Source organism: Empedobacter stercoris (genome assembly GCF_020281205.1).
GTDB classification, from domain to species: Bacteria; Bacteroidota; Bacteroidia; order Flavobacteriales; family Weeksellaceae; genus Empedobacter; species Empedobacter stercoris.
This window is the reverse complement of record NZ_JACXZC010000013.1, coordinates 1-57,671: the sequence shown is the minus strand read 5'-3', so window position 1 is coordinate 57,671 and position 57,671 is coordinate 1. Positions and strand designations below refer to the sequence as shown.

Genomic DNA, 57,671 nt, shown 5'->3' with positions numbered 1-57,671 from the left:
CCTAATAATTTTTCGAAATGAGGTAAATCGTGAGGCGTAGAAATAATCAAAATTTCGTTAATCCCTGCCAACATTAAGGTTGACAAAGGGTAATAAATCATTGGTTTATCATATACCGGCATCAATTGCTTACTTACAGCCAACGTCAATGGATGTAATCGCGTTCCTGATCCTCCTGCTAATATTATTCCTTTCATGTTTTTTTCTTGTTAGATGGTTAAAGGGTGAAAGAGTGAACTTGTAAACTTGTAAACTTGTGATCATGTGAACGTGTAAACTTGTGAACTTGTAAACGTGTGAACTTGTAAACGTGTGAACTTGTGAACTTGTAAACTTGTGAACTTGTAAACGTGTGAACGTGTGATCATGTAAACTTGTGAACTTGTAAACGTGTAAACTTGTGATCATGTGAACTTGTGAACTTGTAAACGGGTAAACTTGTGAACTTGTAAACGTGTAAACTTGTGATCATGTGAACTTGTAAACTCCTTCACTTCTTCACTTGTTAACTTCTTCACTTGTTAACTTCTTCACTTGTTAACTTCTTCACTTGTTAACTTCTTCACTTGTTAACCTTCTTCACTTGTTAACCTTCTTCAATATCCCTTTTCAATGATTCGATTAATTTTAAGAGCATTCTTTTGATGTGTAAAAATTGTGTATCAAAATCATCTAAATTACTTATATAATTTAATCTTTTAGATATTTCTAATTGTGTTTCAATTTCATTCAATGAGCCTAAAGCGATGTACAAAAAATGAATAAATTCTTTTTTACTTTTTCTTCCAGCTCCTTCCGCAATATTAGAAGGGACAGATACTGATGCTCTTCTTAATTGGTTTGTCAAACCAAATTGCTCTTCTTTTGGGAAGCAATCTGTAATAGAATAAATATTTGTGACCAGATCTAATGATTTCTGATATACTAATAAATCCTTATGGCTCTTCATCTATTGTATTTTATGTGAAACTTGTGAACGTGTGAACGTGTAAACTTGTGATCATGTGAACTTGTAAACGTGTAAACTTGTAAACTTGTGAACTTGTAAACTTGTAACCTCTTCACTTGTTCACTTCTTCACTTGTTAACTTCTTCACCTTAAACTCTCCAAACGACTGTGCTTCTTGATCCTTTTCAGAAATTATCATTTTATCTGTTGGAATTTGCCAATCTATATTCAGTTCGATGTCTAAAGGATACACGCCATCTTCAGACGCTTTGTTGTACCCATTATCGCATTTATAGAAAAATGTTGCTGTTTCTGAAATCACCGAAAAACCATGTAAAAAGCCTCTCGGAATAAACAATTGTTTTTTATTTTCTGCTGATAATTCTACTGCGACAGCTTGTCCATAGGTTTCTGAACCTGGACGTACATCTACTGCGACATCAAGCACAGCTCCTTCTACTACACGTACTAATTTTGCTTGTGCGTACTCTCCTGCTTGCATGTGCAACCCACGAACAACGCCATAAGACGAACGAGACTGATTATCTTGTACAAAAGTTGGTTTGTATCCCAAAATTTCTTCCAACTTTCCTTCGTTATACGATTCGAAGAAATACCCTCTCGAATCTTCAAAAACAGTTGGTTCTAAAATAAAACAACCTTTTAATTTTGACTCTGTTGCTTTCATTACAGTCTTTTATTTACTTTTTCTTTAGGCAAAGCCCCTTTTACATCATAAATCACTCCGTTTTCTTTTAAATAATCAGTTAACTGAAGATTTAAAAATTCGTCGTGTGAAACAGTCAAGATAATGGCGTCGAATTGGTGAACTGGTGAACTGGTGAACTGGAAAACCTGATCCAATGTATTACAAAAAGTTATTCCGTATTCATGGTTTACCTCATCTGGGTTAGCCCAAGGGTCTAACGTTGTCACCTCTATTCCATATTCTTCTAAAGCATGAATCACATCAATTGCTTTTGAATTTCGTATATCGGGGCAATTTTCTTTAAAGGTAATTCCTAAATTTAGAACTTTAGCTCCTTTAACTTTGATATCATTGTTTATTAACAATTTAACAATCTGAGAGGCAACAAATACTCCCATCGAGTCATTTAGTCGTCTTGCTGCTAATATCAGCTCAGAATAATAACCTATTTCTTGTGCTTTTTGTGCCAAATAAAAAGGATCAACACCAATACAATGACCGCCTACAAGCCCTGGTTTGAATGGTAAAAAATTCCATTTAGTACCTGCAGCTTCTAATACATCATTGGTATCAATGTCCATCAAAGAAAAAATCTTCGATAATTCATTGATAAAAGCAATGTTAATATCACGTTGCGAATTCTCAATCACCTTTGATGCTTCTGCCACTTTTATGGTTGGTGCCAAATGTGTACCTGCAACGATTACTGAACGATATAAATCGTCTACAATTTTTCCTATTTCTGGAGTAGAACCTGAGGTAACCTTCAAGATCTTTTCAACCGTATGCTTTTTGTCTCCTGGATTAATTCGCTCTGGTGAATATCCCGCATAAAAATCTTGGTTAAACTTCAATCCCGAAGAATGTTCCAATACTGGAATACATTCTTCTTCTGTAACACCTGGATAAACCGTAGATTCATAAATAACAATATCATTTGGTTTCAACACTTTACCTACCGTTTCCGAAGCTTTTTTCAAAGGAGTCAAGTCTGGTCGATTATTCTTATCTACAGGAGTTGGAACCGTTACAATGTAGATTGATGCATCTTTGATATCTTCTATGTTTGATGAGCAAAATAATCCATTTTGAATTCCTTCGACAAGCTCAGGGAGACAAATAAAGGGATTATTATTGACTAAAACATTTTGTAACACCTCATTCTCTACCTCTAAAGTTGAATCTATTCCATTGTTTAATTCAACAATTCGTTGCTGATGAATATCAAACCCAACAACAGGGTATTTTGTTGCAAATAACCGTGCTAAAGGTAAACCTACGTATCCTAAACCGATAATTGCTATTTTATGTTGTTGATTCATTATATCTTGTAATATTTTCTATACCATTGTACAAAATTAGACACGCCTTTGTCCACTGGATAAGATGGATTGTAGCCAAATTTATCTTTCAACTCTTGGACATCCGCCCATGTTTGATTGACATCTCCCGCTTGCATAGGGTACATTTCTAAAATAGCTTGTTCTCCTGTTGATTTCTCTACTTCTTTGATAAAATCCATCAACTGAACAGGCTTGCTATTTCCTATATTGTATAACTGGTAGGTTTCGTTTGTTTGTTTGTCTTCAAGTATTTTCGTTATTCCTTGAATAATATCATCGATATAGGTGAAATCTCGTGATAAATCGCCGTGATTAAACACTTTCACAGGTTGATGATTTAAGATGGCTTTCGTAAATAAAAACATCGCCATATCTGGTCTTCCCCATGGGCCATAAACGGTAAAAAATCGTAAGCCTATTGTTTGAATATTGTACAAATGACTGTAAGCATGCGCCATTAATTCGTTTGCTTTTTTCGTTGCTGCGTATAAACTAATGGGATGATCGACAGCTTGTTCTGTAGTAAAAGGAACATCAGACGAGTTTCCATAAATGCTTGAACTACTTGCATAAAGCAATTTCTTCACCTGATGATGACGACAACATTCTAATATATTCAAGAAACCAACCAAATTGCTTTGTCCGTAGGCATCTGGGTTTTCGATACTGTAACGTACTCCTGCTTGAGCAGCCAAATTAATCACGACATCAAAAGAATATTTATCAAATAACTCAGAAAGTTCGAGTTTATCTTCCAAATTCATTCGATAGAAAATCATGTTCTCTTCATGCTTAGAAGAGGCGACCTTTTGATTAAAATGTGATGCAAATTCTTGAGAAATTCCTAATTCGTGTAATCGATCATATTTTAACTGAACGTCATAATAATCGTTGATATTATCAATTCCAACAACTTGAATATCTTTTTCGATTAGTTTTTCAGCTAAATGATAACCTATGAAACCAGCTACGCCAGTTATAAGTACTGTTTTCATTACTTCTCTTTTTCGGAGGTTGCGACCACTTTTCTTAATCCTGAACTTGAGAAACGATGCGTACGCTTATTGTAGTAAATCTGAATATTATTATCTAAACAATATTGTTTTCCTGTAAAGTCAATGTTTCGGTATTCTTCGCCTATAATTCTAACATTTACGGGCAAAGCACTTAACATGTCAAACAAATCTTGTTCTGTTTCGTATGGAATAATTTCGTCCACATAACGACATCCTTCTAACTGTATATAGCGTTCTACGATAGATTGTGTTGGGCTATTTTTGGAAGGGTCTACTGCTGCAGGATCTGTATTAAGACCTACAATCAAATAATCGCATTGTCGTTTAGCTTCTTCGAGCATCATCACATGTCCTGCATGAAGTAAGTCAAATATTCCGAAAGTAATTCCAGTTGTCATTTATAATACTATTGTTGGAAAGACAAATTTAGGTAATATTTTGAATTATTGTTAAGGAATTGTACAATAAAAAAAGTCTCTCAAATTTGAGAGACTTACACTTATATCAATTCTGAATTTCTTTTTTCTAAATGGGTGTAAACATTTTTCACTTCTTGCGAATACTCTTTTTGTAAAATTAAATTTGCTGTTGGAGTATGGACAAAAATGCAATTTTGCAACCCCACAAAAGAGGTGTACACTTCTGTTCCGATAATCATATTTCCATTTCGATCCACAGTATGTCCGTTCATGATAAAATAATCATACAACGATTCGAAAGACCCCAAATCGTTCCAAATAAATTTTGCAGGAACAACTTTTATTTTCTTGCTTCGTTCCATCACGGCATAGTCGATGCTATTTGATGGAATTTTCATTGAAAGCTCTTCACTTAATTCACCATTTTTATTTTCGTTCCAAGCCTCGACAGAAGTTTCATAAATTTCTTTTTCAAACTTCTTCAACTCTTTTAGCAACACTTTTGCTTTGAAACAAAACATTCCACTGTTCCACAAAAAATTACCTTGCTCGATAAAATCTTGTGCGGTAATATGATTTGGTTTTTCACGAAACGATAACACAGTGTCTCCTTTGTGTTCGATATAACCATAACCTGTTTCTGGACGTGTTGGATGCACCCCAAAGGTTACAATATGGTCATTCTGTGCTAAATCGATTGCTCTATTCATCGCTTCTTGATAAGCTGCTGTATCTTCGATCAAATGATCAGAAGGAGTCACAATCAATAGATCATCTTCGTCAACCGCCAAAGCTGCAAACGCAATTGCCGCTGCTGTATTGCGAGGGACAGCCTCTACAATTTTTGTGTATTCAACTTTCATTTTATCGAGCACTTCTTGACTCAAATGATCGTTATCCTTGTTTCCTATGACCATCAACTTATCTGCAATAGGAAGATTGCGCTGAATCGTTAACTCAAATAAAGATTGCTCATTAAACAGAGGTAAATATTGTTTTGGATGACTTTTTCGTGAAAGTGGCCAAAGTCTACTCCCAACACCACCAGATAAGATCACATTATAAATACACATAAATTCTTCTAATTCGAACTTACAAAGATAAGAAAATCTACTTACGATTAAAAAAAATCAAACTCACCACTCTTTTACCTCTTCAAAACATCAACGTATTTATAGTCACTATTTTATTTTTCATTTTTTCGGAATTTACGATTAAATCACAACATGCATAAAATAAATGATTAATCGTATTTTGATCGTCCTACTACCCATTACACTACCTTATTTCATTTAAAACTACTCTTTTTAGGATTCACAACTACCCTACGTTTACTTTCTTATTATATAACTTAGTTTAAAATTTGCACTAAATATCAAACACTTAATAAATGAGCAAAAAATTACTCTATTTTAAATTATTATCATTATTTCTCCTATCGAATGTTAATGTAAATGCGCAAAACTCTCCTACATGGACTTGTAGCGCAGATGAAGTTCAAGAAGAAATATTTAGACAAAATCCTGAACTAAAAAAGATATATGAAACTAAACAAGCCGAATTTCTTAATTTTAGAAAATCTGAGTTAAAAGGTCAAAAACAACTAAAAGCAAATCAAATAATTGAAATTCCTACCGTTGTTCACATACTTGATGATGGTACAGGAAAATATATACCTACCGAAGTACAAGTAAAAAATTGGATTGCTCGTGCAAATTCTATTTTTGATGGAACGGCAAGTGATATAAAAGGACCTGAAGCTGGAGGTACTACTTTACCTGTTCGGTTAGTTTTAGCAAAACGAACACCTAGCAATACAGCAACTAATGGTATTGTTACTCACGATCTTTCTAATAATTCTGTCTACGTTAATTATGGTGTTAATGGAAAAGGACTAACGAATCAATATTTAAATGACACTTATAATTGGAATTCTAATTCATATTACAATATATACATAACAAATATGATTGATGGGGTAAATCAATCAAATACAACAGGTGCTTATACAGCAGGTTTTGCATATTACCCTGGTGGAAGTTTAGATTTATCTGTAATGCTTTACCATGTAACAATCAACAATAGAGATACTACTTTTGCACATGAAATGATGCATGCATTTAATGTCGCACATCCTTTTAATGGTGGAGATGGAAATGGAGTAAATTGCGGTAGCCTAACAAACGATGACATAGAAGATACTCAAAACATAAGAAGCGGTTTATTTTTTGGAGACCCAAATAACTCTTTTAATCAATACAAAACATATCCCACAATTAACCAAACCATTAACGACTGTTCTAATACTCCATTTGACCATACGTTGGTTAACATGATGAATTACGGCATAAACCTCGATCGTTTTACTCCTGGACAAGGAGACAGAGCATTAGATGCTATCTATTTCTTTAGATCTTCGTTTCTTACCTCACTTGCTTTAACACCAGCAGATGGAACAAGTAATATTCCTGTAGAAGCTTGTGAAGTAACAGGAGGTTCCGGTCATATACGTTTTAATCAAATAGAGTTTAATACAATCTCTAAAAAAGGAATAATTTATAATCTACACAATGATTTTACAAAAAGTAACAATATAACCTCTGCTTATATTACAGAGGTTACAGAAGGTCAAAACTATCAATTAAATATAACAACAAGTACCAATCCTAACAGAAGAAAAGTTTATATTTATATAGATTATAATGGAGATGGTATTTTTGATGCAGATGAAGTTGTTTTATCTAATCATGAATTACTTGGAAATATTACAAATTTATCAACAACGATTACTATACCAACCACTACTAAGAAAAACACTCCACTTAGAATGAGAGTTGTTGGGGATTTATCTAATATATACAATGGATATCAACATATAACTTACGGAGCTTGTGACTCTCGAGTAGCTGGCCAAGTAGAAGATTTTACTATCATTGTAAAAGAAGCTACGTCTACAGTTTGGAATGGAACTTCTTGGTCTGTAGGAGAACCAACACTAACAAAAGAAGCGATTGTTAGAGGTGATTTAGTCATCGATCAAAGCAATAGAATCACAACTAATAAATTTACTTTAGAAAGTGGATCTGTTACAATTAATAATTATGGTGCAATTATCTCACCAATCATCGAAAATAAATTGTCTGCTGATAAATTCGTGGTAACAGGAAATAACAGTGGATTATTACAATGGGGAAATAATATTTCTGCAAGTGGTGAATTCACAATAATCCAAGAAAGTTCACCTATGATTTTTAATGATGCTGCATTGTGGTCATCGCCTGTTAAAAATCAGAACCTGAGAGAATTTTCTCCAAATACATTGTTAAAGAGGTTCTACAAATACAATGAAACAACGAACAAATTTGCAAGTTTATTTATCGAAGATCCATTGTATCCGAATGGAAACTTAGAAAATCCTGCAAGCTATAATTTTGAAGCTGGAAAAGGATACCATATTCGAGTAGGTTCAGATTTCCCTACAACAAAGCCAGGTAAAAAACATATCGGAAAATTTGTTGGTGAATTAAATACAGGGTTATTTTCTATTCCTGTAACAAAAAATAATTTGGGATACAACCTAATTGGTAATCCTTATCCTGCTCCTATATATGCGAATCGTATTTTAAATACAAATTCTGATATTTCTGCCTTGTACTTCTGGACGCAAGAATCTCCACTTACAACAAATGGCTACGCGAGCAACAACTACTCTTCTTATACGAGAGCAGGTGGTGTACAAGCTGCTGCAGGAGGAAAAATTCCTAATGGAAATATTGCTATTGGACAAGGATTTTTTGTAGAAATAACAAACAATCCAACAAATATATACTTACACAATGGTTTTACAGGATGGGATGACAAAGAAGTTATTTTCCATAAAAATGAAGAAGATACAAAACGTGTGAGATTAGATTTGTTTGAAGGAGCACAAGCTAAAAATCAAATTTTAGTAACTTATATGCAAGATGCTACAAATGGTTTTGACCATCAAATTGATGCTAAATTGAACAAAATGTTCAACGGCTCTACATTATTTTCTATCATCGAAGGAACTCCTGAAAAATATGTGATTCAAGGACGTGCACCATTCACAACAGAAGATACGGTACAATTAGGGTTCGAAGCAAAAGAAAGCGCACCTTATACCATCAAATTAAATAGCACAGAAAATTTTGAGGATCAAGCGATTTATTTAAGAGATAAAGAACTTCACCAAGTGGTTGATTTAACAAAAGATCATTACACATTTGATGCTCAACAAGGTATTTACAACGATCGTTTTGAAATCATTTATCAAAACAAAACCTTATCTACATCAGATTTATCAAAACAAGATGTTGTCGTGTACAATACAAATAACACCCTTGTTTTAACCTCTCAAAAAAAAATCACTTTTGTAGAAGTTTATGATATAACTGGTAGAAAAGTTATCGCTAAACAATCATCGAACAATCGACTTGTGTTATCAGAATTAAAGAAAAACAACCAAGTGTTATTAATCAAAGTAACAACATCAGATTCTAAAACAACAACATTAAAAACTATATTCTAATGAGAAAATTTATTTTAATCGCAATGTTTTCCGTTTCGCCATTTATGTTCGCTAATGACGGAGAGGAAGTATCCTTCTTTTCATCACAAACACAATCCAACAGTATTGCAACTGTAGATGATCCCGATACTCCTGCTGCACGAATTAACGACTCAGCCTATCTATTACTAATTATAGCTGCTGGTGCTGGATTAATTTATTTCAGAAACAAATCAATAAAAGTCATTCGATAATTGTTCAACTATTTTTTAATGCAAAAAAATCCTGCTCAATTGAGCAGGATTTTTATATTAAATTTCTTTTGAATCTTAAATCATTGAAATACGTAGTGTATTGGTAATTCCTTTTTCAAACGCTGGCATAGCATTCAAATTGATGATGTAATCACCATATTCTACATAACCTGCATTCTTCGCTAAGATATTTACCTCTGTTACCGTTTGATCCGTAGATGTATCGCGAGGATCGTAATTAATTGATTTTACCCCCCATAACAAATTCAACATACGGTTGATTCGTTTACTTGGATTAAACACCAAAATAAAAGAATTTGGACGATGAGAAGAAATTTGAAAAGCTGTATAACCAGAATATGTCAACGTTGCAATTGCTTTTGCTCCTGTATCTTCTGCCATTTTAGCTGCATTGTAACAAACCATATCGGTTACAAAACGTTCGTTTTTAACTTTTGGTTTGTGTTCTGGTACATGTACGTGCTCATCATCTTCAACAGTCTGAAGAATTTTCGTCATTTTCTCAATTACTTGAACAGGGTATTGACCTACAGATGTTTCACCTGATAACATAACCGCATCTGCTCCATCAAAAACGGCATTTGCAACGTCAGAAACTTCGGCACGAGTTGGCGTTAAACTCGAAATCATGGTTTCCATCATTTGAGTTGCTACAATAACTGGTTTACGTGCTAGTTTTGCTTTGTCAATTAATTGTTTCTGTGCTTTTGGAACAATTTCAAACGGAACCTCAACTCCTAAATCCCCACGAGCAACCATTAATCCATCCGAAAACTCTAAAATATCTTTAATATTTTCTAAAGCCTCAGGCTTTTCAATTTTAGAAATAATTGGAATTTTTAGTGTGCCATGTTCTTTGATAAAATCAGATAAATCTTTTACATCTTGTCCCGAACGAACAAAAGATAATGCAAACCAATCGACACGATTTTCGATTGCGAACTTTGCATCTTCTTTATCTTTTTCCGTTAAAGCTGGTAAAGAAATATTTGTATTTGGTAAATTAACTCCCTTTTTAGAACGCAATGGTCCTCCTTGTATTGTTTCAGCTTTTACAGTATCTGTCCCATTTGTCTCGATAACTTTTAAGATTAATTTTCCGTCATCAATCAAGATGTTTTCACCCACTTGTACGTCTTGAGCAAACTTTTGGTAGGTCATAAAAACTTTCTCTTTTGTTCCTACAACATCTTCATTGGTGAAAGTTAAAATTTCTCCTGGATTGATGACAAAATCTTCATGTTCCATTTTCCCAATACGCAATTTTGGACCTTGTAAATCCGCTAATACTGCTGTATTGTATCCGTGATCGTTATTTAATTGATGAATGATTTCTATCTTACGTTTCACATCCGCATAATCGGCGTGCGAAAAGTTGATACGGAACACATCTGTTCCCTTTTTCATCATTTCTAGAATAATTTCTGGACTATCAGTTGCTGGACCTAATGTTGCAACAATTTTCGTCTTTTTAAGAAATTGTTTATCGTAAATCATATTTTTCCCTTTTTTTATGCACAATATTTTGTTAGAAAACCAATCTATCAGCTGTACTGATTAAATCGATATCTATTTTTTTAATTAATTTAATAAAATCTTTTTCTACAAATGGAAGTGGAAGATTCTCTATCTCATCTTCCCAGCCAGACACTTTGACAATGTAGTTGCAATCCTTGTAATTAGGCACAAGAATAATGCTCTCTTTGAAAAGATTTGATAAATCTACTTCAATTTTTTTAGAATCGGATTGATTTGGGATATTTTTAATGATATGATAATCTATCTTATTGGTTTCATCTATCCATTCGTATGTTTCGAAAAAATAGGTATGATCATCTAACCAAATATCCAAATCATTGATACGTTGAAAACGCGTATCATAAGTAGAATTGAGATGGAAAATAAATTGTGTCGAAGTATTAAAGCTTGAATTTACGCCTATTAGATGGAAATCTATCCACTCATCATATAAGAGTAACTCTGCCATTCTTCTATACTTTTTCTATTTTCTTTTGTAGTGAATAATACGCGCGTTTTGCGGCACTTTCTTCTGCTTTTTTCTTTGAAGTTCCTCTCCCTTTTGAGATAACTTTATCGTTAAGACGGATAACGGATACAAAGACCTGAAGATCTTCTGCATTTTGCTCCTCAAATGTATTGAATCTTATTGTATTTCTCGTTTTTTGACTCCATTCCAAGATCAACGATTTGTGACTTGTTATGGTATGTTCCAAACGATCTAAATCCGCATAAGGGTCAATAATTTTGATTTGAATAAATTTTTGGACTGCATCTATTCCTCCATCTACATAAATTGCACCGACTAAAGCTTCTAACATATCACCATTGACGTCTTCCCCCAAATTGTTGTGATTGTTCATAGGATCTAAATAATCCAACAGACCAAGTTGTTTTGACACAGCGTTTAATTGCTTGCGTGAAACAATTTTAGAACGCATTTTTGTCAAATATCCTTCTTGTTGGTCTGGTGCTTTATAGTACAAATGTACTGCTGTAGAAGCACCAAGTAATGCATCTCCTAAAAACTCTAATCTTTCAAAATTGATACTGTTTCCATTTTCATCTTTTTTTTGCGCTGATCTGTGGGTAAATGCTTCTTTAAACACCTCAATATTTTGAGGGGTATAACCCAGGGTCTCGTTCAAAAATTTCAAAAAAGGATCAGATGAATTTGAATCATCACGATGATTTTTAAAAGAAAATAATTTTTTTAAGAAAGACATTACTTATACTTCTTAAATATCACACACGCATTGTGACCACCAAAACCAAAAGTATTACTCAATGCATAATCCACATTTTTCTCTTTTGCTTTGTTAAATGTATAATCAATTTTAGGATCAAGATTTTCATCATCCGTAAAATGATTAATTGTTGGTGGAACAATACTGTTATTGATAGCTCCAATAGCCGAAATCGCTTCAATAATTCCAGCACCACCTAATAAGTGACCTGTCATTGATTTAGTTGAATTGATTTGAATATTGTATGCATGTTCTCCAAATAATTTTTGAATCGCTTTAGATTCTGCAATATCTCCTAATGGTGTAGATGTTCCGTGCATGTTGATATGATCTACGTCTTCTACTTTGATATTTGCGTCTAATAAAGCTTCTTTCATCACATTTAAAGCGCCAATTCCTTCTGGATGTGGTGCTGTAATATGATGAGCATCTGCTGTCATCCCTGTTCCTACTAATTCAGCATAAATTGTAGCTCCACGTGCAATTGCATGTTCGTACTCTTCTAAAACAATACATCCAGCGCCTTCACCCATTACAAAACCATCGCGGTCTTTGTCAAATGGTCTTGAAGCCGTTTGTGGATCATCGTTTCGTGTAGATAACGCATGTAATGCATTGAAACCTCCAATGCTTGATGCTGTAATCGCAGCTTCTGACCCTCCTGCTACTATTGCTTCTGCTTTTCCAAGTCTTAATAACATGAACGCATCAATAATTGCATTTGTTGATGAGGCACATGCCGAAACAGTTGTATAATTAGGTCCCATAAGACCAAATTCCATTGAAATATGACCAGGTGTGATATCTGCAATCATCTTAGGGATAAAGAAAGGATTGAAACGTGGTGTTCCATTTCCTGTTGCGTAATTCGAAACTTCTTCTTCAAAAGTTTTAATTCCACCAATACCAGATCCCCATATAACACCGATACGCTCTTTGTTTACGTTAGTAGCATCTAAGATCCCACTGTGTTTGATAGCTTCTCTTGCAGCCACAATCCCCAATTGGGCACAACGATCAATCTTGCGCGCTTCTTTTCGATCAAAATGATCTTCAATATTGAAGTTTTTGATCTCACAAGCAAATTGTGTCTTAAAAAGAGTTGCATCAAAAAGCGTAATAGGCGCGGCGCCACTTACACCATTCACTAATCCTTTCCAGTATTCTTGGTAAGTATTTCCGATTGGTGTTAGCGCGCCTAAACCTGTTACTACTACTCTTTTTAATTCCATAAAAATTAAGGAACTATTACTTGTTTAAGTCTTCGATGTATGTCACAGCTTGACCTACTGTAGAAATTTTCTCTGCTTGATCGTCTGGAATTTGAATATCAAATTCTTTTTCGAATTCCATAATTAACTCTACTGTGTCTAATGAATCAGCTCCTAAATCGTTAGTGAAACTTGCTTCAAGCGTTACTTCGCTTTCGTCAACTCCTAATTTATCCACGATAATTGCTTTCACTCTTGATGTAATGTCAGACATAATTTTCTAATTTTAATTGTTGTAAACTACTGCAAAAATATAAAACTTATATTAAATACAAGCTTTTTTTTATATGCATGCATAACAACTTGTAAATATAGTGTGAATATTAATTCACGAAAACGTTTAAGTGAATGACATAAGTCAAATTTTTCACGCTTTTTTTTATTGTAACTTTGTGCAAAGTTTTTACCTTTAATATTTTAAAAATACTATAAAATCACAAAAATGAGCATAGAATTGGCATCTTACGGAATAAAAAATTCCAAAATTAACTATCAATTATCTCCTGAAGAACTTACCAAGAAAATGGTAGAATTAGGACAGGGAGAAATCACATCTTCTGGCGCTATTAATATGCTAACAGGAGAATTTACAGGGCGTTCACCAAAAGACCGTTTCATTGTAAAAGATGATATTACGGCTGATAACGTTTGGTGGGATGGAAATACAAATATTCCTTTTGATTCTGATAAGTTTGACGCTTTATATGATAAAGTAGTTGAGCACTTAAGCAACCGCGAAATTTATGTACGCGATGCTTTTGCTTGTGCAGATGACGCCTACAAAACTAAAATTAGAGCAATTACAGAAACACCTGCTGCTAATTTATTTATCTACAACATGTTTATTCGTCCAACAGAAGAAGAATTAAACAACTTCGGAGATTCTGAATGGACAATTATAAATGCGCCAACTTTTGTTGCTGATGCAGACCAAGATGGTACAAGACAACACAATTTCTCTATCTTAAACTTCAAACGTAAAATAGTTTTGAATGGTGGAACTGGTTACACAGGAGAAATGAAAAAAGGAATTTTCTCTGCTTTAAACTTTATCTTACCGGTATTTAGAAACACATTACCAATGCATTGTTCTGCGAACTCTGGTGAAAACGGAGATACTGCCATGTTCTTTGGGTTATCTGGCACAGGAAAAACAACCTTATCTGCTGATAAAAACAGACGTTTAATTGGTGATGATGAACATGGTTGGACTGAAGACAATACTGTATTCAATTTTGAAGGTGGTTGTTATGCTAAAGTAATCAACTTATCTGCAGAAGGAGAACCAGAAATTTTTGCAGCAATTAAAGAAGGGGCGTTATTAGAAAACTGTAAATTAGTTCCAGGGACAAACGAAGTTGACTTCACTGATACAACAATTACAGAAAACACACGTGTTTCTTATCCGATTGATTACATCGAGAATATTGCAGTTCCATCTGTAGGAAAAAATCCTAAAAATATTTTCTTCTTATCATTTGATGCTTTTGGTGTTTTCCCTCCAATCGCTAAATTAAACCCAGATCAAGCAGCTTATTTATTTATCTCAGGATATACTTCAAAAGTGGCTGGTACAGAAGCTGGTGTTACAGAACCACAAACGACATTCTCTACATGTTTTGGTGCGCCATTTATGCCGTTGCACCCAACAAAATATGCTGAAATGTTAAGCGACAAAGTAGAAAAAACTGGCGTTAATGTTTGGTTAATTAACACAGGTTGGAATGGTAAAAAAGAACGTATGTCGTTAAAAGATACTCGTGCAGTGATCAATGCAGCATTAAATGGAGATTTGGATAACGCAGCGTTTAAAAAGGATCCATACTTCGGATTTGAAGTTCCAGTTGCAATAGATGGTGTTTCATCAGAAAAATTAAATCCTGCAACTTCATTTGCAACAGAAGAAGCGTATGAAGAAAATGCGAAAGTATTGGCAGCTAAATTCAAAGAAAACTTCAAAAAGTTCGAAGAATTTGCAAATGCTGATTTATTAGCTGGAGGACCAACAATTTAAGATTAAAATTAAATCATATAAATTCTGGATTGCAATTGTAATCCAGAATTTTATTTTGGAGCAAACTTTAATGTTATAAACGGAGATAAAATCAACCCTAATTGACTCGTTTTTAAAGCGCTGAAATTAACTAAAGAAACCACTTTTTTCTTAAAGCCTTTTTTATCAACATCGCAATAAAAACCGTTTTCTATCGTACAGCTAAAATTATATTTTTTTGCCAATTTATGGTAATCAGACAATGGTAATATACGTTCCATCCAACTACCAAAATCGGGTTCACAACAATTATATTGATCAACATCAACCTGCATCACAGCTTGGTTTTGTCGGTAATATTCCAAAAAATCAATCAAGTCCACATAACGCAAACCACGAGATTTAGTTGCTAATAATTCTAATTCCTTTTCTGTTAATTCTGGACCTATTTTCTTTAGATATTCCTTTCTCTTTGGACAGTACTCTTCAATTTCATCTTTCTCCATTAATTTTCTTAATCTTTTCGCTTTAATGAAATTTTTAGGATTAGAAGCTGTTGTAAATAACATTTTTATTGAAGAATTAAGCTGACTGAAATAATTAAACATTTCATCCAAATCATGAATATGTTCTATTGTATCTGTCGAAATCAAATAATCTACTTTGATATTTCTATCCTTGATAAATTGTAACAATTCTTGATAAGATCCTTCAATATAATAATCGGGACCAAAACCTATTTTTTGACTTATTTTCTGAATTGTTGAAACAGAACTCGGATTAAAATCGCAATAAATCACTTTAAATCCTTTTTGTTTTAAATACAGACTTAAAAAACCATGACCACCACCAAAGTCAACAATGTATTCACCTTTAATAGGTGCAAAATTGATCAGTTTTTGCAAAGAATAATCAAACATTTGAAAGTAATAAAATAACGTAGGTTGCATATTTTCGATATAATCTATATTATATTCATTAATTCCTAAATCCTTAAAATTAATCTGATTTATTAATTTTACTACTGATTTTATTTCTTCTGAACAAAAAGTATTTTGATATTGTTGATAAGCATTCATATTACATTTTCAAATAAAATTCTTTTGTTAAATTAATGTAATCTTCGGTATATTGATGACGTTCGACTTCGATGATTAACTCGTTTTCAAAGCATTTCTTGTCATGAAAACTAAATTCTAATAAAACACGTTTGATTGCAGTAGTTGCATTTCCTTTTACATAGACTGTTTTTGATCGTTTTAAGTTGTTTTGCGAAGCAATTTTACAAAAAGCACCCATTTGATCGTAAGGTATAATAAAACTCGCTAAACCGTCTTGTTGAAGCAATTCAGTCGTTTTTTTGATTAGCTCTTCAAATGTTAAGGTTTCTTGTTGTCGCGCTTGTTTTCGCGCATCAAAATCAACCGTGTCATTTACTATGAAAAATGGTGGATTGCTTACGATCAAGTCATATTTTTGATCTGTAGAATACGCTTGAAGTGATGCATTAAAAACCGTTAATCGCTCAGAAAAAGTTGCAAGTTCAAAATTTTCTTTTGCTTGTAAAAAAGCATTTATATCAATTTCGATAGCATCAATTGTTGCATGTGGAAAACGTTGAGCTAACATCAAGGAAATTAATCCCGTTCCAGTGCCAATATCTAATATATTTTCGCCTGTTTCTAAAGTTGACCAAGCGCCAAGCAAAACACCATCTGTGCCAACTTTCATCGCCGTTTTATCTTGAAAAATATCGAATTGTTTAAAACGAAAAGGTTTTCTATTCATTATATGGAATCAATATATAAAATGTTGTGCCAACAGAAATTTCGGTTTCGAAACGAATGGTTCCATCGTAATCGTCAATAATTTTTTTCACCATTGGCAAACCTATTCCCATTCCACTATTTTTTGTTGTAAATTTTGGAATAAAAATAGCGTCCTGAGATTCTACTGGAATTCCGTCTCCATTGTCTTGAATGGTGATATGAAGAAAATCTTTAACCAACGTCACATCAACTTTTACTTTTGCTGTACGAGATTGTGGTATAGACTGAAAAGCATTTTTGGTAATATTGGTGATAATACGATTCAAATATTGTTTATCAAAACGCATCATGATGATGTTAGGCGAATAATTAAATTCGATAAATTCCATCGGAAATACGTAAAGTGCGTTTTTGATGACATCAACCACATCAATTTTTTCGTCTTTACGAGAAGGCATTTTAGCAAAATCAGAAAAAGCTTCAGCTATTGCCGAAATTGTATCAATTTGTTGCAATAAAATATTCCCTGTGCGCATTGTTTTCTCTTCGAGATCAGGATCATTGATATCAAATCTTCTCATGTGATTTTGAATCATTAATCGCATTGGAGTTAATGGATTTTTGACCTCATGAGCTACTTGTCTGGCAAAATCTCTCCACGCTTCTTCACGTTCTTGTTTGGCCAACAAATCGGATTGTTCTTTTAATCGAAATAGCATATCGTTATAGGAATCGACCAAGACTTTAATCTCGTCATTTCCATCGTAACGAATCGGCATATTGTTGACAATTACTTCTGTTTCTCGAATACGATCTGCAAACGACCAAAGTTTATTCAATGTACGTTTAGTTACAAAATAGACGGCTAATGTTCCGAATAAAAGAATTACACCAAAAGCCAATCCATAACTTCCAATTAAGGTAAACATGTCTTGCTGTAAAAAATCTTGATTGGATTGATAAGGTAAACAAAGAATGGCAATGTTTTCGTTGTAATAATTCTTGATATTACTATACGATGAATAGATATCACTCTCGTCATTAGAATCTTTATTCGTTACAATAAAATCATTTGAATTTTTGAGTTTATCGAGTATCTTTTGCGGTAAAACATCATAAGTTGTCGATACAGGTTGAGTTGTAAGGATTTTATTTCCACGCAAATCGTAAACCACAATATCTGTTTTGTTGATATCTCCAATGCGAAGAAAACCATCTTCTAATAGGTTATGAATATTATCCTTGGTTGCAATTCCAGGGTAATTATCCATCTCATAATCTATCGCAGCTTCTACTGCTCTTACCTTTCTTTTAAGAATATCTTCGTGATATTGTTTGGTTTGATCATTGAAATGATTAGCAGTAATCAATAAAATTGCGCCTGCTGTAAATAACAAAATCGTTACCATGTAAATGATAATACGAACAGGTAGCGATAAGTTATTTTTTCTTGTAATCATTTTTATTTTTGAAATAATCTTTTGACGTATTTTCCTAAGATATCAAATTCTAAATTTAAGGTATCTCCAACTTTCACTTGATTGAGATTTGTAAATTCCCAAGTGTACGGAATAATTGCTACCGAAAATTGACCAACTTTACTATCTACAACGGTTAAACTAATTCCATTTAGACAGATCGAACCTTTTTCTACAGTTACATTTCCAGACGATGCTTCGTCATAAGCTACGGTAACAAAAAAACTTCCGTTTTGATTTTCAATAGAAACTACTTTTCCTGTTTGATCTACATGCCCTTGAACGATATGACCGTCTATGCGACCATTGAATTGCAAACATCGTTCTAAATTGAGAAAATCGCCTTCTTTTAAGGTGTTAAAGTTTGTTTTTTGTAGTGTTTCCTCTATAGCTGTGACTTTGTAAAGACCATCTTTAAAATCAACAACTGTTAAACAAACTCCATTGTGTGCTACACTTTGATCTATTTTTAGTTCATCACAAAAATCAGCTTCAATCCATAAATGTAAATTAGATTGATCTTTTTCTGCTTTTACAAGCTTTCCAACTCCTTCAACGATTCCTGTAAACATGATGTTATTTTTGGTGAAAGTAATAATTAATTCTAAAATTATAAAATGAAAAAGGGATGATTTTAAAACATCACCCCTTTAATTATTGATCTAAATATTTATTTTACTCAACTGTAACTGATTTTGCCAAGTTACGAGGCTGATCTACATTTTTACCTAATTTTACAGCAATCCAATAAGATAATAATTGTAATGGAATAGCTGTTAAAATTGGAGAAAACTCTTCTGCCGTTTCTGGGATTACAACATAATCATCTGCCATTGCAGTAACTTGTTCATCGCCTTCGTTTACAATTGCAATTACTTTTGCACTACGAGATTTAATTTCTTGAATGTTAGAAACTACTTTTTCGTAATATCCTTTTTTCGTTGCAATAACAATAACTGGCATATTTTCATCCAACAATGCGATTGGTCCGTGCTTCATTTCTGCTGCAGGATACCCTTCTGCGTGGATGTAAGAAATTTCTTTTAATTTTAATGCACCTTCTAAGGCTGATGGGAAGTTATACCCACGACCTAAATAAATTGCATTTCTATTGTCTTTGTATTTTTCGGCAATTTTATCGATAACGCCTTCGCAATTATCTAAAATTTGTTGCACTAATTCTGGAATACGCTCTAATTCGCGTGTTAACAAGTTGAATTTCTCTGCTGATAATTCACCATTGTGTTTTCCTAATTTTAATGCAATCAATGCTAAAACTGTTAACTGAGCTGTAAAAGCTTTTGTTGAAGCAACACCAATCTCAGGACCTGCGTGTGTATAAGCCCCAGCATCTGTAATACGAGCGATAGATGAACCTACAACATTGTTAATTCCGAAGATAAAGGCACCATTTTCTTTTGCTAATTTAAGCGCTGCTAATGTATCTGCCGTTTCTCCTGATTGAGAGATTGCAATTACCACATCATGTTTGTTGATGATTGGATTACGGTAACGGAATTCTGATGCATATTCTACTTCTACAGGAATGCGAGCGAAATCTTCGATCATGTATTCTGCTACTAATCCTGCATGGTAAGACGTTCCACAAGCTACAATAATGATACGTTTGGCATTTAAGAATTTCTCTTGATGATCCCAAATACCTGCCATTTTGATGACACCTTCGTCAACCAATAAACGTCCACGCATTGTATCACGAATAGAACGAGGTTGTTCGTTGATTTCTTTTAACATGAAATGTTCGTACCCTCCTTTTTCGATTGCTTCGATATTTAATTTTAATTCTTGAACATCTAAAGATACTGCTTCATTATTTTTGATTGTACGTACATCAACTGCTTTGTCTAAAGTAATTGTTGCCATGTCTCCGTCTTCTAAATAAACAGCATCTTTCGTGAATTCGATAAACGGAGAAGCGTCAGAAGCTACAAAGAATTCGTTTTCACCAATTCCGATTGCTAATGGAGATCCTAAACGTCCAACAACAATTGTATTTGGTTCTTCTTTGTCTAAAACTGCTATAGCATAAGCTCCAATCACTTCATTAAGCGCTAAACGAACAGCATCTGTTAAATTTAGATTTTGTTCTTCTTGAAATAATTGAATAAAGTTTACTAAAACTTCTGTATCTGTATCACTGTGAAAAACATAACCTTTTTCGATCAACAATTTTTTGATTGATTCATAGTTTTCAATAATACCATTATGAACTAAAACCAAACGTCCACTGTTTGACATATGCGGATGCGAGTTTACATCGTTTGGAACACCATGTGTAGCCCAACGTGTATGACCAATTCCTAAATGAGGTGTTTTATCTAAATTTGATGATTTTTCTTCTAAATCAGAAACTTTTCCTTTTGTTTTTACTAATTCAAAATCAGTACCAGTAGAAAGGACTAAGCCAGCACTATCGTAACCACGATACTCTAATCTTCTCAATCCATTTATAATAATTGGATACGCTTCGCGATGACCAATATATCCTACAATTCCACACATAATGTTATATAGTATTTTAAGTTAAATTGTTATTTTTTTGAATAATATACTAATAGTTTTAATTTTTTAGCATCATTTTCTGTGTTATTCCCGTGCAATACAATTCTATACGGATTGTATGCTCTATTATTTTGGAATGGGTTTGTACTATTGATAGTTGTCGCATCAGAAACAGAAGTGATAAAATTACCCAATGTAATGTACATTGTTTGGTCTTTAAATTCATTTCCTTTTTCTAACATACTTTTCAGATGTTTTGTGATATCAATTGTATAAAACTCTGTTTTTCCTTTTACTTGAGGATTAAAGTGTACAGAAAGTGGATACGAATTATAAAATTCTAAAACATCTGCATATAATTCATTAACAATTTTGTCCTCTTTTTTGTAGTTATTCCAAGCAGTTATATACGGTGGTTTTGGAAAACCATATGATTCATCTATATAAAATTTCAATTTGGCACCAAGAATAGCAATATCACTTTTCGACATTTCTGTCTTCAATTCATCTAACTGTTGGGTGTTGAATTTTAATTTCGCATAGTTACCACTCATTCCACTCAAAAACAATCTTGCATCACCCTTTATAGAGTCTGGTTGGACTGTTGAATAAGTAGAACCTGTTATATTATTTACAATTTGAGAAGCAATTACATTTGAGTTATTCGCTGTACCTGAATTCCACTGATTAGAGAAATCAAAATCATAGGTTGCGTCCAAACGTTCTTTGTATTCTTTATCTGTATCTTTTTTAGGTGTTGGATTTTTGTATGAATAATACATTTTTAAATCCATTTTATTTGGATTAAAATTGATGATAAATCCATCCGTTTCTTCTACAGAAAATTCTAACCCTTTGATGTTTTCACGAATAAATGTTGCATAATCAGAAAGCAATCCTGTTTTAGCATTCTTGATGATTTTTTCGTCAAAATAATCTTTATCTAAAGAGACTTTGTAACCTACTGCTTCTTCCGAAATATTAGTTGTTCCTGTTTTTTGTTTTACAACTTTACTCACCACTGTTTTTCCAATTTTAGCAGTCCCAATCACTCTCGAATTGGCATCTATTGGCGATTCTGAACCATCTAATTTAGAAAAATACTTTGAGTCTCGATATAAAACCGTATTAATGTCTTTAATTTTCAACGTCATCTCCAAATCCTTTTTTCCATACAAGGAATCAACAGCGTATTTTGTTGTAATTTGGATTGTATCTGTATCTTCTGGTTTCTCTCCTGGTTTAGACAAGTTGATTGTATCCTTAGAAATAGGATCTTTTGTAGAATTGTAATAAACAGGGATGATAAGATTGACAGAATCTACTTTTGGCTCTGTACCAAAATCTTGGTCTCCAATAGAAGTAGGTCTAAATTGCGTATAAAACTTTGATGCAGTAGAGCCAAAAATTGGTTCATTGTACACACCAAAAGCCCCATTTTGCAATACAAATCTATCAGATCGAATCGTATCAAAACTTGCATTAAACGCTAATACATCTAACGATTTCACATTCCCATCTGCTTCACCTCCAATAACATTGTTATCTAATTCTAATGTTTCGTTTTCACAAGAAACCATTGTTCCCATTCCAATCATCATTGCAACAGATACAGAAAGGACATTCAAAAATTTTTTCATTAATCTCAACGGATTTTAATTAGAGTTCATTACTTCCTCAAGATAAAAGTTGTTGTACACTTCTTTTGCTTGCTCTTTTGAGCAATAATCTAATAAAGGAATATTTTGTTGGTTGATATAGTTTTTGACATCTTCTGGAATTATCTCTTCTCCTCTCGCTACCGCATCTGCGTATTCTAAAGAAGCTTGAATCATTCCTAAATGAGTCGGTTTTTCTAAGTATTGTTTTACTTCCCCTTCTACTTTATCGAAGGCTAATTTATTGATTAATCCATTATCCAATTCTCCATCAAATGCATTGTCAAATAGTGAAACTACGACTTTCGCATCTTGAAAAAATGGATCATCCGAATAATATTTCTTTAGGTACAATGGTACTAAACTTGACATCCATCCCATAACGTGAACTACGTCTGGTTTCCAGTTTAATTTTTTTACTGTCTCTAAAACTCCTTTTGCGAAGAAAATCGAACGCTCATCATTATCAGAAAACAAATCATTTCCTTCTCCATAAACTTCTTTACGTTTAAAATACTCTTCGTTATCGATAAAATACACTTGTAGTCGCTCTCCTGGTACAGATGCTACTTTAATGATTAAGGGTTGATCCAAGTCATTAATAATCATGTTCATACCTGAAAGTCGTATTACTTCATGTAATTGGTGTCTTCTTTCATTAATTGCTCCAAATCTTGGCATAAAGATTCTTACATCTGCGCCATTACTTTGCATGATTTTTGGCAAATCTAATGCTTGAGAAGACATCGGATTTTCAGGAAAATAAGGTACCATTTCTGTTGTTACATACAATATGCGCTTTCCTTCCATAATTTCTACTCTCTTTTCCTAATGAATAATAAGGCACAAATTTACAAAAAAATGTTGATATATTATTTGCTTATAGTAGCTTTGCCGGATATTAGTTTTTTTTTAACAAATCAGTGGAATGGTTGTATTTAACGAAAAGGAAAAATTAACTCCCGTAATCGTCGAGTTAAAAAACCAAAACAAAACCATCGGGTTTATCCCTACAATGGGCGCTTTGCACGAAGGGCACATGTCTTTAGTAAAGGCTTCTAAAGCTCAAAATGACTACACAATTGTAAGTATTTTTGTCAATCCAACACAATTTAATAATCCAGAAGATTTAGCAAAATATCCTCGAACTGAGGAAAGTGATAAGGAATTGTTAATGAAAAATGGTTGTGATTTTGTCTATATGCCAACAGTAGAGGATTTATACGAGTCAAATGAAGGTGCAAAACATTACGATTTCGGAACAATTGACAAAGTCATGGAAGGTTCTTCTCGTCCAGGACATTTTGATGGTGTTGCAACAATTGTTTGCAAATTATTCAAAGCCGTTCAACCAACAAGAGCATATTTTGGAGAAAAAGATTTTCAACAAATTCGTATCATTCAAGAAATGGTAAAACAAGAGAATTTGGATGTCGAAATTGTTCCTATGCCCATTCATCGTGCAAATTCTGGTTTAGCTTTTAGTTCGAGAAATGCTCGTTTATCAACAGAACAAACAATAGATGCACCACAAATTTTTTCGATTTTATCAAAAGCTGTTCAACTTAAAAACAACGGAAAAGATGTAGCTGAAGTGAAAGCATTTGTCGAAAATGAATTTGAAAACTCTCCTTTCGAATTAGAATATTTCGAAATCACAGACGAAGAAACATTGTTGTCTATCAACCATTTTTCTGAAGCAAAACATATTCGAGGGTTTGTTGTTGCCTATGCAGGCGATGTTCGTTTAATTGATAATATTCAATTCTAAAAAAAACTAAAATATTTGTTCCAAATCCATTGAAAAATATTGGAATAGGTTTTGAAATTTATAAGTTCAATGTAACTTTGCAAAATTATGATGGTAGAAGTTTTTCACTCTAAAATACATAGAGTTAAGGTAACAGACGCAAAACTAAATTATATCGGAAGTATCACAATCGATGAAGATTTGATTGATGCTGCAAATATGGTAGTGGGTCAAAAAGTACAAATCGTTGTTCAAGAAAACGGTGAACGATTTGAAACTTATATTATAAAAGGGAAACGTGGAAGTGGCGAAATTTGTTTGAATGGACCTGCTGCGCGCAAAGTACAAGTTGGTGATACGGTAATCATTATTACCTACGCGATGATGGATTTTGAGGAAGCCAAAACATACGAACCAACAATTGTTTTCCCTAACGACAATAATCGTTTAGATTAAGAAATTAATTTTCAAACATTTATATGAAGAGTAAGATGAAACAATCACTCTTCTTAATCATTGCTTCATTGTTAGCACTCTTTTTTGTGGTAATAACAGTGAGGCAAATTGATTTCGAACGAGTTGCAAACGTTTTAAAAGAGACCAATTACTTTTGGATTTTTGCATCAATGGCTATTAGTATCCTCACCTATTGGATACGTGCCGCTCGTTGGAAACTTCTTCTCAAACCAATGGGGTACAATACCCAAACTTCATCTGGTTTTTGGGCAATTGCCTTTGCTTATTTTATGAATCTAACCATTCCGAGAAGTGGCGAAGTTGCACGAGCAACAAGTTTTTATAAAATGGAAAATGTCCCTTTCGAAAAATCATTTGGTACAGTTGTTTTAGAGCGCGTTATTGACCTCTTATTTTTAGGCTTATTTTTCGGATTAACACTTATTTTTAATTACGAGACCTTTATGCGTTTTGTAGAATTAGGAAACAAAGAAAAAGCACAACAACCAACAACAGAACCTTCTTTCTTAAAGTATTACATCGCAATTGGAATTGTTCTTTTTGGAATGATGTTACTTGCCATTTTCTGGAAAAAAATTATCCAATTGAAGTTTTTCGAGAAAATTAAAACATTTCTTTTAGGACTTTGGGAAGGAATCAAATCAATCTCAAAATTAGAAAGAAGAAGTCTATTTATCTTTTATTCTTTTGCTCTTTGGATTTGTTATTTTTTGATGACCTATTTAGTTTTCTTTGCGTTTCCAGATACCGAAAACTTTGGAATTGCAGAAGGTTTATTTCTTTTAATTGCAGGTTCTTTTGGAATGATTTTGCCCGTTTCTGGCGGATTAGCTTATCCTTACGTCATGTCGATCGCATTTTCAGCAGTGTATCTTGCTAAAGGCGGCGATCAGCACGAAGGACGAGCTATTGGCGACTATTTTGGGTTAATACTTTATATAGCTCAAGTTATTTCGATGATTAGTTTTGGCTTAATCGCGATTTATAAAATTGCAAAAATTCGTCGAGATTCTACTGTTTAATCATCTCCAAATATTTGGACGCTTGATCTTCTAATATTTCAGTTATTTTATCGTATTTATTTTCTTTTATTAATTTCTCTAACCCGAAATTGTGATAACAATACGTTACATAATCACTGACTTTATTTTCAGGAATATTCAAACTTTCGACAAAATAATTCTTTGTAAAATAGTTTTCTAACTCTTTGATTTTATCTGCTTTTTTAAAGTATTTACTTTCTACTTTTGCTTTTTTCTTTTGTCCAGAAATTGTTGCAATCCAATTAGATGGATCTAACAATCCATTGTTATTCAACATTGAAGAGGCATTCGGATCGATCTTCCTGAAACGTAAATTGGGATCAATTCCAAGATTCAATCCTTTATACAAATCATCTACTTTATCGTATTTGAGCTTAATATTATTCTTAAAGTTTTTGTCTAATGTATTAATCCGAGCCTCAGCTAATTCTATTGTTTCAATATTTAAATGAATGGTCAACATTCCTTTTGCTAAAATATCTGCTGTTATTTTGATTGAACGCTTTTTGTAAAAATCGTGCGTAAAAACCAATTCATCACCAACAGAAACTTTGATCGAAAACATTCCCTTCGAGTTTGTAAATGCTTTAGCATTAGTCGTTTCGTTGGTAATCAAAATATTCTCAACAATATCTTGTCCCACAATACCATCGTCAATCACCACTTTTCCAGTAATCAAATTGGATTGTGCAAGCGAAAAAATACTGATCAAACTAAAAAATAAGATGTATAAAAATTTATTCATTCTTCGATATTTTTGCTAAATAAATTGGAGCTTGTTCTTCTATGATAAAAAGTATTTCATCAAAATTATTACCCCTTAACAACGTTGGAAAATCAAAATTTGAATAACAATAATCTAAAAACTCATTGATTTTACCTTCTGGAGTCTTCAAATCATTAACAAAATAATAAGTCGTATAAAACCTACGAAGCGCAAGCAATTGATCTTCTTTCACTATTTTTAGTGGAACTGGATTTTTAACACGCTTTTTGGGATTTTTGAAAAGATTCATTATTCCCAATAAATTAACTCCACCAACCTGTTTGATTGTTCGATTGACTATTTCTTCATCATGTTTTAGATTCAATTTAGCTTTAAAATCAAGTGAATTAATTCCCATTTCATCTCCTAATTTTTCTTGAAACGATTTCTCTTTTCCCATTTTCCTAAACGCATCTTTATTCAGTTTCTGAATATTTGTTTCAGCCAATTCGATTACTTCTACATTCATGTGAATACTTACAAATCCTTTCGTCATCATAGCTTCAGTAACTTTCAAACTTCGATCTTGAATCCCCAAATGCTTAATGTATAATTCATCATTCAAATTAACATTTATCGAAAATAATCCTTCCGAATTGGCTTTTGTTTTGGCTTTTGTCATTAAATTTTCAACCGTTGCTCCACTCAGATCCATCACTTCATCAGCATCGTCAACCATAATTTTTCCTGTGATTAAGGTTGATTGCGCATAAAGTAAACTACATAAAATGAAAAATAGGTTAAAAAGTAAAGTTCTCATCATTGGCATTCAATTTTCTCTTAAAAATAATCGAGAAAATGATTGTAAATCAATATTTAACTCAACTTTATCTAAAGTAGTTAATTTGTTAAAAAAGTGGACTATCATTAACGTTATTTACTTATTGTATTAAAAAATTTCACAAATAGAACTCCACAGTTTGTCGCGCTAAACCATTATTTTTGTGTAAATTTGAAACTATGGCTAAAACAAAAACTACCTATTTCTGCCAAAACTGTGGCACGCAAACCTCACAATGGATGGGACAATGCAAAAGTTGTGGTGAATGGAATACCATTGTTGAAGAAATTGTTGACAAAGGCGAAGAAAAAAAATCATGGAAAGATAAATCGGATAAAAAAGAGAAAACTTTCGCGCTGAATATTCGAGAAATTAATCCGTTGGGAGAAATCCGTATTTCGACTAAAAACCAAGAATTAGACCGCGTTTTAGGAGGCGGAATTGTTCCTGGATCAGTTATTTTGGTTGGTGGAGAACCTGGTGTAGGAAAATCGACCTTAATGTTGCAAGTTGCCTTAAAGTTAGATACGATTAAAATCTTGTATGTATCTGGCGAGGAATCTGTTTCGCAAGTAAAACTTCGTGCCGAACGAATTGGTATCGAATCTGATCAGTGTTTTATTTTACCTGAAACAAATACGCAAAAAATATTTGCGCACGCAAAAGAGATTCAACCTCAATTGATCGTTGTCGATTCTGTACAAACCTTACAAACCACTTATGTAGAATCTTCTCCCGGAAGTATTTCTCAAATTCGAGAAACCACTTTTGAGTTGATTCAGTACGCCAAAGAAACCAACACACCGATTATTTTGATTGGTCACATCACCAAAGAAGGAGTAATTGCTGGACCAAAAATTTTGGAACACATGGTGGATGTTGTCTTACAATTTGAAGGTGATCGCAACCATATTTATCGAATTTTACGTGCGAATAAAAACCGTTTCGGTTCGACTGCAGAAATCGGAATTTACGAGATGCAAGGTGCCGGTTTGCGCGAAGTCACAAATCCATCCGAAGTGTTGATTACAAAAAAAGACGAATTGTTAAGTGGAAATGCGATTGCAGCCACTTTGGAAGGCGTTCGTCCTATGTTAATCGAAATTCAAGCATTGGTTTCGACAGCTGTTTATGGAACGCCACAACGGACTGCTACTGGTTTTGACGCGAAGCGATTGAACATGTTGTTGGCTGTTTTGGAAAAGCGCGCTGGTTTTCGATTGAATATGAAAGATGTTTTCTTGAATATTACAGGAGGAATTCGTGTAGACGACCCTGCAATTGACTTGGCTGTTATCGCTGCAATTCTTTCTTCGAGCGAAGATTCTGCTGTTCCTGATAACTGTTGTTTTGCTGGCGAAGTTGGTTTGAGCGGCGAAATAAGGGCTGTAAATCGTGTAGAACAGCGTATTACGGAAGCGGAAAAATTAGGATTTGATGTTATATTTGTTTCAAAGTACAACAAAATAAAAGATACAGATTTTGGAATCAGAATTGTCCGAATTTCAAAAGTCGAAGATCTTTACCGTATGTTGTTTCAATAAATTAAAAGTCATCAAATAATTGGATTTACATGTATATTATAGTTTTGTTTCAAACGAAATAATATGAAAAAGCGGATTTTAGTTTATGGATTAGCAACCGTATTGCCAATTTTGGGAATCGCTTATTTTTACGGCTATTACAACAACCAAAGTCCGTTTACAATAAAATGTATGTTTCATGCAATAACTGGCTTATGGTGTCCTGGTTGTGGTGGTCAACGCGCTTTTTATTTATTAACACACGGCCATATTTTACAATCGTTGCGGTATAATTTGCTACTCCCCTTTGCGCTATATATTTGCATACGTTTTTATTATTCTATTATCGGAAATATATTTTTAGCGGAACCTTTATCGAGTAAGTTTCATTTTTCAACAAGTTTCGCGCGAAACTTTCTACTCTTTTTATTAATTTATTCGATTTTAAGGAATATTCCTCTTTCACCGTTTATCTATTTAGCACCAGAAGGTTAAATCAAAAAAAATTAAAGGAACTATTCCTCTAATTTTTTTTGATCTGATTGTGTAGCGCTACGCTCCTCACCTTCTTTTAACTCTCCTCGACGTATTCTATTTTTATCCGAATCTACCTCATCATTTGGTAACGAAACAGCTTGGTTCGCTTCTCCTAAAACCCAAGTTTCAGTAGCCTCCCACATTGCTCGTACTTTAATTGGTTCTGGATACAAATAAATTGGTTCAGGTTGTTTACCTGATAAATAATCACCTGTATCCCATTTTCCATTTGCATTTTCATCTACCAACAATCGGAACAAATATTCGCCTGGTTCTATAAAATTAAACTCAAAATAATTTTTATTCGCTGGATTATAAATCTCTTCTAAAACTGTAAAGTTTTGATCTGCTTTCAGGAATTGCAAAATAAATGGTTTTGAAGGCGTATTCTGAAGCGTTAATTTCAAATGCCCAAAATCACCACGCGTTCCCATTTTTATTGGATATGCCAATGTATCATTCTTTTCTCCTAAAACATCCGTTAACGCATTGGGATAGATATTTACCTCAAACTTCTCATCTAAATTTTTATCAAAAACAAAGTTTAAATTTTGTGCATTAATCGTATCAATCGAAACGTTGAATGGTATTGAAACTGTATCCTTGAATACGTGAATTTTAGTTAAATCTAACGATTTAATAGGTGCATTAGCTTGGATTTTAAACGTTTTATTCGGTGCTAATTTTTGATCATTTAACGCTTTAAACTCTAATTTACGTTCAACATTCGATTTTGAATACAATGCACTAATCGAATCAATTTGATCCTTATGTTGCACATTAAATTTTAATTTTGCGCTTCTCCCTGATATGGTGTCCACCTTTGGATTAAACCAAAAGTTAATCGAATCTTGCTTTGGAAATTTCTCAATGTAAGCCGATTTAAATTCTTTCCCTACAGGTGTAATCGTTACATCTTCTGTTGCTCCAGTTGTTTTAAACACAATCAAACCCTCTTGTTTGAAACTTGCTTCTGGCTTACGATATGCTGGTTTTTGATTGAATAAATTCAAGTTTATTGCCTGATTCGAATTCAATTCTATCGCTTCATTATGAAAAGCTAAACGTTCTTTACCATGATCGTACATTACATTTTCTACTTTATCTTCGAATGCAATCAGTTTATATTTCCCTGAAGCCAAATAATTTAACTGATATTCTCCTTTATCATTTGCTCTTGCAATATAATATGGTTTCTTTTGCAACACCACACTATCGGTATATGCACTGTCTACTTTATATAGTCCGACCAATATCTTCTCTGGTAATTTAAAATCATAAGACGAATTTACATGCCCCGTTACTTTTAACGAATCGATAAAACTACCTGTCGAAAAAACATATTGAAAATTTGACAACTTATTGTTCTCATTAAAATCTTGAACTGCATCACCAAAATTGAAACTATAGGTTGTATTTGGTAAAAGTGGTTCTTGAAATTTTATTGAAATATTTTTCTTTGCTAATGCTTGAGGCGTTACAATTGGCGGTATCTGAAACGAAGGAGAAACCACCACATTTTTGCTGTATTCCTTCAAGATAATATACTCATCAAAGTTGATTGTTGCTTCTTGCAAATTGACATCTACATTCGTTGCCAACGTGTCTGGAGCAGCTTTTAGGAAAACTGGCGGTGTTTCATCTTTAGGTCCACCAGTTGGCGAACCCTGTCTTGCACAAGAAATAACCGTCAAAATAGTTAACATCAAAAGCGAAAAACGTGTCGTCTTATTCATGGACGCAAGTTAAGAAAAAGCTTGTTATTAAGCACAAGCAATGGTGATTACACTTATCTTAAAATTTTCTGAAAAATTAAACTGTTTAACTGCCGAGGCAATAGTAGCACCTGTTGTTAGCACATCATCAATCAAAATATAATGTCCAGGTTTTAGATTTGGATTAATTTCAAACGCATTTTTCAAGTTATTTAACCGATGTTGTTTATCTTCATTTACTTGAGATGAATGATATTTAACTCGAATTAATCCATCCGAAAAGTAATTGATTTGATTATTTTCAGCCAATGTTCGTGCAAAATATTCAACTTGGTTATACCCTCTTTTTTTCAATCGTTTTGGATGTAATGGAATCGGAATAATTCCGTCATAATCACTCAAATCAAATTTGATTAACTGTGCTAAATCAATTCCTATTTGTGGACGATTTCTATATTTCATTTCATGCAAAATTGTTTGCGTTGTATTGTGATGTTTAAATTCTAACAAAGCAACAACATTTTCTACCTCGCATATATTTCGTAATTTAGAATAAGCTATATTGTTTTGATCAAATTGCCAATGGGTAAATGCGAGATTGGTTGAGCATGAAACGCACAGAAACTGCGAAGGTTGAATCACCTCTTGACAATCCAAACAACGCATCGGAAAAAATAAATCAACCAAAGAATTTACGATTGTTTTGATTTCCATTACCTTTGCAAATTAAAGTTTAGTACTAAATTTAATGAAAATCATTCGACTTACAAAAGCTTTTACGTTCGAAACTGCACATGCATTGCATGGTTATGACGGAAAGTGTAAAAATATACATGGACATTCGTACAAATTATTTGTTACTGTAAAAGGTGTTCCTTCTGAGGATATCAACGATGTGAAACTTGGAATGGTGATGGATTTTGGAGATTTGAAGAAAATTGTCAACAAAGAAATTGTTGATCTTTTTGATCATGCTATTCTATTGAACGAAAATTCTCCTCACAAATCTTTGGGTGAAAAATTATTAGCCGAAGGGCATAATGTTGTATTTACAAATTATCAACCATCTGCAGAAAATATGATTTTGTGGATTGTGGATAGAATAAAGCCTCTTTTACCAAATAATATTGATTTGGTTGCGCTAAAATTACATGAAACAGATAATTCTTATGCAGAATGGTTAGCGGAGGACAACCAATAAACATTCAATTAGAAGCTGGTAAAAAGGCCTATTTTTCTTCGGATCATCATTTTGGTGCTCCGAATGAAAAAGATAGTTTGGTACGCGAAAAATTGTTTGTAAAATGGCTTGATGAAATAAAAGACGATTGTGGTGTTTTATTTTTGATTGGTGATTTATTTGATTTTTGGTTCGAATATAAACATGTTGTTCCGAAAGGATTTGTTCGTGTTTTAGGAAAATTAGCCGAACTATCTGATCGTGGAATTCCAATTTATTTTTTTGTTGGTAATCATGATTTATGGATGAAAGATTATCTGCAAGAACAAATCAATGCAATCGTTTTTCGAGATAAACAAGATTTTATCATCAACAACAAAGAGTTTTTTATTGTTCATGGCGATGGAAAAGGTCCTGGAGATAAAGGTTACAAACGCATGAAAAAAGTGTTTACCAACAAAGTTTGTCAATTTCTTTTTTACTTACTTCATCCCGATTTAGCTATGTGGTTAGGAATTACAGCTTCGCGAAAAAACAAAATGATTTCGGGCGATGAAGATGTCAATTTTCTTGGTATTGATAACGAATGGTTGATCTTATACAGTCGCAAACAATTGCATCGAAAATACTACGATTACCTTGTCTATGGACATCGACATTTACCAATGGAAATTGCGATAGGTAAAGCACGTCACATCAATCTTGGAGATTGGATTAACTATTTTACCTATGGTGTTTTTGATGGAAAGGAATTCGAATTAAAAACTTACTTCCGTAATCAAGGAGAAGAATCTCGGGATTCGATCATAAAAATTATAGATTAACAAGCAAATCATAAAAATCCATAGATAAGCTTCTTTTAGCCACTCTATTTTCGGTTTGCTTTCGGTAAAATATCTGGTCAACATTAGCATAATACTAAATCCTAAAAAAGCAAGATAAGTATCATTATTTCCTCCGTAAAGAATATAAGTGATAAAAATGACGAGAAACATAAAGTGCATCAACAAAAAGATTCTTTTCTTTTGAGCTGTCAGCTTATTGATATTCTTGAAATGATTAACAATAGAGTAAATTAAGACAATTGCAACTGGAATTAAAAACAATTGTTTCAATTCGAAATGTACCATTGTAAACATTAATTGTTCTTTATAAAAATCGTACATAAAGTAATAATCTAAAAGAAAACTTACTTGTGCTACAATTAATACTGGAAGAATAAATCCTAAAAATCCAAGAATAGGAATCTTAGGTTCTACCACTCTTAGCGTCAAGAAATAAGCGAAAATAGCTATTCCTAAAAATATAAGTGGAGGATTGAGTAAAATTGCAAAGCTCATAAACACACCTATATCAAACGCATTATATGTATCATTTTTTTCGGATTCGAAGTACAACAATTGTACTGTAATATAGGTAACAAGCAATAAACTTCCTGCAATACGATAGTCTGACAATCCGCCTATAAAAGGCATTAGCCATAAAATATAAATAAACGTTGGATATGATGACGTACTAATTAAATCGTTTGTATTATCGGTATAACCTACAAAAGCAATTGTTAAAATCGTTAGAAATACGCCCAATTTTTCTAAATTACTCAGATCAATACTGTTAAAATTCGCTGCTCCAAGCAATGTAAACAGTACAATGATAAAAATCTGTATAAAAAAATTCCTTTTGTCAAGTAGATTAACCAACATTTTATTAACTTTGATGCAAATTAAGCAATAAACTAGAATATGGGAGTTATAACTGATTTATTTTTTGCGATTGGTGATATTTTCAAATGGACTTTTGAAAATTTATTATCTCCAGTTGGCGTTATCTTTGGATGGTTATTTACATTCATCGGATGCGCATTGATGGGATGGTGGTTATTTAAAATCGCTAGCTTTGGAACCGAAAATGAAAAAAAATACGAAAGATAATCCATCTTTATTTGTATAAAAATATATTTTCGAATTAATTCGAGAAACCCTTTACAATAACTGTAAAGGGTTTTTTTGTGAATTATATTGCGTTTTCGTCACCTTTGAAAACAAGTACTACTGTTTGGTAAATGATTTGAATATCTAATAATAAAGACCAATTTCGTACATAAAAAATATCTGTTCGAATACGATCCTCCATATCCTTATCACAATCTATAGCTCCTCTAAACCCTTTTACTTGAGATAAACCCGTAATTCCAGGTTTCACATAATTTCTAAGATTATATTTTCTTATTATTTCACTATAATATATGTCCTGTGATATCATATGAGGTCTAGGCCCAACTATAGACATATCTCCTTTGAGAACATTTATAAATTGAGGAAATTCATCAAGACTTGTTTTTCTTAGAAAATGACCTATTCTAGTAATTCTATTATCATTAACAACAGTAGCTTTAATAGAATTTGTTCCATCATTACGCATTGTTCTAAACTTATAACAATCAAATTCTTTACCATTAAGCCCTCTTCTTTTCTGCTTGAAAATGACAGATCCTTTAGAATCTAGTTTAATTAATAAAGCTATAATTGGAAACAACCAACTTAATATAAATACACAAACTAAAGATGAAAAAATAATATCAAATAATGATTTTAGTATTTGACTATTTGTTTGCTCTAATGGGTATTTTTTTAATTTGAAAATAGGTAATGTATCAATGTAATTAACCTCTAAACTTATTAAATCATTGTTTAAAGAATTTGGTACATAACTTACTTCAATATGGTTATTTTCACAATAGGCTAGTATTTTATTTTCAAAATGATAATCTTGAATGCCTGATTGGGAAATAAAAACTTCTTTTATATCATATTGATTTATCAGTTTTATTATTTCTTTTAAATCTAATCCATTACTTTCAATAGCATTTAATCCAAAATGTTTTCTATCATCTAAAATATTTTTTAAACGCATCGAATTTAAATTTTCTCCGACAATCAAAATATTTTTTAAATCTTCACCCTTTTCATATTTTTTTCTGAATAGATAAAACATTAAAATACGAGTTATGAGTAGATAAAATAGAATTATAAAAGTAAGAAGTATTACCAATTTATTAGATAATAGACTTTCGGTCTTTAATCCAGAAATGGTAAAAACAATAACAAAAAAAAGAAAACTTTGAGAAATAACTTTTTTTATTAATTCTCTTAAATAATTTACTCTCTTTATCGAATATAGTTTAACATAATCAGCAATAATAAACCAAGAAACAATTGTAAGTGTGTATGCTTTATAATGGGCATCAACTATTGCATAAAAGTTAGGTAAATGAACTAAATCTATCGTGTAAAAATAATCATATTGTAATCTAATGAAATTATAAAATAAAAATGATAATATAATAAAATCAAATAAATATAAAAAAACCTTTCTTTCAAAGAACTTATTTTTGTAAAACATTTTATTACTTTTGCCAAATATATAAAGAATTCTATTGAAATCTTTTTAAATTGTTGAGATTACTATTTTTTATTTTTAGCATTACAAATTTTGAAAATCTTACATATCATAGAAGCCTTAGGTGGTGGAGTTCATACCTATTTTAAAGATCTTAGTTGTTTTTTTAGTCAAAAAGAAGTATTAAACGATTATGAAACTATTATTGTTTATAATGACAAACGAGATGAAATTGTACCAGAAAAAATTAAGGAGGATTTTGGAGATAAGGTTAAATTAATAAAAGTGGACATGGTTAAAAACCTAAATCCTATAAAAGATCTTATTTCAACTTATGAATTAGCCAAAGTTATACGAAAAGTTAATCCTGATGTCATCCATTTACACTCTTCTAAAGCAAGTGTAATAGGTCGTTGGGCAAGTTTTGTTTCTTTCAAAAAACATAAGCTATTCTACACTCCTCATGGTTATTCTTTCCTACGTAAAGATATTTCTTCTTCCAAACAAAATTTATATCGAATAATTGAAAAATATACACAATCTATTTTTGGAGGAACTACAATTGCTTGCGGTGACACAGAATATGAAATAGCTAAAAAATTGGGAAAAGCGACTTTAGTTCGTAATGGGATAAATTTGAAAAAAGTTGAGCGTAATTACATCGCTATTAATAATAGCCAACTTACATTAGGATTAGTTGGACGTATATCTGAACAAAAAAACCCAAAACTATTTAATCAAATAGCTTTTCATTTTCCACAATACAAATTTATTTGGATTGGAGATGGAGAATTAAGACATGAAATTACTGCACCAAATATTGAGGTCACAGGATGGTTTTTTAATTCTGAAGAGGTGTATAAACACCTCAATCGAATTGATGTAATATTACAAACTTCTCTTTGGGAAGGTTTACCAATTGCTTTATTAGAAGGACTCGCATTCCACAAACCTATTGTAGCTACCGATGTGATAGGAAACAAAGATATTGTAGATCATCGGATTAATGGTTATTTATTCACAAAAATAGAGGAACTAGATGAATATTTCACTCTCTTAGAGCAAGCTGAAGCAAGGGAAAAAATGGGAAAAAATGCATACCTAAGTTGTAAAAATAAGTTTGACAGTCAAAAAAATTTCTACGATTTAATTAATATTTATGAAAATTAGATTATTCATTGTTGCCTTATTTTTGCTTATATTCTTTAATTGTAAAAGTTATAATTATCAAGTTTATACTGAAAATAAAAAATACGGTATTTCCAACAGTTTACTTTGGAATCCTAAAATAACTAAAAAATCTTGGGTATTTTATAATCAGGATAGCGCAATGTTTAGAAATTATTATTCTAATTTAACAGAAGGACATTTATTAGGATCACCATCTAATCAATGGGATTCATCTTATCTTGATCCTATTTCTAATCAAACTATTCATACATCTAATCTTTCAAACTATTCACTAATGTGGGTGACTTTGGGCTATGACTATAATCAAAAAAAATCCAATCCCGGTTTTGATTTTTTAACTTTAAATGATAATAGGATTTCAAATAATGAGCCTTTAGAATTTAGAATCATCAACAACGCTAAATTTTTAAATAATGATAAATTAAGAGAAGTTGGTTTTATATTTAACAATTGGCCACAATACTGGCCTGTAGACAATGTTTGGAGCGGAGGTAATCACTCATTCAAAGCCAATTATAATATTAATGATTTTAATACTCTTAAAGTCACATTCAATGCAAAACTAAACGATTATAAACCTCCTTTAAACAATACTGTTTGGTCGGGAGCCTATATTACTTGTGATTTTAGATTTAGTGTTTACAATGATAATGGTTCTATCTTTAAATCGTATTTGATTGGTGTAATTTTTTCTAATCCTTCGAATAAAGATTACAATGGAAATCCTAATGATGATATTTTTTTTCAGGAAACTATTCTTAACCAAGGGGTAACAATCGAAAGAACCTTATTACATGGAAATAAAGTTGGAATAGATAATATTGATTCTTCATATAAAAATATTACTATTGATTTCAAACCTCTAATCCTAAAATATTTTAATGATATTGATTTCAATAAAACAAATTTTATAACAGGATTAGATATATACTCTGCAACAAGAAGTGCTGATATAACCTATGATATCAAAGAAATTGATTTTGAAGGAAATTAGTATTTCTGTTATTGAGTCTATTTATTTGTAAGTCGTTTTTTAACACATATTCAAAAATAATTAAGTCTCTTATTTTTAATTATTTTACTTTTTATTTGACCTCATCTTGGATTCTATCTAGATAAAAAACGACAATCAAACTAAACCATATCGCACTGAATAATATTCCATCGAAACGAATTAAAAAATCATCAAATAAATTCGATAAAAAAAAGTTTAGTACAAAACTAATTCCTATAATATTTTTAGATGCTAAAGAAAGTTTTAACATATAACCAAAATAAAAAATTAAAGATATAAACCCTATAATCCCAAATCGAAGAAAATAATCTAAAAATTGATTATGAACTGGAAATTCATATTTAGATAAAAACTTTTGGTTAGTTAGTTCAAAATAATTAAAAAGCGCTTGTTTTGCATTAGCAGAACCTACTCCTGTAAAAAACGAATTATTGCCTAATTCTATCGTAGACTTCCATATACTTACTCTTGTCACTAAAGCATTGTGTAAAACTCCGTCTGGATTTTCAACCTCATCTAACTTTCCAATTTTATCCATGTTAGCAAAAGTTACTTTAGAATATTTCTCTTTCATATATGGATTTGAAATAAAAGCGATTACCAAAATAAGACTTGTTACAATTGTAAAAACACCTATAAAGTAAATACTTCTTATTTTATACTTTCTATATGCGAACCAAATTACTACTATTAAACAGCATAATATACAACTACCCAATGAAAGTCTAGTATTGATAATGAATAACGAAATAATACTTGCCATCAACAAAACTAAATTATACACTTTCGTTTTCGGATAATTTTTTAACATAAAAAATAAGTTGAGTACTACAACAAAAGCAATATTCATATTCACTGCAGGAGCATGATTTCCAAAACTATTGGCAAAGACATACCCCATTTCCCATAAATGAATTCCATTTATATACTTATTCACATATTCAGGAGAAATAATACAGAAACGTATCATCAATATAACAATCAAAAATGTTGACACCTTTCTATACCAATCTGCAATATAATAATATTTATACCCCTTATAATTTAATGTAATAAATAATGGAAATATTAAAAAAGAAAGAACTTTTTCTAGAGGTTTAAATATTTTTGGAGAATCTAAATTATTCCATAAAAAAACTATCTCTAACAGAAAAGGAACTGCTAAAACTAAAAAAAATGGAATATTTTTTTTATTAAAAGTTAAATATTTATAATGTAATATATTAAAAATTCCAAAAACAAAAATTAAAATTGTAGAAAACGCTCTAAAAAAAATAGTTGATAGAATTAATATCAATAACCAATTATTAATAAGGTTAAATTTTTCTTTTGAAATCATCATAATAAAATAAGTAATAAATTAAAGGTAATATCCCTATTTTATGACGTACTGCTGATCCTAAATCTGGTTCAAAAATTCCTTGTACAACAAAGTAAGATAATAATAGACACATTAACCATAGATCTTTCTTTCTATTGGGGTATTCTTTTAGCAAATAACCAAAGCGAACAATAACAATCCATGTCAGTAATATTTGCCAAATAACAAAAGCAAATACTTGTGGTTTATAAAAAAAACGTAAAGCATTTATAGGAAAATTAACGGTTAAAAAACCATATAAAGTTGCAAATGCCTCTGTAAATATATTTGTCACTGGAATAGGAGATACAATCATTGTATCTGCATTTTCATCACCCGAATTTAATCTTATTTCATTTATAGTTTCTCTCGACATTTCAGAGAAAAATTCTCCTTTTCCAAGTTGATACAAAAAAGATAAAAGAATTAGTACTGAAAAACCTAAAAACAATGATAGTATCCAACGGTTTGTAAATCTAATTCTCGTAATAAAATAGATAGCGCATGCTATAAATGGCATAAATGCAAAATATGGACGAAAAACACCTCCAAAAATTATAAAAAAGAGCGTAGATAGAAGTATTGAAATCCCTAATGAAAAATAGTTGTATTTAAATATATAGACAATAATTGCTGCAAAAATAAATGTTATAAACTCTTTTGATGGTTGACCAATAAATATAACTAACATCAAAAAAGATAAATATATTAAACTATTCTTTATATTTAATGTTGAAAAATTATTTGGAATACCTATAAACCAAATTAATAATAATAATATAGGTATTTGTATGATAGCCAAAAGGCTAAATGGCAACTTTCCTAAGCCTGTTATCCAATAAAAAAGCATTGTAAATGGATAACTACCTATTACCCCTTTTTCATTTCCTAAATCTGACACAATTATATTAGCATCAAAATAAAAATTTTCTGGAAGAATGAGCGGAAATATTAATCCTAATAAAATCATCAAAAATGATAATACAATAAAAAATGATCTTTTTTCAATTTTCATTAATCAATACTATTTATAGTTTTTCGAATTACTGTGATATACTTGCTAATGTTGTAATAATCATTAAAAATAGTATTAGTTTCTGTAAATTGATTCGTGATTTGTATATCTTTTTGATTAAACGTTCTTATCTTTTCTGACCATACTTTTATATCTTCTTCATAATCCAATAAAACTTGATAATTATAATTTTTAAGATTTTGATTAAAATCTTCTATTACATCTGTATAGATAGGAATTAAACCAACTGATAAATACGTACTCATTTTAGTTGGTGTAGAAACATTGTTTATTAAAATATTATCTCTTATAATAAATCCATATTTATATTTTGACAACTCTTGGTCTAAGTCCTCTAAAGGAACGAACTTAACAAAATAATTTTTTATCCCTAAAGATTCAATTTGTATTTTAGCTTTCTCCATCTCATTTGTTAGTATAGTTAAAGATGCTTCTGGTATTTGTTGTTGAATCTCTTTAAATAATGCTATTGTTTTATCAAAGCATTGCCAAGCAAATAATGATCCTGCATAAACAAATGAAGATTCTATTTTTGGAGAAGTAAACATCTCTTCATTCAATCGTTTATTAAAACAGGGCATAATTATATCATTTTCAACTTTATAATTATGCTTTATTTCAAAATGTTCTTTCATTTTATTAGATACGAAAAAAACATATTTAGTTTTTTTAAGTACCCAACTTTCCAACCGATCTAATCCCAGTTTAGTTAATTTAGATTTAATTGTATTATTATTTAGCATTAAATACTCTTCAGGCTGAATACCTTGAAACCAATAAATAGTATTTTGTGTTTTATATTTTAAATACGATATTAGAAAATCTCTTAATCGTATCGTTAAAATATAATCATCTTTTTCTAATTCAAAATCTAATGTCTCTGTAAAAATTACTTCATTTTTTTTAAACTCTAAAGCTTCTTTGACAATATTTACATAAAATATTGTCGCTTCGTTTATTGCTTTTTTAGGAAGATAGAAATAATAAGTCATAGCTTTAGATAAAATATATTGATAATTTGTATTTTCTTTTTACATAAATATAAATTGTAAAATAGGTAAAAAAATTGGTTACTAAAAATGATAATGCTGCTCCATTTATCCCATAATATGGAATTAATATTGCATTAAAAATCAAACAAATAAAGGTAGAAAACAATAAGATTACAAAATAAATTTTAGATTGTCCTATCATATTTAAAATAACTGGAGCTGTACACAGTGTAGAACTTATTACTTGAGAAAACAAAAGGATTATTAAAGGTATATATGCCTCTGAATAACCTTTTCCAAAAAATTCTAAAAGAGGAACTCCTATAAAAATCAAGATAGTTGTTATAACTATATTTAACAATAAAACTATTCTTGTATTATTTTTGATTAACAATTGTAAATCTTCAAATTTATTCAAACTAAAAAATTCTGATATTTTTGTAGAAATGTTAATATTAAACGATATTATAACCATTGACAATATTGTGATTAACTTCATAATCGTGGAATAATAAGCTATATCTACAGAGGAATAATATTTTTTCAAAAGAAAAATATCTATACTTAGATTTGAAAAAATTAATATATTACTAAAAAGCATTGGAGTCGATCTTTCTAATAATTTTTTATTACTTATTATAAAAACTTGTGCATTAGAAAGTTTTAATTTTTTATTATATAAAAAGCAGCAAACAGTTGTTATTATTGCCAATATTACAAAACCAAAATAAAAAAAATCGACTAAAGAATAATCTAAGTTAAAATTAATTAACAAAACACAACCTAATAATAAGGGTAAATATTTAAATGTATTTCTAAAAAGCTCAGATAAATATACATAATTGATTGCTCTTAAATACTCAGTATTAAATATTGTTAAACTATAAAAAAATAATATAAAGATTCCTTTTTTTAAGAATAAGAAAGTATCACTTTCAAACAAAGTTATTGGCAAACAGTTGAATAATATATAAACTATTAAACACATAATAAACATAAACAAAACAATCTTATTATACAGTTTTTTCATACTATAAAAAGATTGTTTTGACTCCAAAAATCCAGAAAAATATAAAATTGATTGATCCGTACCTAATAATGTAATACTACCTAGTAATAATAATAATGTTCTAGAAAAATCATAATCTCCTACATTTTTAGCTGGAAAATTTCTTGTCATTATTAATGTTATTCCAAACAATGTAATTATGCCAATAATTCTCAAAAAAAGAGTTATTAAAACCTTTTTAAGGTCCTTATTTTTAAGAATTTGCTCAATTTTATCTCGCATTTCTTATACTTGAAATCTTAGCATATTTCTTATAAAAACGAGTTAAAACACTATAAAAAATAAAAGCTACAATAAGAATAATTGGAAAGACAAATTTACTTTTTAGATAAAATTTCGAAATAGGTTCATTATTAAAAGAAATGTTTACAGGGAATATGATCTTTTCAGATTCAATAATTTTAGTATCTATTTTTAATAATTCTTCTAAATATTCTTTTTTCAAATCTATAACTAAATCTAATTGATCGTAGTTATTAATACTTACATCATTTTCTCCTTTTTTTAAATCATTAGTACCTAATTTATCCAAAATCACATTGATTTGATCTATAGATTTTGTTAATTGAATTTTACTTTCTTTTAAATTTTCTATGCTCAATTTACTTCTATCCAAATAATACTTAGATTTATTTAAATCCTCTAATAAAAAATCAACAATAGTTTTTGTATAATTATTAGTTTTTGTTGTGATAGTAATTAAATGATACTTATTGGTTTTTAAAATATTTTTATCTTTCAACACCTTTTCAAAATTTTGTCCATTCTCCGACAAAATTTTCAAAAACTCCCTATTTTGAGTATTTTCGATAAATGATTTTATGTCTGTAATTGGTTCTATTTCTATTTTTAAAATATCTTCTAAAAATATCTTCTCTTTTTTATTACGGGGAATATTAGAACTAAAATTTTGTATTTCAGAATAAAGATAATCTGTACTAGTAAAATTAGGCACAACAATTACTTCTGTCTTATATTGAACAGGAGCATATTTATCATAAAAAAAGCCTAAAATTACTCCTAAAATAATTAGTAGTAATAAAATATATTTACTCTTTATAAAAAATCTAAGTACATTAAAAATTAATAATCCTAAGTTTACAAAAATTTCTTTGATTTTTTGTGCTAGATAAATTAAATCAATTTCTTGATTATTATTTTCTTCTACTTTACTCATTATTTGTTTTAATTATAATTTTTAATAACCTCTATTATTCTTTCAACAGCCTTACCATCTCCATATGGATTATGTGCATTACTCATTTTTTCATATAAATTCTTATCATCTATTAAAGCTTGTACATTTTTAACAATTAAATCTACATTTGATCCTACTAGTTTTACTGTACCAGCTTCTACAGCTTCTGGTCTTTCTGTTTCATCACGAACAACAATTACAGGTTTTCCTAAACTTGGAGCCTCTTCTTGCACTCCGCCACTATCGGTAACAATAATCTTTGATTCGTTCATTAGCCAAATAAAATTAGGATAGTTTAATGGTTCTATTAAAACTATATTTTCAATACTAATCAATTCTTCATGAACAATTTTTAAGATTTTAGGATTTAAATGGACAGGAAAAACAAATTGATAATTTTCGTTCGATAGTGCAAGTTCTTTTACAGCTTTACATACATTTAAAATTCCATTACCATGGTTTTCTCTACGATGACAAGTTATCAAAACAATTTCCTTATTAGATAATAATCTTAATTTTAAATCTGCAACAATAGAGCTATCAGATTTTACTTTTTCTATTCCATATAACAAAGCATCAATAACAGTATTTCCAGTAACAAAAATTTTACTATCATCAATGTTTTCTTTAAGTAAATTTCTTTTAGATGATTCAGTCGGAGAAAAATGATAATCACTCAATACAGATGTAATTCTTCGATTTGCTTCCTCAGGAAAAGGATTTCTTAAGTCTGAAGTTCTCAAACCTGCCTCTATATGGCAAATTTTAGAGCCATGATAAAAAGAGGCTAAACTAGCAGCCATTGTAGTAGATGTATCTCCATGTACAAATACATAATCAGGATTATAAACTTCTAATACTTCTTTTAAATTATGAATTATTCGTTCTGTTATACTATATAAAGTTTGATTTTCAGTCATTATATCTAATCTATAATCACATTCCAATTCAAAAAAATCTAATACTTGATCCAACATTTCTTTATGTTGTCCAGTATTACAAATTTTTACATCAAAAAAATCTTCTTCTTTAAAAGACTTTATTAATGGAGCTACTTTTATTGCTTCTGGTCGTGTTCCAAAAACAAATAAAATTTTTTTCATACTTAATATAATAATTTAGGTAAATTTCTAATACAAAACGCTAAATTACTAATTTTCTTTTAAATTAATCTTCATTTATTTTTTAACCAACTCATCTAATTTATTCCGTAAATTTGTTCTCACATTTTAAACTAAATTATTTGAACTATGTTCCTCGAAAATACCTTTAATCATAACAAAAAAAGTGGATGGATAGAAGTCATCTGTGGCTCAATGTTTTCTGGTAAAACCGAAGAACTTATACGCCGTCTAAAACGTGCCGAATTTGCTAAACAACGTGTCGAAATTTTCAAACCTACAGTTGATACTCGTTACGCAGAACGCGAGGTAGTTTCACACAATCAAAACTCGATTACATCAACGCCTGTCGAGTATTCTTCGGCAATTTTATTGTTGGCTGATGATTGTGATGTGGTAGGAATTGACGAAGCGCAATTCTTTGATGAAGGAATCGTAGATGTTGCCAATCAATTAGCGAACGAAGGAAAACGTGTGATAGTGGCTGGTTTGGATATGGATTTTAAAGGTCGACCATTTGGTCCTATGCCTAATCTAATGGCAACTGCCGAATATGTGACCAAAGTACATGCGATTTGCGTGCGTACAGGAAATTTAGCCAATTACTCACACAGAAAAATAGACAGTGATCGTCTTGTCGAATTAGGCGAAACTTCAGAATACGAACCATTAAGCCGAGCTGCTTTTTGGGAAGAACATAACAAACAAAAAGTTGAAAACGTATAATCTAAATCAAATTTCGAGTATCACAAATGGTACTTTGATTGGAAATGGAGATGCCATCATCGATCAAATATTCTTTGATTCGCGTATGATTGTCAATCCAACTCACGGAATTTTCTTTGCACTTCATGTCAATCAAAAAGATGGTCATTTATATATTCAAGATGCCTATCAAAAAGGAATTCGAAATTTTGTGGTCGAAAAAGCATTGACTCATTTACCTCAAGCAAATTTTATAGAGGTTGAAAATCCTCTATTTGCTTTACAAAATTGGGCAAAAATTCATCGTCAACAATATCAGTTTCCTGTCATCGGAATTACAGGTTCTAATGGAAAAACAATTGTGAAAGAATGGTTGAATCAATTGTTATGGAAAAAATTCTCAATTGTTCGAAGTCCAAAAAGTTATAATTCTCAATTCGGAGCAGCGCTTTCTGTTTTGCAAATGGAAGAAAAAAATGATTTGGGAATTTTTGAGGCAGGAATTTCGATGCCAAACGAAATGCAAAATCTCGAAGAAATTATTCAGCCCACAATTGGTGTATTGACAAAAATTGGAGAAGCGCATTTAGAGAATTTCAAAAATCAAGAAGAATTGATTCAAGAAAAACTGAAATTATTTTCGAATGTAGAAAAATTAGTTTTCAATATCGATAATGAAAAAGTTCGTCAAGCTATTCTTGAAAACATATATTTAAGCAATATAGATAAATATTCTTATGGTTATTCAGATTCTGCCACTGTGCAAATCAAGCAAATCATAAGTAATCAGACTAATACGCAAATTTCTATTTTACATAATCAAGAAGAATTCACTTATTCTATTCCTTTTATTGATGATGCTTCGATTAAAAACAGTTTAATTTGTTTAACAACATTAATCAGTTTAAACATTGATTACAATCAATTTAAAGAAGAATTTAATCAATTATTACCAATCGAAATGCGTTTGGAAATAAAAGAAGCGATTAATCATTCTATCTTAATTAATGATACCTTCAATTCTGATCTAAATTCATTAAAAATTGGGCTAAATGTTCTTAATCAACAACCTCGTGATAAAAAATCGCTGGTTTTGACGGATATTTTACAAAGTAATTTATCTGACGAAGATTTATATCAACAAGCTGCCGATTTAGTGAATCCTTATCATTTTGATGAAATCGTTTTGATTGGTGAAAAAATTTCGCAGTTCAAAAATTTGTTTCAATCGTATGTTCGTTCATTTAATTCGACTGAAGAATTCTTAGAACAATTCAAACATCAACATGTCGATAACGAAGCAATTTTATTAAAAGGTGCTCGTCCATTCAAATTAGAAAAAATTTCGAACGAATTGGAAACGCGTTCCAACGATTCTGTTCTCGAAATTAATTTGCAACATCTTATCGAAAATATAAATGTATATCGTTCGTTGCTAAAACCAACCACTAAATTGATGTGTATGGTAAAAGCGAATAGTTACGGAACGGGTAGTTTTGAAGTCGCAAATACGTTACAAAATAATGGTGTTGATTTTCTTGGTGTCGCAATAGCTGACGAAGGAAAAGAATTACGCGAGGCTGGAATTACGGTACCAATTATTGTAATGAATCCTGAACAAAGTAGTTATTCTACTGTGATCGATTATCAATTGGAACCCGAAATTTATAGTTTACGTGTGTTAAAATTATTTATTCAAAAATTACAAGAAAAACAGATTTCTTCATCTTTTCCAATTCATCTGAAAATGGAAACGGGAATGAATCGTCTTGGGTTTCATGAAAATGATTTCGAAGAATTAATTGCAATTTTAAAAGATCATTCACAGGTTGTTGTTCGATCAATTTTCACGCATTTGGCAACAGCAGATATGCCAGAAGAAGAAGATTATGTCAAATATCAATTGAATCGTTTTGATAACAGTTATGCTGCTATTTCAACAGCCTTAAACATAAAACCAATTAAACATGCGTTAAATTCTCCTGGAATTGTTGCCTATGGCGAACATCAATACGACATGGTTCGTTTAGGAATTGGTATGTACGGTTATTCGGAATATACCGATTTTATGGAGAAATACCTGAAACCTGTTGTACGTTTTAAAACGGTTATTTCTCAAATTTCTGAAATTGAAAAAGGTGAAACTGTAAGTTACGGTCGTCGATTTACCGCAGAACGAAATACCAAAATTGCAACTTTACCTGTAGGTTATGCCGACGGCATTCGTCGTTCGCTTGGTTATGGAAAGGGAAAAGTTGGTATTCATGGAAAATTAGCTACCATAACAGGATCTGTTTGCATGGATATGATGATGGTTGATGTAACTGACATATCTTGTAAAGAAGGTGATGAAGTTACAATCTTTGGTAATCTTCCAACTTTAGCGGACGTTACCGAATGGTTAGATACAATTCCTTACGAGGTTTTGACTTCTGTTTCGCAACGGATAAAACGAGTATATTATAAAGAATAATACATAGAAAGAGTTACTGAAAAGTGGCTCTTTTTTTGTATTTTTAAAAAAAATAAATGGATAAAATAATTAGATTAATTGAAGAGTATAATAATTCTGACGATTCTCTGAACAATGAATTCGAATTAGAAATAACATCTGAACAGATTCTTTTTTATTTAAATGATTTTACCTTAAATAAGGATGATTATCCGACAGAAATTTATGATTCATACCCACTTTCTGTTTCACAAATAGAAAAACTAAAACCTTTTCTAAAAGTAAATAAAGCTTTTTCTTCCAACTTTTCGAAATTTTCATATTATTTAAGTTGTTATGAAAATAATGTAGAATAGTTAAACAATTCTACAACTTAGATTCAAAATTACTATCTTTATTCCTCAATTTAGATCAATTTATGCGCAGTCTTTTAGCTTTTATTTTCATTATTTCAACCATTTCTTTTGCCCAAGAAACGAAGAACGATTCCACACGATTAAAAGTTGGCGTTGTATTGAGTGGTGGTGGCGCAAAAGGTTATGCACATGTTGGTGCTTTAAAGAAAATAGAAGAAGCTGGAATTAAGATTGACTATGTTGGAGGAACAAGTATGGGAGCGATTATCGGCGGCTTATATGCGGCTGGTTATACTCCCGATGAACTTCAAAAAATCATGTATCAACTGGATATTTCTTCTTTGATTACACAAAATAAAGACCGTGCAGAAATTCCTTTTTTTGAAAAAGCATACAAAGAAAAGTATATCTTAGAATTACCTTTTGATAAGTTCAAACTAACCATTCCAAATGCTTTTTCTAAAGGGCAAGGACCATTAGATTTATTAACATATCTACTACGCCCAGTTCACAATATCGACGATTTCAATCAACTTCCTACACCATTTGTTTGCATTGGAACAAATCTCGAAACTGGTGAAGAAAAAGTGTTTCGTTCAGGATTTTTACCTCGCGTAATTTTAGCTTCTGGCGCTTATCCTACGATGTTGGACCCTGTTACAATTGACGGAAAAATTTATGTTGATGGCGGCGTTGTCAATAATTTCCCTGTCAAAGAAGTAAAAGAAATGGGTGCCGATATCATTATCGGAGTCGAGCTTGGAGATGGTTTGCAAAAGGGTGAAGACCTCAATTCAGCGATTGATATTTTGAGTCAAATTATGACGATGAGCATCGTTAAAAAAACAGATGAACAAAAGAAATTAGTAGATCTTTTAATTAAACCTGAATTGAAAGAATATTCTGTGACGAGTTTTGATAAAGTAGATTCCATCTACAACAGAGGTCTTATCGCTTCAGAAAAAGTGTTTGATCAATTGAAAGAAATTGCTCAAAAACAACATGCATCCAAAACTCAAAGAAATGAAATAAAATTGGATGATTATGTTTTGGTAAAAAATATCGAGGTTGAAGGTTTGAAAAATTTTAACAAGAATTACATCGAAGGTAAATTAGGGATTCGAACTCCCGAAATAATAAAATACGATGATTTAAAGTTTGGAATTTCGAAGTTATATGCTTCAGGAAACTTTAATAATATTACGTATAAAATTTCAGAAATCGAAGATGATGAAAATTTATTAACCTTAAAAGTTCAAGAAAATAAGACCAAACAATCAATTCGTTTCGGATTACATTACGATGATTTATTCAAAACAGGGTTACTTTTGAACTTTACGTCTAAAAATTTATTTGTCAAAAACTCGGTACTTTCAGCTGATGTTGTCGTTGGGGATTATGCTCGATATAACATCAATTTTTTCATTGACAATGGATATTTACCAAGTATTGGTTTCAACTCTTTTTCACATTATTTTGATAAAGAAATTGACCTCAGAAACTTCTTTGGTCAAGATAATATTTATAAAAAAGTCAATTACAATTTTAGAGAATACATCAATCAAATCTACATTCAATCTACAATCAAAGAAAAATATGCGATTGGTGTTGGCTTAGAGCATCAATATACGAAGGTTTTTACAAACAACTATATTACGAAAAACGAAGATTTTCCAGCAAAATCAGAAGGTTATTATTGGAAAGCATATGGCTACATCAAAGCAGATAACCGAAACAATGCTAATTTTGCACGAAGTGGTTTAAAATTTGATGGAAGTTTCAAGTATTTATTTGATTCTAATGTTACTGGATTCGAAAATAACTATTTATTAGAATCAAGTTTAGAGGCAAATTTTCCGTTAAATAATTTCCTAAGTTACAGATTTACTGCTAACTTTGGAACCTTTTTCAACGATAATGTAACGATACCTCAGAAATTTTATATTGGAGGTTATGTTGAACAAGATTTTTTCAATTACACGAAGTTTTATGGGCTTCCTTTTGGCTCTGCGATTGGCGACAATCAATTGTTATTTGGGTCTCATTTGCAAGCTCGAATTTTGAAAAATCATTACACAAGTCTGTTTATGAATATCGCAAATATTACCGACAGATTTGAGCAATTAAGTTTAACCGATTACAAATATCTTGGATATGGCATTACCTATGGCTACGATAGTCCATTAGGACCTTTAAATTTCATTTGGAGTTATTCGCCTTATACCAAAAAAGGATTATTTAATTTAAGTTTAGGTTACTGGTTTTAGAACAATGATAGAATTATTTTACGAAACAGATTTTGAGTTAAAAGATGCTCAAACTTGGATAGATTGGATCGTAGAGAGTATGCGAAATGAAGGAAAAACAATAGAAGATTTAAACTATATTTTCTGTGATGATGAATACTTACTTCAAATTAATCGACAATATTTGGATCACGATTATTATACAGATGTTATCGGTTTCGATAATTCTATTGAAGACGAATTGATGGGTGATATTTTTATTAGTATCGAAAGAATAAAAGATAATGCAGAGCAGAATAATGTCTCTTTTGAGAATGAATTGGCTCGTGTTGTGATTCATGGAATATTACATTTCGCTGGTTATATGGATAAAGAACCAGAAGAAAAAGAATTGATGACTACAAAAGAAAATCACTATTTAGAAACGTTTAGTCACTATCTAAATTCATAATGTTCCACGTGGAACATTTATTATTTTAACAAGAAAAATAAGTTTACAAATCAAATGATATTTCAATCAGAATATGATGTAATTGTAGTAGGTGGTGGTCACGCTGGTGCTGAAGCAACAGCTGCAGCTGCCAATTTAGGAGCTAAAACACTCCTTGTTACAATGAACTTACAAACAATCGCGCAAATGTCTTGTAATCCTGCTATGGGTGGAATTGCAAAAGGACAAATTGTTCGCGAGATAGATGCTTTGGGTGGATACTCAGGTATTATTACAGATAAAACGATGATTCAATTCAAAATGTTGAATCAATCAAAAGGTCCTGCGATGTGGTCACCACGAGCTCAATCTGACCGCATGCGTTTTGCCGAAGAATGGCGCTTATCATTAGAAAGAACAGAGAATGTTGATTTCTTTCAGGATATGGTTAAAAACTTAATCGTAGAGAATGGTAAAGTTTGTGGAGTGATTACAGCGATGGGAATGAAAATTCGTTCTAAAACTGTTATCTTAACAAATGGAACTTTCCTAAATGGTTTGATCCATATCGGAGAAAAACAATTTGGAGGTGGACGTATGGGAGAATCTGCTGCATTCGGAATAACAGAACAACTCGTTGATTTAGGTTTCGAAGCTGGCCGAATGAAAACAGGAACACCTCCACGTGTTGATGGACGATCAATTGATTATTCGAAAATGATTGAGCAACCAGGAGATGAAAACCCATCTAAATTTTCGTATACCAATACGCCAAAACTAACCAAACAACGCTCTTGTTGGATTACATATACCAATCAAGAAGTACACGATTTATTACGCGAAGGATTCGATCGTTCTCCAATGTTTAACGGAACAATCAAATCAACTGGACCAAGATACTGTCCATCGATAGAAGATAAAATTAACCGTTTTGCAGACAAAGATCGTCACCAAATATTTGCAGAACCTGAAGGTTGGCATACAATGGAATTCTATATAAATGGATTTTCGACATCTTTACCTGATGATATTCAAGCAAGAGCTTTACGATCTGTACCTGGTTTTGAATATGCAAAAATTTTACGCCCAGGTTACGCCATCGAATACGATTATTTTCCACCAACACAATTAAAACATACGTTAGAAACAAAGTTGATTGATAACTTGTATTGTGCAGGTCAAATAAACGGAACAACTGGTTATGAAGAGGCCGCTTCTCAAGGATTAATGGCAGGAATAAATGCTGTGTTGAAAATTCAAGAAAAAGATCCGTTTATCTTAAACCGAAACGAAGCATATATTGGTGTTTTAATCGATGATTTGATTACAAAAGGAACAGAAGAACCTTATCGAATGTTCACTTCCCGAGCAGAATATCGAATCTTATTGAGACAAGATAATGCAGACGAACGATTAACAAGAAAGGCTTTTGACATTGGTTTAGCATCCGAAAATCGTTTGAGAAGAATGGAAGAAAAGTTTGATAAAGCTGAAAAACTTGTTCACTATTTCGAAGAAAATTCGATCAAACCTCTAGAAATAAATGAGGTGATAGAAGAACGAAATGGTACTCCATTGAAGCAACCAAATAAAATGATTTCTGTTATTTCTCGTCCAGAATTAAAGCTTTCTGATTTCACAAAATTAAACCGTGTGAAAGAATATATTGATTCTAATGAATATGATGACGAAGAGTTAGAACAAACAGAAATTCAGATAAAATATAAAGGATACATCAAAAAAGAACAACAGAATGCAGACAAATTGCATCGATTAGAAAATCTTAAAATTCCAGCAGATACGGATTACAGTATTTTTGGATCAATGTCTATCGAAGCACGCCAAAAATTGGCAAAAATAAAACCAGCTACCGTCGCTCAAGCTTCAAGAATTAGTGGTGTATCACCAGCAGATATTAGTGTATTATTAATTTACATGGGAAGATAATATGGAAAATGTTCCACGTGAAACATCTCAAGAAAATCCTTCAAAAGAAGGATTTTCTGGTATTAAGAAATTAGATTTAAAAGATTATTTTTTAACTGGAGAAAACTTCGAATTGTTTGAAGATTCTAAAACAGGCGTTTTATATACTCTCCCCCAGCCTATCGAAAATTTGGGTAAATATTATGAAAGTAAAAATTACATTTCCCATACCGATGGAAAAAAATCTATTTTCGAACGCTTTTACCAAATAGCAAAATCAATCAATCTGAACAACAAATTAGAATTGATTCGGAATGTATCAACAGGTAAAAAGATATTGGATTACGGTTGTGGTGTTGGAGACTTTTTAGAACATTTACAAAAAAATGGTTACGATGTTTTAGGAATGGAACCAAACGATTCTGCGCGAAGAATTGCTCAATCTAAAATTGGAGTTGAAAAAGTTACTTCTACAGAATTAGAACAGAATAATCAGAAATATGATATCATAACGCTGTGGCATGTTTTAGAACATATTCCAAATTTGAATGAAATCATTCATTTGTTAAAAAAACATCTAAACGAAAATGGTCGATTAATAATTGCTGTACCAAATCATCAATCATACGACGCAGCTTATTACGGAAAATATTGGGCAGCTTATGATGTACCTAGACACCTGTGGCATTTCTCTGCAACAAGCATGCATAAACTTTTTAACAACTTTGGTATGAAAATTGAATCTACTCATCCGATGAAATTAGATTCGTTTTATGTGAGTCTACTTTCTGAAAAATACAAAGGAAATAAATTAGGTTTTTTGAACGCTATTAGAATTGGTTTAAAATCAAATGCAAAAGCAATGAAAACGGGAGAATATTCTTCTTTAATCTATGTAATTAAAGCCGAAAATTAAAATAAGCCCTTTTAAGCTATTTTTTATAAGCCAATTGAGCATTATGACCTTTTTATTAAAAAAATTGAATAAATCTAATATATATAAAAGCCCTTTTTTGGACTATAAATACATAAAATAAATAGCTATGAAAAAAAGTATTTTATTATTTGGGATATGCGCTTCTGCTTTCTTAACATCTTGTGCATCTACAACGGTAGCAAAACAAGAAATTGAAACAGGTAAAGAAGTGAGAGGGTCATGGACATTAACAAATGTTGACTACGAAGGTCTAACAACGAATGAAGTTCAGGGTAATGTAAAAGTTACGGATGCCGTATCAAGAGTATTTGATACTGCAAATCCAGAATGTTACGAAGGTTCTACTTGGAACTTGGTCCAAAACAATAAAAAAGGAACGTATACATTTAATAACGCAGGTGGAGATTGTCCTTCAGGAACAGCAAACATTATTTGGAATTTACAACAAGATGGTTCTACAACTTTTTTTATTTTCAAAGATGTAACAGGAATCAAAGCTAAACAAAATACTGCTGGTTACAAAATACGTGTAGATTATGTTGATGCAAATTCAATGAGATTAGTACAAGATATTAATGCAAAAGGAAAAATTGCACAGGTAATTTATAACTTCCAACGTTAATCAACAATTTAAAAAATTTAGAAATTATGAAAAAAATAAATACAAAAATAACTGCAATCGTATTAGGAGGTTCATTTATCATGTCTTCTTGTACAGCAGTACAAAACGCAAATAACACTCAAAAAGGTGCTGGTATTGGTGCTGTTGGTGGAGCTGTGATTGGTGGTATCTTAGGAAATAATATTGGTAAAGGTGGAAACACTGCTTTAGGTGCTGTAATAGGTGCTGCAGTTGGTGGAGCCGCTGGGGGTGTTATTGGTAACAAAATGGATAAACAAGCTCAAAAAATCGAAGAAGTTTTACCAGGTGCTGAAGTTGTAAGAACAGAAGAAGGAATTAACCTTATTTTAGATGAAAATTCTAGAGTTACTTTCGAATATAATAAAGCTTCTTTAACTGCTGTTGCTAAATCGAATTTAGATAAATTGGTAGAAGTTTTCAACGAATATCCTGATACAGATTTATTAATCGTTGGACACACAGATAACGTAGGTTCGCAAGGATATAACTTACCATTATCACAGAAACGTGCACAATCTGTAAAAGATTATTTAGTTGCAAAAGGAATATCTTCTTCTCGTTTAACATCAAAAGGTAAAGGTTTAGAAGAACCAATCGCAGACAATTCAACTGCAGAAGGACGTGCTCAAAACCGTCGTGTTGAGATTGCGATTACTGCAAATGAAAAAATGAAAGCTGACGCTGCTAAAGAAGCAAATGGTCAATAATCATTTATATTATAAAACAAGAAAAGCGTTCAGCTATTGAACGCTTTTTTTTATGTTTACAAAGGTTTAAACTTATTTAAAATTAACCACAAACCATTTGTTATTGATCTTTTCTAACGTTACTTGATACGTTTTAGAAGATTGATCTTTTAAGTTCGCTTGCATTTCTACTAAGGCTACTTTTTCATCGGCATCTAAAACTTTTGCCTCATTAATGGTAGCTTGCTCTAAATTTTTGATGATTTCATCAGAAGAAAATTTTTGATAGGTATTCCATTCTCCATTTCTTGTTAAAGCAAAAGCGCCAGAATAATTTTTCTTCGATAAATTTGTCATAAAACGATTCGACAAAGACTTCACCATTCCTGCTTCTTTACTTACATCAATAGGCACATCTTCTAAAGAAAGTGAATCTACAACTGCACCAATCAAATTAATTGGCACTTTTACCGCCTTACGATTGGTTAAATAACGTTCAGAGTTAGGTATTCGAACTAAAATATCTAAACGATCATTCTTTATCTTAGAAGCATCTAAAGAGGAATATTTAATCGTAATTGCATTCTTTCTATATAAATCATCAAAAGAGTTTGGATCAATCGTAGCTCGGAAAGTATACACAATATTACCAGAATTAAAAACTTCTACAGCTGCTGTTACAGCTTGATCCAATTGAATTTCTTCTCCTTGCGCATTATAAAAAAACGGCGATATAGAAATACCCTTATCATCTTGTTTTACACTAAAATCAAAACGCTGAACATTTGAAGTTGGTTCTGTTGGCGTTTCTATAACATCTAACGCTTCTGGTTTTGGAATACCATTAACCAAAGGAACTTGATTTCTATTCCAAGTAAACTTATGCTGTAAAGCTACTTTTTCTGCAATATCAAAAACTTCATCAACCGTTTTTCCATCTAACAACGTACGAACAATTCCCCAACGCGCTTCATTATCCATGGTTGGACTTGTGTTATACTCAAAAATAATTTGTAATGCTTCTTTGAACTTATCTTGTTGCATAACAGGTAATGCTTTCGAGATTTTGTCAACTGTCTCGCTAAAAGTTTGCGCTGAAGAAGAATCTATTTCAATGTTATCATTCTTACAACTGATAATCATTAAAGCAAAAGAGGCAATGATGAATAAACGTTTCATATAGTATGGATTAATACGTTTTAAGTTAAAGTTTTATCAGCAGTAAATATACTAAATACTTGAATTGAATAGCTTTTTTTGTTCAAAAAAAAGCAGACTCTCAAAACGAAATCTGCTTTCAATATAAAACAACTAAAACATGTAAAAAATTTTAAATCTTCATTGGAACTTCAATGAACATTAATCGTGATCCTTTCGATACATTAAACGTAAACTCATTTACATCTTGTATCTCAACTACATCTCTTCTTGCTAATGTATTTCCATCAAACTCCACTTCACCTTCTACTACCATAAAGAAAACTCCGTTTCCTTCCTTTTGTACTTTATATGTTTCTGTTATATCTTCTGTGTAATTTCCTAAAAAAATCCAAGCATCTTGATGAATCCAAACACCTTGATCATCTGCATACGGTGAAAGAACTTGGTACAATTCGTTTTCTTTTGCAACTTCACGAATAGATATTTGCTGATAACGTGGTTCTACATTCATTTTATTTGGAATAATCCAAATCTGAAAAAAATGTCCTTCTTGGTTTTCATAGGCATTCATTTCACTATGAAAAACACCAGTTCCAGCACTCATCACTTGAACATCTCCAGACTCAATAATAGAACCTGTTCCCATAGAATCTTGATGCGAAATACCACCTTTTGTTGGAATCGTAATAATTTCCATATTATCATGCGGATGTTTACCGAATCCCATTCCACCTGTTATGATATCATCATTTACAACCCGTAAAGCACCAAAATGAATACGAGATGGATCATAATAACTTGCAAAACTATATGAATGACGAGTATTTAACCAACCATGATTAGCTCCTCCTCTAGACTCCGATTTAAATATTTGGTAATTCATAGCTCTTAATTTTCTTATAAATTTATGCTGATTTATAAACATAAAAATTGATATGTGATAAGTTATAAATCACTAAACCAAGATAAAGAAAAAAGATATTTTTTTTCATCTATTAATTAAATGTTAAAAATATTTTATATTTTAGCATTCAGTTAACACATGAGGAATATTTATGCTATCAATTTCAAGCGAGTCGACATTTAATGTGGTACTTTGGATTCTATTCCAGATTGTTCTTGTAATTATAGTAGCCATCATTTTGTATAAGATTTACAAAAAACTTACAAAATGAAAAAAGGTTCCGAAAATTTAGACTGCACCCAAAAGTTTGGACAGATTAAAAATTAATAATTATAAAAATGAGTTCGATATTCTATCGGACTCATTTTATTTA

General features: G+C 31.4%; 55 protein-coding genes (1 of these 55 running past the window's edge). 22 read left to right on the top strand and 33 right to left on the bottom strand.

Features of this window, described 5'->3' with window-relative positions; genetic code table 11:
• The 7 genes from rfbA to IF125_RS07840 all read right to left on the bottom strand — a co-directional run.
• Nucleotides 1-197, bottom strand: partial view of a glucose-1-phosphate thymidylyltransferase RfbA gene (gene rfbA, locus IF125_RS07870; RefSeq protein ID WP_225542102.1) — the start only. Its footprint begins 664 nt before the window's first position; the window shows 197 of its 861 coding nt (coding positions 1-197); the start codon lies at nucleotides 195-197; the stop codon falls past the left edge of the window.
• A gap of 389 nt (nucleotides 198-586) precedes the next feature.
• On the bottom strand, nucleotides 587-949 hold the full coding sequence (locus IF125_RS07865) for a four helix bundle protein (RefSeq protein ID WP_038335987.1): 363 nt from the start codon (nucleotides 947-949) through the stop codon (nucleotides 587-589).
• Between the two features lie 112 nt (nucleotides 950-1,061).
• Complete coding sequence (gene rfbC, locus IF125_RS07860; protein ID WP_225542101.1) at nucleotides 1,062-1,637, bottom strand: dTDP-4-dehydrorhamnose 3,5-epimerase; 576 nt, start codon at nucleotides 1,635-1,637, stop codon at nucleotides 1,062-1,064.
• A complete protein-coding gene (locus tag IF125_RS07855; protein WP_225542100.1) occupies nucleotides 1,637-2,980 on the bottom strand; it encodes a nucleotide sugar dehydrogenase in 1,344 nt (447 codons plus the stop codon). Before IF125_RS07855 ends, rfbC begins: the two co-directional genes overlap by 1 nt.
• Nucleotides 2,980-3,996: an NAD-dependent epimerase/dehydratase family protein gene (locus IF125_RS07850; RefSeq protein WP_225542099.1), complete on the bottom strand. Its 1,017-nt coding sequence runs from the start codon at nucleotides 3,994-3,996 to the stop codon at nucleotides 2,980-2,982. Before IF125_RS07850 ends, IF125_RS07855 begins: the two co-directional genes overlap by 1 nt.
• Nucleotides 3,996-4,415, bottom strand: coding sequence for an adenylyltransferase/cytidyltransferase family protein (locus IF125_RS07845; protein ID WP_171622975.1), 420 nt, complete (start codon nucleotides 4,413-4,415; stop codon nucleotides 3,996-3,998). Before IF125_RS07845 ends, IF125_RS07850 begins: the two co-directional genes overlap by 1 nt.
• 101 nt (nucleotides 4,416-4,516) lie before the next feature.
• Nucleotides 4,517-5,509 carry a mannose-1-phosphate guanylyltransferase gene (locus IF125_RS07840; RefSeq protein WP_225542098.1) on the bottom strand — a complete coding sequence of 331 codons (993 nt, stop codon included), beginning with the start codon at nucleotides 5,507-5,509 and terminating at the stop codon, nucleotides 4,517-4,519.
• A gap of 317 nt (nucleotides 5,510-5,826) precedes the next feature.
• Here IF125_RS07840 and IF125_RS07835 point away from each other — a divergent pair, with 317 nt between their 5' ends.
• Entirely contained in the window at nucleotides 5,827-8,988 is a 3,162-nt protein-coding gene (locus IF125_RS07835; protein ID WP_225542097.1) for a GEVED domain-containing protein, read from the top strand.
• Nucleotides 8,989-9,011: 23 nt separating this feature from the next.
• The gene (locus IF125_RS07830) at nucleotides 9,012-9,221 is read left to right on the top strand and encodes a hypothetical protein (protein ID WP_225542096.1); all 210 of its coding nucleotides are present in this window, start codon (nucleotides 9,012-9,014) and stop codon (nucleotides 9,219-9,221) included.
• Between the two features lie 75 nt (nucleotides 9,222-9,296).
• On the opposite strand, the gene pyk is transcribed toward IF125_RS07830, so the two are convergent.
• From pyk to IF125_RS07805, 5 genes are read right to left on the bottom strand one after another with little or no spacing between them, the layout of a single operon-like run.
• The gene (gene pyk / locus IF125_RS07825; RefSeq protein ID WP_171622971.1) at nucleotides 9,297-10,739 is read right to left on the bottom strand and encodes a pyruvate kinase; all 1,443 of its coding nucleotides are present in this window, start codon (nucleotides 10,737-10,739) and stop codon (nucleotides 9,297-9,299) included.
• Between the two features lie 31 nt (nucleotides 10,740-10,770).
• Nucleotides 10,771-11,229 (bottom strand): IPExxxVDY family protein, encoded by a 459-nt coding sequence (locus tag IF125_RS07820; RefSeq protein WP_225542095.1) that lies wholly within the window; start codon nucleotides 11,227-11,229, stop codon nucleotides 10,771-10,773.
• A 4-nt stretch (nucleotides 11,230-11,233) separates the two neighbouring features.
• Nucleotides 11,234-11,986, bottom strand: a complete 753-nt coding sequence (gene rnc, locus IF125_RS07815) for a ribonuclease III (protein WP_225542094.1) — start codon at nucleotides 11,984-11,986, stop codon at nucleotides 11,234-11,236.
• The gene (fabF, locus tag IF125_RS07810; RefSeq protein WP_188319453.1) at nucleotides 11,986-13,239 is read right to left on the bottom strand and encodes a beta-ketoacyl-ACP synthase II; all 1,254 of its coding nucleotides are present in this window, start codon (nucleotides 13,237-13,239) and stop codon (nucleotides 11,986-11,988) included. The genes rnc and fabF overlap by 1 nt, the downstream gene beginning before the upstream one ends.
• A 16-nt stretch (nucleotides 13,240-13,255) precedes the next feature.
• The gene (locus IF125_RS07805; RefSeq protein WP_038336002.1) at nucleotides 13,256-13,492 is read right to left on the bottom strand and encodes an acyl carrier protein; all 237 of its coding nucleotides are present in this window, start codon (nucleotides 13,490-13,492) and stop codon (nucleotides 13,256-13,258) included.
• A 228-nt stretch (nucleotides 13,493-13,720) separates the two neighbouring features.
• Between IF125_RS07805 and pckA the strand changes: the two genes are divergently transcribed.
• The gene (pckA, locus tag IF125_RS07800; protein WP_188319452.1) at nucleotides 13,721-15,292 is read left to right on the top strand and encodes a phosphoenolpyruvate carboxykinase (ATP); all 1,572 of its coding nucleotides are present in this window, start codon (nucleotides 13,721-13,723) and stop codon (nucleotides 15,290-15,292) included.
• A gap of 50 nt (nucleotides 15,293-15,342) precedes the next feature.
• On the opposite strand, the gene IF125_RS07795 is transcribed toward pckA, so the two are convergent.
• From IF125_RS07795 to IF125_RS07765, 7 genes are all read right to left on the bottom strand, one after another.
• Complete coding sequence (locus IF125_RS07795; RefSeq protein WP_225542093.1) at nucleotides 15,343-16,350, bottom strand: class I SAM-dependent methyltransferase; 1,008 nt, start codon at nucleotides 16,348-16,350, stop codon at nucleotides 15,343-15,345.
• Between the two features lies 1 nt (nucleotide 16,351).
• Complete coding sequence (locus IF125_RS07790) at nucleotides 16,352-17,059, bottom strand: tRNA1(Val) (adenine(37)-N6)-methyltransferase (protein WP_225542092.1); 708 nt, start codon at nucleotides 17,057-17,059, stop codon at nucleotides 16,352-16,354.
• The gene (locus tag IF125_RS07785) at nucleotides 17,052-18,500 is read right to left on the bottom strand and encodes a sensor histidine kinase (RefSeq protein ID WP_225542091.1); all 1,449 of its coding nucleotides are present in this window, start codon (nucleotides 18,498-18,500) and stop codon (nucleotides 17,052-17,054) included. Before IF125_RS07785 ends, IF125_RS07790 begins: the two co-directional genes overlap by 8 nt.
• Before the next feature lie 2 nt (nucleotides 18,501-18,502).
• Nucleotides 18,503-19,090: a riboflavin synthase gene (locus IF125_RS07780; protein WP_225542090.1), complete on the bottom strand. Its 588-nt coding sequence runs from the start codon at nucleotides 19,088-19,090 to the stop codon at nucleotides 18,503-18,505.
• A 103-nt stretch (nucleotides 19,091-19,193) separates the two neighbouring features.
• The gene (glmS, locus tag IF125_RS07775; RefSeq protein WP_225542089.1) at nucleotides 19,194-21,041 is read right to left on the bottom strand and encodes a glutamine--fructose-6-phosphate transaminase (isomerizing); all 1,848 of its coding nucleotides are present in this window, start codon (nucleotides 21,039-21,041) and stop codon (nucleotides 19,194-19,196) included.
• A gap of 29 nt (nucleotides 21,042-21,070) precedes the next feature.
• Nucleotides 21,071-22,681 carry a DUF4270 family protein gene (locus IF125_RS07770; RefSeq protein WP_225542088.1) on the bottom strand — a complete coding sequence of 537 codons (1,611 nt, stop codon included), beginning with the start codon at nucleotides 22,679-22,681 and terminating at the stop codon, nucleotides 21,071-21,073.
• 15 nt (nucleotides 22,682-22,696) lie between these two features.
• A complete protein-coding gene (locus IF125_RS07765) occupies nucleotides 22,697-23,509 on the bottom strand; it encodes a glycogen/starch synthase (RefSeq protein WP_171622961.1) in 813 nt (270 codons plus the stop codon).
• Between the two features lie 118 nt (nucleotides 23,510-23,627).
• Here IF125_RS07765 and panC point away from each other — a divergent pair, with 118 nt between their 5' ends.
• From panC to IF125_RS07750, 3 genes are all read left to right on the top strand, one after another.
• Nucleotides 23,628-24,470, top strand: coding sequence for a pantoate--beta-alanine ligase (gene panC, locus IF125_RS07760; protein ID WP_225542087.1), 843 nt, complete (start codon nucleotides 23,628-23,630; stop codon nucleotides 24,468-24,470).
• An 87-nt stretch (nucleotides 24,471-24,557) separates the two neighbouring features.
• A complete protein-coding gene (gene panD / locus IF125_RS07755; protein ID WP_171622959.1) occupies nucleotides 24,558-24,905 on the top strand; it encodes an aspartate 1-decarboxylase in 348 nt (115 codons plus the stop codon).
• Nucleotides 24,906-24,940: 35 nt separating this feature from the next.
• Nucleotides 24,941-25,948 carry a lysylphosphatidylglycerol synthase transmembrane domain-containing protein gene (locus IF125_RS07750; protein WP_225542086.1) on the top strand — a complete coding sequence of 336 codons (1,008 nt, stop codon included), beginning with the start codon at nucleotides 24,941-24,943 and terminating at the stop codon, nucleotides 25,946-25,948.
• On the opposite strand, the gene IF125_RS07745 is transcribed toward IF125_RS07750, so the two are convergent.
• Both IF125_RS07745 and IF125_RS07740 read right to left on the bottom strand, forming a co-directional pair.
• Nucleotides 25,938-26,714 carry a hypothetical protein gene (locus IF125_RS07745; protein WP_225542085.1) on the bottom strand — a complete coding sequence of 259 codons (777 nt, stop codon included), beginning with the start codon at nucleotides 26,712-26,714 and terminating at the stop codon, nucleotides 25,938-25,940. The two genes, IF125_RS07750 and IF125_RS07745, sit on opposite strands and share 11 nt — an antisense overlap.
• On the bottom strand, nucleotides 26,707-27,498 hold the full coding sequence (locus IF125_RS07740) for a hypothetical protein (protein ID WP_225542084.1): 792 nt from the start codon (nucleotides 27,496-27,498) through the stop codon (nucleotides 26,707-26,709). The genes IF125_RS07745 and IF125_RS07740 overlap by 8 nt, the downstream gene beginning before the upstream one ends.
• 197 nt (nucleotides 27,499-27,695) lie before the next feature.
• Here IF125_RS07740 and radA point away from each other — a divergent pair, with 197 nt between their 5' ends.
• The gene (radA, locus tag IF125_RS07735; RefSeq protein WP_225539547.1) at nucleotides 27,696-29,060 is read left to right on the top strand and encodes a DNA repair protein RadA; all 1,365 of its coding nucleotides are present in this window, start codon (nucleotides 27,696-27,698) and stop codon (nucleotides 29,058-29,060) included.
• Nucleotides 29,061-29,123: 63 nt separating this feature from the next.
• Entirely contained in the window at nucleotides 29,124-29,534 is a 411-nt protein-coding gene (locus tag IF125_RS07730; RefSeq protein ID WP_188319443.1) for a DUF2752 domain-containing protein, read from the top strand.
• A gap of 20 nt (nucleotides 29,535-29,554) precedes the next feature.
• On the opposite strand, the gene IF125_RS07725 is transcribed toward IF125_RS07730, so the two are convergent.
• Nucleotides 29,555-31,312 carry an Ig-like domain-containing protein gene (locus IF125_RS07725; protein ID WP_225542083.1) on the bottom strand — a complete coding sequence of 586 codons (1,758 nt, stop codon included), beginning with the start codon at nucleotides 31,310-31,312 and terminating at the stop codon, nucleotides 29,555-29,557.
• Nucleotides 31,313-31,339: 27 nt separating this feature from the next.
• Nucleotides 31,340-32,005 carry a ComF family protein gene (locus IF125_RS07720; RefSeq protein WP_171622949.1) on the bottom strand — a complete coding sequence of 222 codons (666 nt, stop codon included), beginning with the start codon at nucleotides 32,003-32,005 and terminating at the stop codon, nucleotides 31,340-31,342.
• 40 nt (nucleotides 32,006-32,045) lie between these two features.
• On the opposite strand from IF125_RS07720, the gene queD reads away from it, so the two are divergent.
• Nucleotides 32,046-32,492: a 6-carboxytetrahydropterin synthase QueD gene (gene queD, locus IF125_RS07715; RefSeq protein WP_171622988.1), complete on the top strand. Its 447-nt coding sequence runs from the start codon at nucleotides 32,046-32,048 to the stop codon at nucleotides 32,490-32,492.
• Nucleotides 32,468-33,295: a UDP-2,3-diacylglucosamine diphosphatase gene (locus tag IF125_RS07710; RefSeq protein ID WP_171622948.1), complete on the top strand. Its 828-nt coding sequence runs from the start codon at nucleotides 32,468-32,470 to the stop codon at nucleotides 33,293-33,295. The genes queD and IF125_RS07710 overlap by 25 nt, the downstream gene beginning before the upstream one ends.
• On the opposite strand, the gene IF125_RS07705 is transcribed toward IF125_RS07710, so the two are convergent.
• Nucleotides 33,230-34,174, bottom strand: a complete 945-nt coding sequence (locus tag IF125_RS07705; protein WP_171622947.1) for a DUF6427 family protein — start codon at nucleotides 34,172-34,174, stop codon at nucleotides 33,230-33,232. The genes IF125_RS07710 and IF125_RS07705 overlap by 66 nt on opposite strands.
• Before the next feature lie 39 nt (nucleotides 34,175-34,213).
• Between IF125_RS07705 and IF125_RS07700 the strand changes: the two genes are divergently transcribed.
• Complete coding sequence (locus IF125_RS07700) at nucleotides 34,214-34,402, top strand: hypothetical protein (RefSeq protein ID WP_171622946.1); 189 nt, start codon at nucleotides 34,214-34,216, stop codon at nucleotides 34,400-34,402.
• An 82-nt stretch (nucleotides 34,403-34,484) separates the two neighbouring features.
• Here the strand turns inward: IF125_RS07700 and IF125_RS07695 are convergent, their stop codons facing one another.
• Entirely contained in the window at nucleotides 34,485-35,873 is a 1,389-nt protein-coding gene (locus IF125_RS07695) for an exopolysaccharide biosynthesis polyprenyl glycosylphosphotransferase (RefSeq protein WP_225542082.1), read from the bottom strand.
• Nucleotides 35,874-35,963: 90 nt separating this feature from the next.
• Here IF125_RS07695 and IF125_RS07690 point away from each other — a divergent pair, with 90 nt between their 5' ends.
• A complete protein-coding gene (locus IF125_RS07690) occupies nucleotides 35,964-37,040 on the top strand; it encodes a glycosyltransferase (protein ID WP_225542081.1) in 1,077 nt (358 codons plus the stop codon).
• Nucleotides 37,030-38,055 carry a hypothetical protein gene (locus IF125_RS07685; protein ID WP_225542080.1) on the top strand — a complete coding sequence of 342 codons (1,026 nt, stop codon included), beginning with the start codon at nucleotides 37,030-37,032 and terminating at the stop codon, nucleotides 38,053-38,055. The genes IF125_RS07690 and IF125_RS07685 overlap by 11 nt, the downstream gene beginning before the upstream one ends.
• A gap of 91 nt (nucleotides 38,056-38,146) precedes the next feature.
• On the opposite strand, the gene IF125_RS07680 is transcribed toward IF125_RS07685, so the two are convergent.
• The 6 genes from IF125_RS07680 to wecB all read right to left on the bottom strand — a co-directional run bounded on the left by IF125_RS07680 (nucleotide 38,147) and on the right by wecB (nucleotide 44,834).
• The gene (locus IF125_RS07680; RefSeq protein WP_225542079.1) at nucleotides 38,147-39,013 is read right to left on the bottom strand and encodes an O-antigen ligase family protein; all 867 of its coding nucleotides are present in this window, start codon (nucleotides 39,011-39,013) and stop codon (nucleotides 38,147-38,149) included.
• A gap of 379 nt (nucleotides 39,014-39,392) precedes the next feature.
• Nucleotides 39,393-40,451, bottom strand: coding sequence for a hypothetical protein (locus IF125_RS07675; protein WP_225542078.1), 1,059 nt, complete (start codon nucleotides 40,449-40,451; stop codon nucleotides 39,393-39,395).
• Nucleotides 40,451-41,464 (bottom strand): glycosyltransferase family protein, encoded by a 1,014-nt coding sequence (locus IF125_RS07670; RefSeq protein WP_225542077.1) that lies wholly within the window; start codon nucleotides 41,462-41,464, stop codon nucleotides 40,451-40,453. The genes IF125_RS07675 and IF125_RS07670 overlap by 1 nt, the downstream gene beginning before the upstream one ends.
• A gap of 4 nt (nucleotides 41,465-41,468) precedes the next feature.
• Nucleotides 41,469-42,755: a lipopolysaccharide biosynthesis protein gene (locus tag IF125_RS07665; protein WP_225542076.1), complete on the bottom strand. Its 1,287-nt coding sequence runs from the start codon at nucleotides 42,753-42,755 to the stop codon at nucleotides 41,469-41,471.
• Nucleotides 42,745-43,710 carry a hypothetical protein gene (locus IF125_RS07660; protein WP_225542075.1) on the bottom strand — a complete coding sequence of 322 codons (966 nt, stop codon included), beginning with the start codon at nucleotides 43,708-43,710 and terminating at the stop codon, nucleotides 42,745-42,747. Before IF125_RS07660 ends, IF125_RS07665 begins: the two co-directional genes overlap by 11 nt.
• An 8-nt stretch (nucleotides 43,711-43,718) precedes the next feature.
• Complete coding sequence (gene wecB / locus IF125_RS07655) at nucleotides 43,719-44,834, bottom strand: non-hydrolyzing UDP-N-acetylglucosamine 2-epimerase (RefSeq protein ID WP_225542074.1); 1,116 nt, start codon at nucleotides 44,832-44,834, stop codon at nucleotides 43,719-43,721.
• 147 nt (nucleotides 44,835-44,981) lie between these two features.
• On the opposite strand from wecB, the gene IF125_RS07650 reads away from it, so the two are divergent.
• From IF125_RS07650 to IF125_RS07610, 9 genes are all read left to right on the top strand, one after another.
• Nucleotides 44,982-45,578 (top strand): thymidine kinase, encoded by a 597-nt coding sequence (locus tag IF125_RS07650; RefSeq protein WP_171622936.1) that lies wholly within the window; start codon nucleotides 44,982-44,984, stop codon nucleotides 45,576-45,578.
• The gene (locus IF125_RS07645; protein ID WP_225542073.1) at nucleotides 45,565-48,030 is read left to right on the top strand and encodes a bifunctional UDP-N-acetylmuramoyl-tripeptide:D-alanyl-D-alanine ligase/alanine racemase; all 2,466 of its coding nucleotides are present in this window, start codon (nucleotides 45,565-45,567) and stop codon (nucleotides 48,028-48,030) included. Before IF125_RS07650 ends, IF125_RS07645 begins: the two co-directional genes overlap by 14 nt.
• 56 nt (nucleotides 48,031-48,086) lie before the next feature.
• Nucleotides 48,087-48,365: a DUF7683 domain-containing protein gene (locus IF125_RS07640; RefSeq protein WP_171622934.1), complete on the top strand. Its 279-nt coding sequence runs from the start codon at nucleotides 48,087-48,089 to the stop codon at nucleotides 48,363-48,365.
• A gap of 62 nt (nucleotides 48,366-48,427) precedes the next feature.
• Complete coding sequence (locus IF125_RS07635) at nucleotides 48,428-50,632, top strand: patatin-like phospholipase family protein (protein ID WP_225542072.1); 2,205 nt, start codon at nucleotides 48,428-48,430, stop codon at nucleotides 50,630-50,632.
• Nucleotides 50,633-50,636: 4 nt separating this feature from the next.
• Entirely contained in the window at nucleotides 50,637-51,062 is a 426-nt protein-coding gene (ybeY, locus tag IF125_RS07630) for an rRNA maturation RNase YbeY (RefSeq protein WP_225542071.1), read from the top strand.
• 54 nt (nucleotides 51,063-51,116) lie between these two features.
• Nucleotides 51,117-52,988, top strand: coding sequence for a tRNA uridine-5-carboxymethylaminomethyl(34) synthesis enzyme MnmG (gene mnmG / locus IF125_RS07625; RefSeq protein ID WP_225542070.1), 1,872 nt, complete (start codon nucleotides 51,117-51,119; stop codon nucleotides 52,986-52,988).
• A gap of 1 nt (nucleotide 52,989) precedes the next feature.
• Nucleotides 52,990-53,883 carry a class I SAM-dependent methyltransferase gene (locus IF125_RS07620; RefSeq protein WP_225542069.1) on the top strand — a complete coding sequence of 298 codons (894 nt, stop codon included), beginning with the start codon at nucleotides 52,990-52,992 and terminating at the stop codon, nucleotides 53,881-53,883.
• Between the two features lie 127 nt (nucleotides 53,884-54,010).
• Nucleotides 54,011-54,526 (top strand): lipocalin family protein, encoded by a 516-nt coding sequence (locus tag IF125_RS07615; RefSeq protein ID WP_225542068.1) that lies wholly within the window; start codon nucleotides 54,011-54,013, stop codon nucleotides 54,524-54,526.
• Between the two features lie 26 nt (nucleotides 54,527-54,552).
• Nucleotides 54,553-55,254, top strand: coding sequence for an OmpA family protein (locus tag IF125_RS07610; RefSeq protein WP_225542067.1), 702 nt, complete (start codon nucleotides 54,553-54,555; stop codon nucleotides 55,252-55,254).
• Between the two features lie 72 nt (nucleotides 55,255-55,326).
• Here the strand turns inward: IF125_RS07610 and IF125_RS07605 are convergent, their stop codons facing one another.
• Both IF125_RS07605 and IF125_RS07600 read right to left on the bottom strand, forming a co-directional pair.
• Nucleotides 55,327-56,412, bottom strand: a complete 1,086-nt coding sequence (locus IF125_RS07605; protein WP_225542066.1) for a hypothetical protein — start codon at nucleotides 56,410-56,412, stop codon at nucleotides 55,327-55,329.
• 151 nt (nucleotides 56,413-56,563) lie between these two features.
• The gene (locus IF125_RS07600) at nucleotides 56,564-57,277 is read right to left on the bottom strand and encodes a pirin family protein (protein WP_225542065.1); all 714 of its coding nucleotides are present in this window, start codon (nucleotides 57,275-57,277) and stop codon (nucleotides 56,564-56,566) included.
• Between the last annotated feature and the right edge of the window lie 394 nt (nucleotides 57,278-57,671).

Bases quoted from the DNA above. Each gene is read 5' to 3' on its own strand.
- IF125_RS07865 (WP_038335987.1), bottom strand. From the start codon at position 949: ATGAAGAGCCATAAGGATTTATTAGTATATCAGAAATCATTAGATCTG.
- rfbC (WP_225542101.1), bottom strand. From the start codon at position 1,637: ATGAAAGCAACAGAGTCAAAATTAAAAGGTTGTTTTATTTTAGAACCA.
- IF125_RS07855 (WP_225542100.1), bottom strand. From the start codon at position 2,980: ATGAATCAACAACATAAAATAGCAATTATCGGTTTAGGATACGTAGGT.
- IF125_RS07850 (WP_225542099.1), bottom strand. From the start codon at position 3,996: ATGAAAACAGTACTTATAACTGGCGTAGCTGGTTTCATAGGTTATCAT.
- IF125_RS07845 (WP_171622975.1), bottom strand. From the start codon at position 4,415: ATGACAACTGGAATTACTTTCGGAATATTTGACTTACTTCATGCAGGA.
- IF125_RS07840 (WP_225542098.1), bottom strand. From the start codon at position 5,509: ATGTGTATTTATAATGTGATCTTATCTGGTGGTGTTGGGAGTAGACTT.
- IF125_RS07835 (WP_225542097.1), top strand. From the start codon at position 5,827: ATGAGCAAAAAATTACTCTATTTTAAATTATTATCATTATTTCTCCTA.
- IF125_RS07830 (WP_225542096.1), top strand. From the start codon at position 9,012: ATGTTTTCCGTTTCGCCATTTATGTTCGCTAATGACGGAGAGGAAGTA.
- pyk (WP_171622971.1), bottom strand. From the start codon at position 10,739: ATGATTTACGATAAACAATTTCTTAAAAAGACGAAAATTGTTGCAACA.
- IF125_RS07820 (WP_225542095.1), bottom strand. From the start codon at position 11,229: ATGGCAGAGTTACTCTTATATGATGAGTGGATAGATTTCCATCTAATA.
- rnc (WP_225542094.1), bottom strand. From the start codon at position 11,986: ATGTCTTTCTTAAAAAAATTATTTTCTTTTAAAAATCATCGTGATGAT.
- fabF (WP_188319453.1), bottom strand. From the start codon at position 13,239: ATGGAATTAAAAAGAGTAGTAGTAACAGGTTTAGGCGCGCTAACACCA.
- IF125_RS07805 (WP_038336002.1), bottom strand. From the start codon at position 13,492: ATGTCTGACATTACATCAAGAGTGAAAGCAATTATCGTGGATAAATTA.
- pckA (WP_188319452.1), top strand. From the start codon at position 13,721: ATGAGCATAGAATTGGCATCTTACGGAATAAAAAATTCCAAAATTAAC.
- IF125_RS07795 (WP_225542093.1), bottom strand. From the start codon at position 16,350: ATGAATGCTTATCAACAATATCAAAATACTTTTTGTTCAGAAGAAATA.
- IF125_RS07790 (WP_225542092.1), bottom strand. From the start codon at position 17,059: ATGAATAGAAAACCTTTTCGTTTTAAACAATTCGATATTTTTCAAGAT.
- IF125_RS07785 (WP_225542091.1), bottom strand. From the start codon at position 18,500: ATGATTACAAGAAAAAATAACTTATCGCTACCTGTTCGTATTATCATT.
- IF125_RS07780 (WP_225542090.1), bottom strand. From the start codon at position 19,090: ATGTTTACAGGAATCGTTGAAGGAGTTGGAAAGCTTGTAAAAGCAGAA.
- glmS (WP_225542089.1), bottom strand. From the start codon at position 21,041: ATGTGTGGAATTGTAGGATATATTGGTCATCGCGAAGCGTATCCAATT.
- IF125_RS07770 (WP_225542088.1), bottom strand. From the start codon at position 22,681: ATGAAAAAATTTTTGAATGTCCTTTCTGTATCTGTTGCAATGATGATT.
- IF125_RS07765 (WP_171622961.1), bottom strand. From the start codon at position 23,509: ATGGAAGGAAAGCGCATATTGTATGTAACAACAGAAATGGTACCTTAT.
- panC (WP_225542087.1), top strand. From the start codon at position 23,628: ATGGTTGTATTTAACGAAAAGGAAAAATTAACTCCCGTAATCGTCGAG.
- panD (WP_171622959.1), top strand. From the start codon at position 24,558: ATGATGGTAGAAGTTTTTCACTCTAAAATACATAGAGTTAAGGTAACA.
- IF125_RS07750 (WP_225542086.1), top strand. From the start codon at position 24,941: ATGAAACAATCACTCTTCTTAATCATTGCTTCATTGTTAGCACTCTTT.
- IF125_RS07745 (WP_225542085.1), bottom strand. From the start codon at position 26,714: ATGAATAAATTTTTATACATCTTATTTTTTAGTTTGATCAGTATTTTT.
- IF125_RS07740 (WP_225542084.1), bottom strand. From the start codon at position 27,498: ATGATGAGAACTTTACTTTTTAACCTATTTTTCATTTTATGTAGTTTA.
- radA (WP_225539547.1), top strand. From the start codon at position 27,696: ATGGCTAAAACAAAAACTACCTATTTCTGCCAAAACTGTGGCACGCAA.
- IF125_RS07730 (WP_188319443.1), top strand. From the start codon at position 29,124: ATGAAAAAGCGGATTTTAGTTTATGGATTAGCAACCGTATTGCCAATT.
- IF125_RS07725 (WP_225542083.1), bottom strand. From the start codon at position 31,312: ATGAATAAGACGACACGTTTTTCGCTTTTGATGTTAACTATTTTGACG.
- IF125_RS07720 (WP_171622949.1), bottom strand. From the start codon at position 32,005: ATGGAAATCAAAACAATCGTAAATTCTTTGGTTGATTTATTTTTTCCG.
- IF125_RS07710 (WP_171622948.1), top strand. From the start codon at position 32,468: ATGGTTAGCGGAGGACAACCAATAAACATTCAATTAGAAGCTGGTAAA.
- IF125_RS07705 (WP_171622947.1), bottom strand. From the start codon at position 34,174: ATGTTGGTTAATCTACTTGACAAAAGGAATTTTTTTATACAGATTTTT.
- IF125_RS07700 (WP_171622946.1), top strand. From the start codon at position 34,214: ATGGGAGTTATAACTGATTTATTTTTTGCGATTGGTGATATTTTCAAA.
- IF125_RS07695 (WP_225542082.1), bottom strand. From the start codon at position 35,873: ATGTTTTACAAAAATAAGTTCTTTGAAAGAAAGGTTTTTTTATATTTA.
- IF125_RS07685 (WP_225542080.1), top strand. From the start codon at position 37,030: ATGAAAATTAGATTATTCATTGTTGCCTTATTTTTGCTTATATTCTTT.
- IF125_RS07675 (WP_225542078.1), bottom strand. From the start codon at position 40,451: ATGAAAATTGAAAAAAGATCATTTTTTATTGTATTATCATTTTTGATG.
- IF125_RS07670 (WP_225542077.1), bottom strand. From the start codon at position 41,464: ATGACTTATTATTTCTATCTTCCTAAAAAAGCAATAAACGAAGCGACA.
- IF125_RS07665 (WP_225542076.1), bottom strand. From the start codon at position 42,755: ATGCGAGATAAAATTGAGCAAATTCTTAAAAATAAGGACCTTAAAAAG.
- IF125_RS07660 (WP_225542075.1), bottom strand. From the start codon at position 43,710: ATGAGTAAAGTAGAAGAAAATAATAATCAAGAAATTGATTTAATTTAT.
- wecB (WP_225542074.1), bottom strand. From the start codon at position 44,834: ATGAAAAAAATTTTATTTGTTTTTGGAACACGACCAGAAGCAATAAAA.
- IF125_RS07650 (WP_171622936.1), top strand. From the start codon at position 44,982: ATGTTCCTCGAAAATACCTTTAATCATAACAAAAAAAGTGGATGGATA.
- IF125_RS07640 (WP_171622934.1), top strand. From the start codon at position 48,087: ATGGATAAAATAATTAGATTAATTGAAGAGTATAATAATTCTGACGAT.
- IF125_RS07635 (WP_225542072.1), top strand. From the start codon at position 48,428: ATGCGCAGTCTTTTAGCTTTTATTTTCATTATTTCAACCATTTCTTTT.
- ybeY (WP_225542071.1), top strand. From the start codon at position 50,637: ATGATAGAATTATTTTACGAAACAGATTTTGAGTTAAAAGATGCTCAA.
- mnmG (WP_225542070.1), top strand. From the start codon at position 51,117: ATGATATTTCAATCAGAATATGATGTAATTGTAGTAGGTGGTGGTCAC.
- IF125_RS07620 (WP_225542069.1), top strand. From the start codon at position 52,990: ATGGAAAATGTTCCACGTGAAACATCTCAAGAAAATCCTTCAAAAGAA.
- IF125_RS07615 (WP_225542068.1), top strand. From the start codon at position 54,011: ATGAAAAAAAGTATTTTATTATTTGGGATATGCGCTTCTGCTTTCTTA.
- IF125_RS07610 (WP_225542067.1), top strand. From the start codon at position 54,553: ATGAAAAAAATAAATACAAAAATAACTGCAATCGTATTAGGAGGTTCA.
- IF125_RS07605 (WP_225542066.1), bottom strand. From the start codon at position 56,412: ATGAAACGTTTATTCATCATTGCCTCTTTTGCTTTAATGATTATCAGT.
- IF125_RS07600 (WP_225542065.1), bottom strand. From the start codon at position 57,277: ATGAATTACCAAATATTTAAATCGGAGTCTAGAGGAGGAGCTAATCAT.